General features: G+C 76.8%; 58 protein-coding genes (1 of these 58 cut by a window edge). 27 read left to right on the top strand and 31 right to left on the bottom strand.

Annotation, left to right across the window (positions count from 1 at the left end):
- From LY71_RS07200 to LY71_RS07190, 3 genes are all read right to left on the bottom strand, one after another.
- On the bottom strand, positions 1-261 hold the beginning of the coding sequence (locus LY71_RS07200; protein WP_106276294.1) for an NAD(P)-dependent oxidoreductase. The gene continues 600 nt to the left of window position 1, outside the view; the window shows 261 of its 861 coding nt (coding positions 1-261); it begins with the start codon at positions 259-261; its stop codon lies beyond the left edge, outside the window.
- Between the two features lie 36 nt (positions 262-297).
- Positions 298-1,857 carry an MFS transporter gene (locus tag LY71_RS07195; protein ID WP_106276293.1) on the bottom strand — a complete coding sequence of 520 codons (1,560 nt, stop codon included), beginning with the start codon at positions 1,855-1,857 and terminating at the stop codon, positions 298-300.
- Positions 1,858-1,940: 83 nt separating this feature from the next.
- Positions 1,941-2,348 carry a RidA family protein gene (locus LY71_RS07190; protein WP_106276292.1) on the bottom strand — a complete coding sequence of 136 codons (408 nt, stop codon included), beginning with the start codon at positions 2,346-2,348 and terminating at the stop codon, positions 1,941-1,943.
- 59 nt (positions 2,349-2,407) lie between these two features.
- On the opposite strand from LY71_RS07190, the gene LY71_RS07185 reads away from it, so the two are divergent.
- Genes LY71_RS07185 through LY71_RS07175 form a run of 3 tightly spaced genes read left to right on the top strand, consistent with a single transcriptional unit; the run spans position 2,408 to position 4,537 of the window.
- Positions 2,408-3,019: a TetR/AcrR family transcriptional regulator gene (locus LY71_RS07185; protein ID WP_106276291.1), complete on the top strand. Its 612-nt coding sequence runs from the start codon at positions 2,408-2,410 to the stop codon at positions 3,017-3,019.
- 55 nt (positions 3,020-3,074) lie between these two features.
- On the top strand, positions 3,075-3,998 hold the full coding sequence (locus LY71_RS07180; protein ID WP_211297193.1) for a helix-turn-helix domain-containing protein: 924 nt from the start codon (positions 3,075-3,077) through the stop codon (positions 3,996-3,998).
- Positions 3,995-4,537, top strand: a complete 543-nt coding sequence (locus LY71_RS07175; protein ID WP_106276290.1) for a dihydrofolate reductase family protein — start codon at positions 3,995-3,997, stop codon at positions 4,535-4,537. Before LY71_RS07180 ends, LY71_RS07175 begins: the two co-directional genes overlap by 4 nt.
- Positions 4,538-4,546: 9 nt before the next feature.
- Here LY71_RS07175 and LY71_RS07170 read toward each other — a convergent pair whose 3' ends face one another.
- The 7 genes from LY71_RS07170 to LY71_RS07140 form a co-directional block, all read right to left on the bottom strand.
- Positions 4,547-5,146 (bottom strand): YceI family protein, encoded by a 600-nt coding sequence (locus LY71_RS07170; RefSeq protein WP_106276289.1) that lies wholly within the window; start codon positions 5,144-5,146, stop codon positions 4,547-4,549.
- Between the two features lie 77 nt (positions 5,147-5,223).
- Positions 5,224-6,036 carry an acyl-CoA thioesterase gene (locus LY71_RS07165; RefSeq protein WP_211297192.1) on the bottom strand — a complete coding sequence of 271 codons (813 nt, stop codon included), beginning with the start codon at positions 6,034-6,036 and terminating at the stop codon, positions 5,224-5,226.
- Between the two features lie 59 nt (positions 6,037-6,095).
- Positions 6,096-7,241: a thiolase family protein gene (locus tag LY71_RS07160; RefSeq protein ID WP_106276287.1), complete on the bottom strand. Its 1,146-nt coding sequence runs from the start codon at positions 7,239-7,241 to the stop codon at positions 6,096-6,098.
- 57 nt (positions 7,242-7,298) lie between these two features.
- Positions 7,299-8,063, bottom strand: a complete 765-nt coding sequence (locus tag LY71_RS07155) for a crotonase/enoyl-CoA hydratase family protein (RefSeq protein WP_106276286.1) — start codon at positions 8,061-8,063, stop codon at positions 7,299-7,301.
- 49 nt (positions 8,064-8,112) lie between these two features.
- Complete coding sequence (locus LY71_RS07150) at positions 8,113-9,225, bottom strand: CaiB/BaiF CoA transferase family protein (protein ID WP_106276285.1); 1,113 nt, start codon at positions 9,223-9,225, stop codon at positions 8,113-8,115.
- Positions 9,222-9,956 carry a dienelactone hydrolase family protein gene (locus LY71_RS07145; RefSeq protein WP_211297191.1) on the bottom strand — a complete coding sequence of 245 codons (735 nt, stop codon included), beginning with the start codon at positions 9,954-9,956 and terminating at the stop codon, positions 9,222-9,224. The genes LY71_RS07150 and LY71_RS07145 overlap by 4 nt, the downstream gene beginning before the upstream one ends.
- A gap of 22 nt (positions 9,957-9,978) precedes the next feature.
- A complete protein-coding gene (locus LY71_RS07140) occupies positions 9,979-10,473 on the bottom strand; it encodes a winged helix-turn-helix transcriptional regulator (RefSeq protein ID WP_106276284.1) in 495 nt (164 codons plus the stop codon).
- Positions 10,474-10,644: 171 nt separating this feature from the next.
- On the opposite strand from LY71_RS07140, the gene LY71_RS23365 reads away from it, so the two are divergent.
- From LY71_RS23365 to LY71_RS07120, 4 genes are all read left to right on the top strand, one after another.
- The gene (locus tag LY71_RS23365) at positions 10,645-10,788 is read left to right on the top strand and encodes a hypothetical protein (protein ID WP_170121252.1); all 144 of its coding nucleotides are present in this window, start codon (positions 10,645-10,647) and stop codon (positions 10,786-10,788) included.
- Positions 10,789-10,957: 169 nt separating this feature from the next.
- Positions 10,958-12,199 (top strand): pre-mycofactocin synthase MftD, encoded by a 1,242-nt coding sequence (gene mftD / locus LY71_RS07130; RefSeq protein WP_106276282.1) that lies wholly within the window; start codon positions 10,958-10,960, stop codon positions 12,197-12,199.
- A gap of 84 nt (positions 12,200-12,283) precedes the next feature.
- Positions 12,284-13,273 carry an LLM class flavin-dependent oxidoreductase gene (locus tag LY71_RS07125; RefSeq protein ID WP_106276281.1) on the top strand — a complete coding sequence of 330 codons (990 nt, stop codon included), beginning with the start codon at positions 12,284-12,286 and terminating at the stop codon, positions 13,271-13,273.
- A gap of 78 nt (positions 13,274-13,351) precedes the next feature.
- Positions 13,352-15,001, top strand: coding sequence for a Na+/H+ antiporter (locus tag LY71_RS07120; protein ID WP_106276280.1), 1,650 nt, complete (start codon positions 13,352-13,354; stop codon positions 14,999-15,001).
- A gap of 10 nt (positions 15,002-15,011) precedes the next feature.
- Here LY71_RS07120 and LY71_RS07115 read toward each other — a convergent pair whose 3' ends face one another.
- The gene (locus tag LY71_RS07115; protein WP_106276279.1) at positions 15,012-15,842 is read right to left on the bottom strand and encodes an alpha/beta hydrolase; all 831 of its coding nucleotides are present in this window, start codon (positions 15,840-15,842) and stop codon (positions 15,012-15,014) included.
- Positions 15,843-15,911: 69 nt separating this feature from the next.
- Positions 15,912-16,322, bottom strand: a complete 411-nt coding sequence (gene mscL, locus LY71_RS07110) for a large conductance mechanosensitive channel protein MscL (protein ID WP_106276278.1) — start codon at positions 16,320-16,322, stop codon at positions 15,912-15,914.
- 205 nt (positions 16,323-16,527) lie between these two features.
- Here mscL and LY71_RS07105 point away from each other — a divergent pair, with 205 nt between their 5' ends.
- The 4 genes from LY71_RS07105 to LY71_RS07090 all read left to right on the top strand — a co-directional run bounded on the left by LY71_RS07105 (position 16,528) and on the right by LY71_RS07090 (position 19,420).
- Entirely contained in the window at positions 16,528-17,256 is a 729-nt protein-coding gene (locus LY71_RS07105) for a GAF and ANTAR domain-containing protein (protein WP_106276277.1), read from the top strand.
- Positions 17,253-18,038, top strand: coding sequence for an MEDS domain-containing protein (locus LY71_RS07100; protein WP_106276276.1), 786 nt, complete (start codon positions 17,253-17,255; stop codon positions 18,036-18,038). The genes LY71_RS07105 and LY71_RS07100 overlap by 4 nt, the downstream gene beginning before the upstream one ends.
- A complete protein-coding gene (locus LY71_RS07095; RefSeq protein ID WP_106276275.1) occupies positions 18,035-18,949 on the top strand; it encodes a hypothetical protein in 915 nt (304 codons plus the stop codon). The genes LY71_RS07100 and LY71_RS07095 overlap by 4 nt, the downstream gene beginning before the upstream one ends.
- A gap of 90 nt (positions 18,950-19,039) precedes the next feature.
- A complete protein-coding gene (locus LY71_RS07090) occupies positions 19,040-19,420 on the top strand; it encodes a hypothetical protein (RefSeq protein WP_106276274.1) in 381 nt (126 codons plus the stop codon).
- 112 nt (positions 19,421-19,532) lie between these two features.
- Here the strand turns inward: LY71_RS07090 and LY71_RS07085 are convergent, their stop codons facing one another.
- The 7 genes from LY71_RS07085 to LY71_RS07055 all read right to left on the bottom strand — a co-directional run bounded on the left by LY71_RS07085 (position 19,533) and on the right by LY71_RS07055 (position 26,575).
- Positions 19,533-20,117, bottom strand: coding sequence for a hypothetical protein (locus tag LY71_RS07085; RefSeq protein WP_106276273.1), 585 nt, complete (start codon positions 20,115-20,117; stop codon positions 19,533-19,535).
- A gap of 103 nt (positions 20,118-20,220) precedes the next feature.
- Entirely contained in the window at positions 20,221-21,642 is a 1,422-nt protein-coding gene (locus tag LY71_RS07080) for an NADP-dependent succinic semialdehyde dehydrogenase (RefSeq protein WP_106276272.1), read from the bottom strand.
- Positions 21,643-21,729: 87 nt separating this feature from the next.
- On the bottom strand, positions 21,730-23,151 hold the full coding sequence (gene chrA, locus LY71_RS07075; protein ID WP_106276271.1) for a chromate efflux transporter: 1,422 nt from the start codon (positions 23,149-23,151) through the stop codon (positions 21,730-21,732).
- A 15-nt stretch (positions 23,152-23,166) separates the two neighbouring features.
- The gene (locus LY71_RS07070; protein WP_106276270.1) at positions 23,167-23,598 is read right to left on the bottom strand and encodes a chromate resistance protein ChrB domain-containing protein; all 432 of its coding nucleotides are present in this window, start codon (positions 23,596-23,598) and stop codon (positions 23,167-23,169) included.
- Positions 23,595-24,089 carry a Chromate resistance protein ChrB gene (locus LY71_RS07065; protein ID WP_245887737.1) on the bottom strand — a complete coding sequence of 165 codons (495 nt, stop codon included), beginning with the start codon at positions 24,087-24,089 and terminating at the stop codon, positions 23,595-23,597. The genes LY71_RS07070 and LY71_RS07065 overlap by 4 nt, the downstream gene beginning before the upstream one ends.
- 101 nt (positions 24,090-24,190) lie before the next feature.
- Positions 24,191-25,366, bottom strand: coding sequence for an HNH endonuclease signature motif containing protein (locus LY71_RS07060; protein WP_245887736.1), 1,176 nt, complete (start codon positions 25,364-25,366; stop codon positions 24,191-24,193).
- Between the two features lie 231 nt (positions 25,367-25,597).
- A complete protein-coding gene (locus LY71_RS07055; protein ID WP_106276267.1) occupies positions 25,598-26,575 on the bottom strand; it encodes a sulfotransferase family protein in 978 nt (325 codons plus the stop codon).
- Between the two features lie 77 nt (positions 26,576-26,652).
- On the opposite strand from LY71_RS07055, the gene LY71_RS07050 reads away from it, so the two are divergent.
- The 3 genes from LY71_RS07050 to LY71_RS07040 all read left to right on the top strand — a co-directional run bounded on the left by LY71_RS07050 (position 26,653) and on the right by LY71_RS07040 (position 28,760).
- Positions 26,653-27,564, top strand: a complete 912-nt coding sequence (locus tag LY71_RS07050) for a glycoside hydrolase family protein (protein ID WP_106276266.1) — start codon at positions 26,653-26,655, stop codon at positions 27,562-27,564.
- Between the two features lie 237 nt (positions 27,565-27,801).
- Entirely contained in the window at positions 27,802-28,347 is a 546-nt protein-coding gene (locus LY71_RS07045) for a cysteine dioxygenase (protein WP_211297190.1), read from the top strand.
- Positions 28,344-28,760 carry a rhodanese-like domain-containing protein gene (locus tag LY71_RS07040; protein ID WP_211297189.1) on the top strand — a complete coding sequence of 139 codons (417 nt, stop codon included), beginning with the start codon at positions 28,344-28,346 and terminating at the stop codon, positions 28,758-28,760. Before LY71_RS07045 ends, LY71_RS07040 begins: the two co-directional genes overlap by 4 nt.
- Positions 28,761-28,811: 51 nt before the next feature.
- Here LY71_RS07040 and LY71_RS23360 read toward each other — a convergent pair whose 3' ends face one another.
- The 3 genes from LY71_RS23360 to LY71_RS07030 are packed head-to-tail and all read right to left on the bottom strand — an operon-like array spanning position 28,812 to position 31,093.
- The gene (locus LY71_RS23360) at positions 28,812-28,988 is read right to left on the bottom strand and encodes a hypothetical protein (protein ID WP_170121251.1); all 177 of its coding nucleotides are present in this window, start codon (positions 28,986-28,988) and stop codon (positions 28,812-28,814) included.
- 9 nt (positions 28,989-28,997) lie between these two features.
- Positions 28,998-30,038 carry a glycosyltransferase gene (locus LY71_RS07035; protein WP_106276265.1) on the bottom strand — a complete coding sequence of 347 codons (1,041 nt, stop codon included), beginning with the start codon at positions 30,036-30,038 and terminating at the stop codon, positions 28,998-29,000.
- The gene (locus LY71_RS07030; protein ID WP_106276264.1) at positions 30,035-31,093 is read right to left on the bottom strand and encodes a glycosyltransferase family 9 protein; all 1,059 of its coding nucleotides are present in this window, start codon (positions 31,091-31,093) and stop codon (positions 30,035-30,037) included. Before LY71_RS07030 ends, LY71_RS07035 begins: the two co-directional genes overlap by 4 nt.
- Positions 31,094-31,175: 82 nt before the next feature.
- Here LY71_RS07030 and LY71_RS07025 point away from each other — a divergent pair, with 82 nt between their 5' ends.
- Genes LY71_RS07025 through LY71_RS07015 form a run of 3 tightly spaced genes read left to right on the top strand, consistent with a single transcriptional unit; the run spans position 31,176 to position 35,040 of the window.
- A complete protein-coding gene (locus LY71_RS07025) occupies positions 31,176-32,429 on the top strand; it encodes a glycosyltransferase (protein WP_170121250.1) in 1,254 nt (417 codons plus the stop codon).
- A complete protein-coding gene (locus LY71_RS07020; protein WP_106276263.1) occupies positions 32,426-34,210 on the top strand; it encodes a glycosyltransferase in 1,785 nt (594 codons plus the stop codon). The genes LY71_RS07025 and LY71_RS07020 overlap by 4 nt, the downstream gene beginning before the upstream one ends.
- Before the next feature lie 29 nt (positions 34,211-34,239).
- Positions 34,240-35,040 (top strand): hypothetical protein, encoded by an 801-nt coding sequence (locus tag LY71_RS07015; RefSeq protein WP_106276262.1) that lies wholly within the window; start codon positions 34,240-34,242, stop codon positions 35,038-35,040.
- A gap of 24 nt (positions 35,041-35,064) precedes the next feature.
- Here the strand turns inward: LY71_RS07015 and LY71_RS07010 are convergent, their stop codons facing one another.
- The 4 genes from LY71_RS07010 to LY71_RS06995 form a co-directional block, all read right to left on the bottom strand.
- A complete protein-coding gene (locus LY71_RS07010; protein WP_106276261.1) occupies positions 35,065-35,535 on the bottom strand; it encodes a hypothetical protein in 471 nt (156 codons plus the stop codon).
- Positions 35,536-35,660: 125 nt separating this feature from the next.
- Positions 35,661-36,749: a zinc-binding dehydrogenase gene (locus tag LY71_RS07005; RefSeq protein ID WP_106276260.1), complete on the bottom strand. Its 1,089-nt coding sequence runs from the start codon at positions 36,747-36,749 to the stop codon at positions 35,661-35,663.
- A 252-nt stretch (positions 36,750-37,001) separates the two neighbouring features.
- Positions 37,002-37,484 carry a hypothetical protein gene (locus LY71_RS07000; RefSeq protein WP_106276259.1) on the bottom strand — a complete coding sequence of 161 codons (483 nt, stop codon included), beginning with the start codon at positions 37,482-37,484 and terminating at the stop codon, positions 37,002-37,004.
- A complete protein-coding gene (locus tag LY71_RS06995; RefSeq protein WP_106276258.1) occupies positions 37,481-39,925 on the bottom strand; it encodes a molybdopterin oxidoreductase family protein in 2,445 nt (814 codons plus the stop codon). The genes LY71_RS07000 and LY71_RS06995 overlap by 4 nt, the downstream gene beginning before the upstream one ends.
- Positions 39,926-40,062: 137 nt before the next feature.
- Here LY71_RS06995 and LY71_RS06990 point away from each other — a divergent pair, with 137 nt between their 5' ends.
- From LY71_RS06990 to LY71_RS06970, 6 genes are all read left to right on the top strand, one after another.
- Complete coding sequence (locus LY71_RS06990) at positions 40,063-41,058, top strand: bacteriorhodopsin (protein WP_245887735.1); 996 nt, start codon at positions 40,063-40,065, stop codon at positions 41,056-41,058.
- A gap of 2 nt (positions 41,059-41,060) precedes the next feature.
- Positions 41,061-42,065 (top strand): Brp/Blh family beta-carotene 15,15'-dioxygenase, encoded by a 1,005-nt coding sequence (locus LY71_RS06985; RefSeq protein WP_170121249.1) that lies wholly within the window; start codon positions 41,061-41,063, stop codon positions 42,063-42,065.
- Positions 42,066-42,069: 4 nt separating this feature from the next.
- A complete protein-coding gene (gene pdxY / locus LY71_RS06980) occupies positions 42,070-42,921 on the top strand; it encodes a pyridoxal kinase PdxY (protein ID WP_211297188.1) in 852 nt (283 codons plus the stop codon).
- 67 nt (positions 42,922-42,988) lie between these two features.
- The gene (locus LY71_RS06975) at positions 42,989-44,449 is read left to right on the top strand and encodes an amino acid permease (RefSeq protein WP_106276255.1); all 1,461 of its coding nucleotides are present in this window, start codon (positions 42,989-42,991) and stop codon (positions 44,447-44,449) included.
- A 100-nt stretch (positions 44,450-44,549) separates the two neighbouring features.
- On the top strand, positions 44,550-44,933 hold the full coding sequence (locus LY71_RS23055; protein ID WP_146146071.1) for a hypothetical protein: 384 nt from the start codon (positions 44,550-44,552) through the stop codon (positions 44,931-44,933).
- Positions 44,926-46,221: an ANTAR domain-containing protein gene (locus LY71_RS06970; protein WP_146146070.1), complete on the top strand. Its 1,296-nt coding sequence runs from the start codon at positions 44,926-44,928 to the stop codon at positions 46,219-46,221. The genes LY71_RS23055 and LY71_RS06970 overlap by 8 nt, the downstream gene beginning before the upstream one ends.
- 12 nt (positions 46,222-46,233) lie before the next feature.
- Here LY71_RS06970 and LY71_RS06965 read toward each other — a convergent pair whose 3' ends face one another.
- Together LY71_RS06965 and LY71_RS06960 are read right to left on the bottom strand one after the other, a co-directional pair.
- On the bottom strand, positions 46,234-48,174 hold the full coding sequence (locus LY71_RS06965; protein ID WP_211297187.1) for a CheR family methyltransferase: 1,941 nt from the start codon (positions 48,172-48,174) through the stop codon (positions 46,234-46,236).
- 3 nt (positions 48,175-48,177) lie between these two features.
- Positions 48,178-49,239 carry a chemotaxis protein CheB gene (locus tag LY71_RS06960; protein ID WP_106276253.1) on the bottom strand — a complete coding sequence of 354 codons (1,062 nt, stop codon included), beginning with the start codon at positions 49,237-49,239 and terminating at the stop codon, positions 48,178-48,180.
- Between the two features lie 113 nt (positions 49,240-49,352).
- Here LY71_RS06960 and LY71_RS06955 point away from each other — a divergent pair, with 113 nt between their 5' ends.
- The 4 genes from LY71_RS06955 (at position 49,353) to pgi (ending at position 53,335) form a co-directional block, all read left to right on the top strand.
- Positions 49,353-50,102 (top strand): LamB/YcsF family protein, encoded by a 750-nt coding sequence (locus LY71_RS06955; RefSeq protein WP_106276252.1) that lies wholly within the window; start codon positions 49,353-49,355, stop codon positions 50,100-50,102.
- A complete protein-coding gene (locus tag LY71_RS06950) occupies positions 50,102-50,701 on the top strand; it encodes a 5-oxoprolinase subunit B family protein (protein WP_106276485.1) in 600 nt (199 codons plus the stop codon). The genes LY71_RS06955 and LY71_RS06950 overlap by 1 nt, the downstream gene beginning before the upstream one ends.
- Positions 50,695-51,528 (top strand): 5-oxoprolinase subunit C family protein, encoded by an 834-nt coding sequence (locus LY71_RS06945; protein WP_106276251.1) that lies wholly within the window; start codon positions 50,695-50,697, stop codon positions 51,526-51,528. The genes LY71_RS06950 and LY71_RS06945 overlap by 7 nt, the downstream gene beginning before the upstream one ends.
- Before the next feature lie 175 nt (positions 51,529-51,703).
- Positions 51,704-53,335: a glucose-6-phosphate isomerase gene (gene pgi, locus LY71_RS06940; protein WP_106276250.1), complete on the top strand. Its 1,632-nt coding sequence runs from the start codon at positions 51,704-51,706 to the stop codon at positions 53,333-53,335.
- A 21-nt stretch (positions 53,336-53,356) separates the two neighbouring features.
- On the opposite strand, the gene pcaC is transcribed toward pgi, so the two are convergent.
- The 3 genes from pcaC to pcaB are packed head-to-tail and all read right to left on the bottom strand — an operon-like array spanning position 53,357 to position 55,865.
- Positions 53,357-53,761 carry a 4-carboxymuconolactone decarboxylase gene (gene pcaC / locus LY71_RS06935; RefSeq protein ID WP_106276249.1) on the bottom strand — a complete coding sequence of 135 codons (405 nt, stop codon included), beginning with the start codon at positions 53,759-53,761 and terminating at the stop codon, positions 53,357-53,359.
- Positions 53,758-54,537 carry a 3-oxoadipate enol-lactonase gene (pcaD, locus tag LY71_RS06930; RefSeq protein ID WP_106276248.1) on the bottom strand — a complete coding sequence of 260 codons (780 nt, stop codon included), beginning with the start codon at positions 54,535-54,537 and terminating at the stop codon, positions 53,758-53,760. Before pcaD ends, pcaC begins: the two co-directional genes overlap by 4 nt.
- On the bottom strand, positions 54,534-55,865 hold the full coding sequence (gene pcaB / locus LY71_RS06925; RefSeq protein ID WP_170121248.1) for a 3-carboxy-cis,cis-muconate cycloisomerase: 1,332 nt from the start codon (positions 55,863-55,865) through the stop codon (positions 54,534-54,536). The genes pcaD and pcaB overlap by 4 nt, the downstream gene beginning before the upstream one ends.
- Positions 55,866-56,041 lie beyond the last annotated feature (176 nt).

The following is a 56,041-nucleotide window of genomic DNA, read 5'->3' as shown; positions in this document are numbered from 1 at the left end:
CGTCGTCCCGGCGGCGGGCGCGGCCTGCACGACGACGTCGAGCACCGCGTCGGCGTCGATCAGCATGGTGAGCACGACGTCGGCGCCGTCGGCCGCCTCGGCCGGCGTGCCGAACGCCTCGGCGCCGGTGTCGGTGAGCGCCCGCGCCTTGGCCGGGTCGCGGTTCCACATCCGCACGGGCAGGCCGGCCCGCCGCAGCGAGGACACCATCCCGGCGCCCATCGTCCCCGTGCCGAGCACCGCCACCGTCAGGTCCGTCATGCCCCGATCCTGCGGGGCGCGGGAGGCGGGCGCAGGTCAGCCGTGCCAGGCGTGCCCGTGGCTGTGCACGCCGTCGGGCCCGTGCCGCTCGTCGGGCACCGGGCCGCCGTCGTCCGCGACGTGGTCGGCGCCGTCGCGCTCCTCGGCGCGGTTGCGGCGCAGGTCGACCACGCCGAGCGCCAGCGCGGCGGCGGCGCCCAGGACCGACACGCACAGGCCCGCCGCTGCGGCCACCGGGTAGTCGTCGCCGGTGGCCGAGAGCACCAGGTAGAAGAGGCCGGGCAGCGCCGCGGTGCCGACGGCCGCGCCGAAGCGCTGCGCGGTCTGCAGCCCGCCGCCGGCCGAGCCGGCCATGGCCACCGGCACGTCGCGCAGCGTCATCGTGATGTTGGGCGAGATGACGAACCCGCCGCCGAGGCCGCCGACCAGCAGCGCCGGGGCGACCGCCCAGCCGGCCGCCGACGGCGGCACCAGCAGCAGCACGACCGCGGCCGCGGTGAGCCCGACCATGACGCCGACCAGGCCGAACACCGTCAGCCGCCGCCCGTAGCGCTCCACCAGCCGGCCCGCGACGATGGCCGAGCCCGCCGAGCCGAGCGCGAACGGCGTGACCGCCAGCCCCGACTGCAGCGGCGTGTAGCCCAGGCCGGTCTGGAAGAACAGCGCGAAGACCAGCCAGATGCCGCTGAAGCCGACGAAGTACACCGTGCCCAGCGCCGCGCCGATGCCGTACCCCCGGGTCCGGGTGACCAGCCGGGGGTCGAACACCGGCTGCCCGTCGCGGGCGACCACCCGGCGCTCCCAGGCGGCGAACACCGTGAGCAGCAGCGCCCCGACGACGAACAGCCACCACAGCCGGGACAGCCCCCCGGCCTCCGCCTGCACCAGCGGGAACAGCACCGCCAGCGCTCCGGCGCCGAGCAGCAGCACGCCGACGACGTCGATGCGGCCGCGGCCGCCCGACCCGCCGCGCGGCAGCAGCCGCAGCGCCAGCAGGAAGGCGACCACGCCGATGGGCACGTTGACGTAGAACAGCCACCGCCACCCGTCCGGCCCCGAGGCCAGGCCCAGGATCGCCCCGCCGGCGACCGGGCCGACGGCGGTGGAGATGCCGACCGTGGCACCGAACATGCCGAACGCGCGGCCGCGCTCGGCGCCGCGGAACAGCTGCTGGATGAACGCGGAGTTCTGCGGCGCGAGGCACCCGGCGGCCAGGCCCTGCACCAGCCGGGCGGCGACCAGCCAGCCCACCGACGGCGCCGCCCCCGCCGCGGCGCTGGAGACCACGAAGGCGGCCAGCCCGGCGAGGAACAGCCGCCGCCGGCCGAACGCGTCGCCCAGCCGGCCGGCGGGGACGAGCATCAGCCCGAAGGTCAGCGCGTACCCGGAGACCACCCACTGCACGGTGGCCGGGGTGGCGCCGAGGTCGCGCTGCAGCGAGGGCAGCGCCACCGACACGATGCTCACGTCGAGCAGGCTCATGAAGCCGACGACGAGGGTGACCGACAGCGCGCTCCACCGCTTCGGGTCGGGGCGGTACTCCTCCCCCTCGGCGGGCGAGGTGCGGGGGACGTCGGTCGCGGCGCGGGGTGGCACGACGAGGTGCCCTACCCGGTCGTGCGCGACCGACACCCGCCGGCCCGCGCGCCGCGGCCCGCGCGCCGTGCGTCCCGGGCGGCTCAGTCCAGCACGGCGGTGGCGTCGACCTCGACGAGCAGGTCCGGCTCGGCGAGCGCGGCCACCGGCAGGAGGGTCACCGGCCGGGTCAGGTCGCACCCCAGCCGCTCCTGCGCGCGACCCACGCCCTCGCCGAGCGCGGCCAGCTTCGAGGGGTGCCAGTCGACGAGGTAGAGGGTCAGCTTCGCGACGTCGTCGAAGCTGCCGCCGACGGCGTCGAGCGCGGTGGCCACGTTGAGATAGGCCTGCTCGACCTGCGCGGCGAGGTCGCCGGGGCCGACCGGCTCGCCCGTGGCGGTCCGCGCCACCTGGCCGGCCAGGTACACCGTGCGGCTGCCGCGGGCGACGGCCACCTGCCGGTAGACGCCGGGGACGGGAAGGCCGGGCGGGTCGATGAGCTCGACGGTCATGGCTCCTCCTCGGGAGTGACGGGAGCCATAACATAGCGCTGCTATGTCATAATCGTCCAGTGCCCCGACGACCCGACCCGGCCGTGCGCACCCGTCTCGTCGAGCGGGCGGCGCGGATGCTCGCCGACCGCGAGCCGGTGACGCTGCGCGCCCTGGTCGAGGGCACCGGCGCCTCGACGATGGCCGTCTACACCCACTTCGGCGGCATGCCGGGACTGTGGAGCGCCGTCCGGCAGGAGGGCTTCACCCGGCTGGCCGCGCGGCTGGCGGCCGTCCCGCGCACCGCCGACCCGGTGCACGACCTGGTCGCCCTCGGCGTGGCCTACGCACGCAACGCCCTGGACGCACCGGAGCTGTACCGGGCGATGTTCGACGCCCGGGCCGACCTGGCCGACGCCCCGGCCGCCGACGCCACCTTCGACCGGCTCGTCGACGCCGTCGCCCGCGCGCGCGACGAGGGGCGCCTCGCCGCGACGACCGACCCGCGCGCCCTCGCCACCCAGTACTGGGCCGCGGGGCACGGGCTGGTCTCCCTCGTCGTCCAGGGCGTGCTGCCGGCCGACGGCCTCGCGCCCCTGGCCACCGGCACCGCCGTCGCGCTGCTCACCGCCGCCGGCGACGACCCCGGCCGCTGCCGGGCGTCGGTGCAGCGCGCCTGGGCCGCCGGCTGACACAGCGCAAGAACGGTCGGGCGCCCGGACCGTCGCGGTCGCCAGACTCGACGGCGTGACACCACCGGGCCGCGACCGCCTCCGCGAACTGCTCGACGCCGTCCTCGACGAGGACAACCGGACGCTGTCGGACATGGCCGGCGACGCCTACGCCTCGCCGTTCCACTTCAGCCGGCAGGTGTCGGGGGGCGCCGGGGAGTCGCCGGTGGCGCTGCGCCGCCGGGTGGTCCTGGAGCGCGCTGCGTGGCAGCTGCGCCAGGGTGCCTCGGTCACCGACGTCGCCTTCGCCGCCGGGTACGAGTCGGTGGAGGGATTCAGCCGCGCCTTCGCCCGCGCCTACGGCCGCACGCCCGGCTCCCCCGCCCCGGCGACCGGGGGGCGCGACGCGCACTGGCTGCCCGCCCCGAACGGCCTGCACTTCCACCCGCCGTCGTCGCTGTGGGTCAGCGACGAGCCGGTGCGCCGCGGCGGCGACGAGGTGACCGCGCTGATGGTGCACCACGGCGTCGAGGACACCCGCGCCCTGCTGGAGCTGGCCAAGGGGCTGCCCGACGACGAGTACCGCCGGGTCCGCGCCCCCGGGCTGACCGTGCTGGTGTGGGACGGCCCCGAGGAGACGCTGGCCGCCGTCCTGGACACGCTGGTCTGGACCCTCGAGGTCTGGGTCGCCTCCGTCGAGGGGGCCGACCACCCGGTGCGCGGCGCCGACGACGCGGCCGCGCTGCTCGAGCGGCACGACGCGGTCGCCCCCCGCTGGCTGGCCGTCGTCCGCGACGTCGCCCGCCGCGGCGCCTGGAACGACCGGCTGGTCGACGCGCTGTGCGAGCCGCCGGAGAGCTTCGTGCTCGGCAGCGTCGTGGCGCACGTGCTCACGTTCTCCGCGCACCGCCGGCTGCTGGCCCGGCACTGGCTGCGCGCGGCCGGCGTCGCCGTCGACGCCGGCGACCCCATCGAGTGGCTGTCCAGGAGGGACCGATGACCCGCACCGTCTACTACACCGCCACCACGCTCGACGGCTTCATCGCCGGGCCGGGCCACTCGCTGGACTGGCTGCTGTCCCGGGAGAGCGACCAGGAGGGCCCGATGGGCTTCGCCACCTTCGAGAAGTCGCTCGGGGCCCTCGTCATGGGGGCGAGCACCTACCAGTGGGTCCGGGACAACGGCGGCCCCGACGCGTGGAGCTACACCCAGCCGGCCTGGGTGCTCACGCACCGGCAGCTGACCCCCTACGAGGGCGCCGACATCCGGTTCGCCGCCGCCGACACCGCCGAGGAGCTGCGGGCGCTGCACGCCGAGATGACGGCCGCCGCCGGGGACCTCGACGTGTGGGTGGTCGGCGGCGGGCCGGTCGCCGCCCAGCTGGCCGGGGCGGGCCTGCTCGACGAGGTGGTCGTCGCGATCGCGCCGGTCACCCTCGGCGCCGGGATGCCGCTGCTGCCGGCGCACGTGGAGCTGCGGGTGCGCGAGGTCGCCCAGAACGGCGAGTTCGCCTGCGTCCGCTACGACGTCGTCCGGTAGTGCCGGACGTCAGGCGCTGCGGATCACCGAGACGTCGAACTCGACCTGGATGCGGTCGCTGACGAGCCACCCGCCCGTCTCCAGCGCCGTGTTCCAGGTCAGCCCCCACTCGCTGCGCTTGATGGCCAGCGCGCCCTCGAAGCCGACCCGGGTGTTGCCGAAGGGGTCCTTCGCCGAGCCGGTCATGGCGAACTCGACGGTCACCGGGCGGGTGACGTCGCGGATGGTGAGGTCGCCGGTCACCTCGTAGGTGTCGTCGTCGGTCTGCTCGACGTCGGTGGAGGTGAACACCATCTCCGGGAACCGCTCGACGTCGAGGAAGTCCGGCGAGCGCAGGTGCGCGTCCCGGTCGGCCTGGCCGGTGTCGATGCTCGCGGTCCTGATCCGGATCGACACGCTGCTGGCCCCCGGCTTCTGCACGTCGAGGTGCGCCTCGCCGGAGAAGTCGGTGAACGCGCCGCGGACGGTCGTCACCATCGCGTGCCGCGCCCGGATGCCGATCCGGGTGTGCGCCACGTCGATGGTGTAGTCGCCCGTGACGTCGGTCAGCGCGGCCGTCGCCGCGTCGAAGTCGGTGGGGTCGCTCTCTGCTGCCCGGTGCTTCGCCACGTGTCCGTCCTTCCGCCTCGCCGGCACACCATCCTCGCCGATCGTCCCGCCCGGCACACGGGCGGGCTCCGTCCCGCTCAGCCCGAGCCGGGACGGAACGGGTTGCGGCCCGGACGGAACAGCGTCTCCTGGGTGAGGCTGGCGGCCAGCACGCCGTCCCGGGTGGTGATCGAGCCGGTGTACCAGCCGCGCCCGGCGGAGACGGTCGCCGGCACCAGGTCCACCAGCACCCACTCGTCGAGGCGGGCGGGCCGGTGGAACCACAGCGCGTGGTCCAGCGTCGGGCCGGGCGCCGCCTCGTCCTCGGGCAGCGCGGACAGGCCGGTGCCGATGTCGGAGAGGTAGGTGAGCACGCAGGCGTGCAGCAGCGGGTCGTCGGGCAGCGGCACCGTGGCCCGGGACCAGAAGCGCGTCGGCCAGGTCGTGCCCGCGTACGGCTGGGCCGGCCGGCGGCTCTCCATGGTGAACAGCCGGGGCAGCGTGACCGGCGGGCAGTCCTCCGGCGCCTCGGCCGACGGCGCCGCGGACACCTGGCGGTCGGGACCGGCGGTCGGCGCCTGGAACGACGCCGACATCGACAGCACCACCTCACCTCCCTGGACGGCCACCACCCGGCGGGCGGAGAACGAGCCGCCGTCCCGGTCGCGCTCGACCCGGAAGACGGTGGGCCGGGCGGCGTCGCCGGCGCGCAGGAAGTAGCCGTGCAGCGAGTGGGGCAGCCGGTCGGGCGCGACGGTGCGCCCGGCGGCCAGCAGCGCCTGCGCGGCGACCTGGCCGCCGTAGAGCGGGAACGGGTCGGCGAACACCAGCAGGCTGCGGTAGAGGTCCCGGTCGACCTCCTCGAGCGTGAGGACGTCGGTGACCGTGGGGCCGTCTGCTGGCTGCTGCACGACGCGCGACCGTATCCGGGTCCCCGGGCCGCCTGTGCGGGGCGGCCCGGGGCCGCGGGTCAGAGCAGCTCGAGGATGGTGGCGTTGGCCTGGCCGCCGCCCTCGCACATGGTCTGCAGGCCGTAGCGGATGCCGTTGTCGCGCATGTGGTGCACGAGCGTGGTCATGATCCGCGCGCCGGAGCCACCGAGCGGGTGACCCAGCGCGATCGCGCCGCCGTTGGGGTTGAGCGCCTTGGCGTCACCGCCGAGGTCGGCCAGCCACGCCAGCGGCACCGGGGCGAAGGCCTCGTTGACCTCGAACGCGCCGATCTCGTCGATGGACAACCCCGACTTCGCCAGCGCCTTCTGCGTGGCCGGGATCGGCGCGGTGAGCATGACCACCGGGTCGGCGCCGGCCAGCACCGCGGTGTGCACCCGCGCGATGGGGGTCAGGCCCAGCTCGGCGGCCTTCTCCGAGGTGGTCATCAGCAGCGCGGCCGAGCCGTCGGAGATCTGCGAGGAGTTGCCGGCGGTGATCACGCCGTCCTCGGGCCTGAACACCGTCTTGAGCGTGCCGAGCTTCTCCACGGTGGACTCGCGGATGCCCTCGTCCTGGCTGACGACCGTGCCGTCGGGGGTGGTCACCGGGGCGATCTGGGCGTCGAAGCGGCCCTCCGCGCGGGCGGCGGCGGCCTTCTCGTGCGAGGCCACGGAGAACTCGTCGCACTGCTGGCGCGACAGGCCCCACCGCTCGGCGATGGTCTCCGCGCCCAGCCCCTGGTTGATCTGCACGCCGCCGTAGCGCGTGCGGAACCCCTCGCCGAAGGGGTCGGCGCCGGCCCGGGCGGTGCCCATCGGCACCCGCGACATCGACTCCACGCCACCGGCGACGACGACGTCGTACTGGCCCGCGACCAGCCCGGCGGCGGCGAAGTGCACCGACTGCTGCGAGGAGCCGCACTGCCGGTCGACCGTCACGCCGGTCACCGACTCCGGCCAGCCGGCGGCCAGCACCGCGGTCCGCGCGATGTCGAAGGTCTGCTCCCCGACCTGGGACACGCACCCCCAGATGACGTCGTCCACCTCGGCCGGGTCGAGGCCCGCCCGCTGCACCAGCGAGGTCAGCACGTGCGCCGACAGGTCGACCGGGTGCACTCCCGACAGCCCGCCGTTGCGCTTGCCCACCGGCGTGCGCACCGCCTCGACGATCACCGCATCACGCATCGTTGCTCCCCTCGACCAGCTGTGGCTCCCGGCACAGTAACCCGCCGCCGAGGTGTGTCAGCGTCCGCGCCAGACCGGCGCGCGGCGCTCGGCGAAGGCGGTGGCGCCCTCGCGGGCGTCCTCGGAGGAGAACACCGGCTCGATCAGCTCCTGCTGCCGCGCCCAGCCCTCCTCGGCGGTCCAGTCGGCGGTGTGCCGCGCGATCTGCTTGGTGGCCGCCACCGCCAGCGGCCCGTTGGCCGCCACGACCTCGGCCAGCTCGACGGCGGCGTCGAGCGCCCCGCCCTCGTCGACGACCCGGTTCACCAGGCCGACGGCGGCGGCCCGCTCGGCGTCGATCGGCCGGCCGGTCAGCAGCATCTCCATCGCCACCGCGTACGGGACCCGGCGCGGCAGGAACAGCGCCGCGCCGGCCGCGGCCACCAGCGACCGGGTCACCTCGGGCACGCCGAAGCGGGCCGAGCGGCCGGCGACGACGAGGTCGCAGGCGAGCACCAGCTCGAACCCGCCGGCCAGCGCCCAGCCCTCGACCGCGGCCACCAGCGGCTTGCGGGGCGGCGTCTGGGTGATCCCGCACAGCCCCCGGCCCTCGATCGCGGGCCGCTCGCCGCGCAGGAACGCCTTGAGGTCCATGCCGGCCGAGAAGGTGCCGCCGGCGCCGGTGAGCACGCCGGCGCGCAGCTCGTCGGAGCCGTCGAGCTCGTCGACGGCGGCCGCGACGGCCTGCGCCACCGCGCCGTCGAGGGCGTTCTTCGCCTCGGGGCGGTTGATCGTGATGACCTGGACGGCGCCGCGGCGCTCCACCAGTACGGGCTCGGTCACGGGACGGGGCCCCTTCCTCCGCGGCGGGCCGCGGCTCCTGCGCTCCCGGTCAGCGGGGGCGCGACCACTCCTCCAGCACGGCCCGCGCGTCGGCCGGGCCGGCCGGTGCCGGCGCGGGCGGGCCGGCCGGCGTCCGGGAGAACCGCGGCGCGGGCGCGGCCTGCAGCACGCCGTCGACCTCGACGAGCGTGCCGCGGGCGGCCAGGTGCGGGTGCCCGGCGGCCTCGGCCGGGTCGAGCACCGGGGTGACGCAGGCGTCGGTGCCGTCGAACACCGCCTCCCAGTGCGCGCGCGGCCGGCTGGCGAACGCCCCGGCGAACAGCGCCCGCAGCCGCGGCCAGCCGGCCCGGTCCATCTGCGGGGGCAGCTCCTCGGCGGGCAGGCCCAGCCCCGCGAGCAGCGCCGCGTAGAACTGCGGCTCGAGCGCGCCGACCGCCACGTGGCCGCCGTCGGCGCAGCGGTAGACGTCGTAGAAGGGCGCGCCGCCGTCGAGCAGGTTGGTGCCCGGCCGGTCCGACCACGCCCCCTGGCCGCGCAGCGACCACATGAGCTGCGACAGCAGCGCCACGCCGTCGACCATCGCGGCGTCGACCACCTGCCCGCGGCCCGACCTCGACCGCTCGTGCAGCGCGGCCAGCACACCGACCAGCAGCAGCATCGACCCGCCGCCGTAGTCGGCGACCAGGTTCATCGGGAACCGCGGCGACTCGCCCTGGCGGGCCAGCGCGGCGAGCGTGCCGGTCAGGCCCAGGTAGTTGACGTCGTGGCCGACCCGGTCGGCCCACGGGCCGTCCTGCCCCCAGCCGGTCATCCGCGCGACCACCAGCCCGGGGTTGCGGGCCAGGCAGTCGTCGGGGCCCAGGCCCAGCCGCTCGGCCACCCCCGGCCGGAAGACGTCGAGCAGCACGTCGGCGCGGTCCACCAGGCCGAGCACCAGCTCCCGGCCCTCGGGCGTCTTGACGTCGGCGGCGACGGAGCGCCGGCCGCGCAGCACCACGTCGCGGCCGCCGGCGCCCACGGACAGGCCGCCGGAGGGCCGCTCCACCCGGACGACGTCGGCGCCGAGGTCGGCCAGCACCATCGCCGCGTGCGGCCCCGGGCCGATGCCGCCGAGCTCGACGACGCGCAGTCCCGCCAGCGGGCCGGTGCCGCGGTCGCTCACGCCGCGACCCGCAGGTGCCGGTCGAAGAAGCGCAGGATCCGCCCCCAGGCGTCCTCGGCCGAGGGCTGGTGGAACGACAGGCCGGCGATCCGCTCCAGCACGGAGAACGGCCCGACGTCGTGCCGGTTGAGGAAGGAGTGCCCGGCGTCGGGGTACTCCACGACGTCGTGCTCGACGCCGGCCGCGTCGAGCGCCGCCTCCAGCCGCCCGGCCGCGCCGCGCAGCGCCACGTCGCGACGGCCGTAGCTGGCCACCACCGGGCAGGCGCCGCGCAGCACCCGCTCCAGGTCGGCCGGCAGCGGCCCGTAGTTGGGCGCGGAGACGTCGAAGCCGCGGGTGGCGCCGTAGAGCGCGAACCGCCCGCCCATGCAGAAGCCGAGGACGCCGACCCGGCCGGTGCAGTCGTCGCGCCCGGCGAGCAGCCGCCGCGCGGCCTCCAGGTCGCCGAAGGCCGGCCCCTCGCCGCGGGCGAGCGACCGGAACGTCGAGCGCAGGCAGCGCACCGCCCCGCCGGCGGAGAAGAGGTCGGGGGCGACGGCGAGGTAGCCGGCCGCGGCCAGCCGGTCGGCGTGCTGGCGGACGTCGTCGGTCAGCCCGAAGACCTCGTGGACGACGACCACCCCGGGCCAGGGCCCCTCGCCCACGGGAGGCACGGCGAGGTGGGCCCGCAGCCGCGGCGTGCTTCCGCCGCCGGGGATCTCGGTGTTGGGCAGGACGGCCTCCCTGGTCACGGCGCAGCGGGCGCCGCCGACGCTAGCCCGCGGGTGTGTCCGGCGTCTCAGCGGGCCGCCCGGTGGGGGTCGCGGTCACCTCGCGCGGGCCGCCGACGTCGTGGCCGGCCGCGCAGCGCAGCCCGAGCGCGACCGGCGCGCCGCAGTCGCGGTGGGTGAGCGCGAGCGGCGGGGCGCCGTCGCCGGCCAGCCACCGGTCGCCCCACTGCATGAGCGCGACCAGCGCGGGGTGCAGGTCGCGGCCCCGGTCGGTGAGCCGGTACTCGTGCCGCTCCCGCTCGCCCGGCGCCCGGTAGGGCACCCGGACCAGCAGCCCCTCGGCGACCAGCCGGTTCAGCCGGTCGGTGAGCACCGCCTTCGGGGCGCCGAGGGCGCGCTGCAGGTCGGCGAAGCGGCGGACGCCGAGGAATGCCTCGCGCAGCACCAGGAGGCTCCACTTCTCCCCCACGACGGCCAGGGTGCCGGCGACCGAGCAGCGCGCCCGGTCGAAGTCGGGCTCCGGTGGGGCGGCGGTCACGGCTGCAGCCTAGGTCACCCTGGGTTCACTTGACGAACCATGGTGACGGGAGGATGGTTGGAGATGCAGACCCAGCAGTTCGGAGCCGTGATCGGCGTCGCACTGGGGGCCCGCCGGCAGGAGCCGGGTCGCCGGCTCGCGCCGTCGCCCGACGACCGGGGAGGACCCGTCATGACCCGCCTGCGCACCGCCCTCACCTCCGCCCGCGCCGCCCGTGCCCGCCGCCGGGACGACCGGGAGATCGCCCGCGCCCTCGCCGCCGCCCCGACGCTGGAGTCGGCGCACGAGATCGCCGCCCTCGCCACCCGCCGGTGAGCTCCCGCGCCGCTCCGCCGCGGCGCACCTCCCGACCCGACCCCGGAGCCCCTCGCTCCGGGGTCGTGCCGTCTCCGGGTGTGGTCTGCGTCATGTCCGCGCCGATAGGGTGGCTGGCACTCAGTGCCAGCCGGGCGGGTCCCGGCGGTCCGACCGAACGGAGACGACGGTGGCGAACGCGTGGTTCGAGACGGTGGCCGAGGCCCAGCGGAGAGCGAAGCGGCGGCTGCCCAAGGGCGTCTACGGCGCGCTGGTCGCCGGCTCCGAGAAGGGGCTGAGCACCGACGACAACCTGCGCGCCTTCGAGGAGCTCGGCTTCGCCCCGCACACGGCCGGCCTGTCCAACACGCGCGAGATGACCACCCGGGTGATGGGCCAGGACGTGTCCATGCCGGTGCTGATCAGCCCCACCGGGGTCCAGGCCGTGCACCCCGACGGCGAGGTCGCCGTCGCCCGCGCCGCCGCCGCCCGCGGCGTGGCGATGGGCCTGTCCTCCTTCGCCAGCAAGCCGGTCGAGGAGGTCGTGGCCGCCAACCCCAAGACGTTCTTCCAGATGTACTGGGTGGGCACCCGCGACGAGATGCTCGCCCGCATGGACCGCGCCCGGCGGGCCGGCGCCGTCGGCATGATCGCCACCCTCGACTGGTCGTTCGCCTACGGCCGCGACTGGGGCAGCCCGTTCATCCCCTCGAAGATCGACTTCGAGGCCGCCCGGAAGTACGCCCCACAGGTGCTCGTGCGCCCGCGCTGGCTGCTCGACTTCGCCCGCACCGGGCGCATCCCCGACCTCACCGTGCCCAACATGGTCGCCACCCCCGGGGAGGAGGCGCCCACCTTCTTCGGCGCCTACGGCATGTGGATGCAGTCGCCGATGCCGTCGTGGGAGGACGTCGCCTGGCTGCGGTCGCAGTGGGACGGGCCGTTCATGCTCAAGGGCGTCATGCGCGTCGACGACGCCCGCAAGGCCGTCGACGCCGGCGTCACCGCGATCTCGGTGTCCAACCACGGCGGCAACAACCTCGACGGCACCCCCGCCCCCATCCGCGCCCTGCCGGCGGTCGCCGAGGCCGTCGGCGACCAGGTCGAGGTGCTGCTCGACGGCGGCATCCGCCGCGGCAGCGACGTCGCCAAGGCCCTGGCGCTGGGCGCGCGGGCCGTGATGATCGGCCGCGCGTACCTGTGGGGGCTGGCCGCCAACGGCCAGGCCGGCGTGGAGAACGTGCTCGACCTGCTGCGCGACGGCCTGGGGTCGGCGCTGACCGGCCTGGCCCGCGAGTCCACCGCGGACCTCTCGCGCGACGACGTCGTGATCCCGCCCGGCTTCGAGCGGCGGCTCGGGGTCGCCGAGCCCGACGCCCCGGTCGAGACCACCCAGCCGCGCACCCGCACCCGCAAGGTCCAGCCCGCCTGAGGGGAATCCTCCGGGGCGGGTCGCGTTGCACCCTGCAACCAACGTGCACCGCGACGAACGCGCACCGCCCCGGAGGAACCCCTGATGCAGATCCCGCTGTCCGTGCTCGACCTCGCCCCCGTCGCCCGCGGCGAGACGGTGGGCAGCAGCATCGCCGCCAGCGTCGCGCTGGCGCAGCGGGCGGAGGAGACCGGGTACCGGCGGGTCTGGTACGCCGAGCACCACAACATGCGCCACATCGCCTCGTCGGCCACCAGCGTGCTGATCGCGCACGTCGGCGCGCACACCTCGACGATCCGGCTCGGCGCCGGCGGCGTCATGCTGCCCAACCACTCGCCGCTCACCATCGCCGAGCAGTTCGGCACCCTCGAGGCGATGTACCCCGGGCGGATCGACCTGGGCCTGGGCCGGGCGCCGGGCTCGGACCAGAACACCATGTACGCGCTGCGCCGCGACGCGAACTCCGCCGACCGCTTCCCGCAGGACGTGCTCGAGCTGCAGGGCTACCTGACCGGCCACTCCCGCGTCCCCGGCGTCGAGGCCGTCCCCGGCCGGGGGTCGGACGTGCCGCTGTACGTGCTCGGCTCCTCGATGTTCGGCGCGGGCCTGGCCGCCGCCCTCGGCCTGCCCTACGCCTTCGCCTCGCACTTCGCCCCGCAGGCCCTCGAGCCCGCGGTGGCCGCCTACCGCCGCGACTTCCGGCCCTCCGAGCAGCTCGACGCCCCCTACGTCATCGCCGGCGTCAACGCGATCGCGGCGGACTCCGCCGACGCGGCCCGCGCGGCGTTCGAGGCCACCCGGCGGCGGCTGGCCGTCGGGCTGTTCGGCCAGGGCCGCGACCTGACCGACGACGAGGCCGACCTGCTGCTCGCCTCGGGCGCCGGCGTGCACGTCGACCGGATGCTCACCCACACCGCCGCCGGCACCCCCGCCGAGGTGCGCGAGCAGCTCACCGCCTTCGCCCGGCTGGCCGACGCCGACGAGCTCATCGTCGCCCACCAGGCGCCGGGCACCGAGGAGCGGCTGCGCTCGGTCGACCTGGTCGCCGAGGCGATGTCCTCCGTCCCGGCGTAGTCCTCCGCCCCGGCGTGGTCCTGCCGTCCCGGCCCGCACCTGCCGGGGATCGGGAACCGGCTCGGGGAGGATGTCGCGGTGCACCCCGAGACCGTCCTGCTGCTCGTCCTGGCCGGCGTCGCGGTCGTCGTGGCCGCCCGGTGGCTGGGCGACCGGACCGGCCTGCCGTCGGCCGCGCTGCTCACCGTCGCCGGGCTGGTCTACGGGCTGCTGCCCGGACCGAACCTGGCCCTCGATCCCGAGTTCGTCCTCGCCGTGCTGCTGCCGCCGCTGCTCTACAGCGCCGCGCTGGACTCCTCGCTGATCGCCATCCGCGACAACCTGCGCACGGTGGTCGGCCTCTCGGTGCTGCTGGTGCTGGTCACCGCCATGGTCGTCGGCGTCGGGTTCGCGCTGTGGGTGCCCGGGGCGACGCTGGCCGCCGGCGTGGCGCTCGGCGCCGCGGTCGCCCCGCCCGACCCGGTGGCCGCGCTGGCCGTGGGCCGGCGGGTCGGGCTGCCGCCGCGGCTGGTCACGCTCATCCAGGGCGAGGGCCTGCTCAACGACGCCACGGCGCTCACCCTGCTCACCGTCGCGGTCGCGGCGGCCACCGGGAACGGCTTCTCCACCTGGTCGGCGCTGGGCCAGTTCGCGCTGGCGGCGGCCGGCGGCGTGCTGGCCGGCCTGGCCGTCGCCTACGGCATCCGGCCGCTGCGCCGGCTGCGCCGCGACCCGCTGTCGTCCAACGCGATCTCGCTGGCCACGCCGTTCGCGGCCTACCTGCTGGCCGAGTCGGTGCACGTGTCGGGCGTGCTCGCCGTCGTCGTCGCGGGGCTGGTCATCGGGCACAACGCGCCCTACTGGACCTCCGGCGCCACCCGGCTGCAGACCGACGCGGTGTGGCGGCTGGTCGACTTCCTGCTCGAGGGCGTGGTGTTCCTGCTCATCGGCAACCAGCTGCCGGCGGTCATCGGCGGGCTCGGCGAGCACGCGCCCTCGACCGTGGTCGTCGCCGCCGCGGTCACCGTCGGCGGGGTGCTGCTGGTCCGGCCGCTGTGGCTGTGGCTCACCGAGCACGCCCCGCGGGCGCTGCACCTGCGCCTGGGCGCCGGGCCCGAGGCCGAGGACGGCGACCCGCGCACCCTGCCGCGGCAGCTCTCGGGGCGGGAGATCACCGTGCTCAGCTGGGCCGGCACCCGCGGCGTGATCACCCTGGCGGCGGTCTTCACCCTGCCGCTGACCACCGACGCCGGGGAGCCCTTCCCCGCGCGCGACCTGCTGCTGTTCTGCGCGTTCCTCGCCGTGCTGGTCACCCTGGTCGGGCAGGGCACCACCTTCGCCCCGCTGGTCCGCCGGCTGGGGCTGCGGGCCGACGCGGCCGACGGCGCCCGGCTGCGCAACCAGGCGCGCGTCGCCGCCGTCGAGGCCGGCCTGACCCGGCTCGACGAGCTGCAGGCCGAGCAGCACGACCACGTCGACGACGCGGCGATCGAGTCGGTGCGCGCCGCCCTGCGCACCCGGCTGGACCGCTACCGGCGGCGGCTGGAGGTGCTCAGCGAGGCCGAGGGCGAGATCCCGATGTCGCCGCGGTACGAGGCGGCGCTGCGGGTGCGCCGGGCCGTCATCGACGCCGAGCGCGAGGAGCTGCTGCGCTGGCGCGACCTCGGCCGGCTGCCCGACGAGGGCCTGCGCACGCTGGAGCGCGAGCTCGACCACCAGGAGAACCTGCTGCCCTCCCGGCCCGCCTAGCGCGGGGTGCTCAGCGGGCCGGCCGGTGCGCGTCGAGCCAGGCGACGACGTCGGCGAGGACCTCGTCCTGCTCGGGCTCGTTGTGCGGCTCGTGGTAGAGCCCCTCGTAGACGCGCACCGTCAGGTCGGGCGAGCCGGCGTGCCGGCGCACCACCTCGCTGGCCGACGGCGGCATCAGCCGGTCGTCGCCGCCGTGCAGCACCAGCAGCGGCAGCCGCAGGCCGCGCAGCCGGTCGGGCATGCCGGCCGCGCCGGTCATGATCGCGTGGCCGGTGCGGGCGACCATCCTCCCGGTGTGGTTGAGCGGGTCGGTGCGGTAGGCGGCCACCACCTCGGGGTCGCGGCTGACCGTCTCCGCGTCGAGGGTGAGCACGCCCAGGCCCGGCGCCACCCGGGCGAGCAGCGGCGCGACCACCCGCTGCACCGGGGTGGCCGTGCTGGTGTCGAGGGCCGGCGCGGAGACCACGCCGCCGGCGACGCGCTCGTGCGGCTCGCCGGTGAGGTACTGCAGCGCGACCAGCCCGCCCAGGCTGTGGCCGTAGACGAACAGCGGGACGCCGGGGTGCCGGTCGGCGGCGGCCCGGGCGGTCGCGGCCACGCCCTCCACGGCGGCGGCCAGGCCGAGGATGTCGCCGCGCCGGCCCGGTGAGCGGCCGTGGCCGGGGTGGTCGGGGGCGTAGGACGCGTAGCCGGCCTCCCCCAGCCGCTGGGCCACGTGCGCGTAGCGGCCGCCGTGCTCGTGCGCGCCGTGCACCAGCACGACCACGCCGACCGGGTCGGGCACCGTCCAGCCCTGCCAGTACTGGCCCGTCGGCAGCGTCCCCTGCCCGTGTCGCGTCACGCGTCCTCCTCGTCGGTGCCGACCACCGGCGCGGAGGCTAACCGGCGGACCGGGACCGCGGCCCGCCGGTCAGGGCACGATCGGCTCGACGTCGCGGGTGCAGAACATGCAGACCGACGCGTCGACCGGGATGAAGCTCTTGCAGTGGTCGCACTCCCGGTTGCCCTGGGCGCCGGCGGTCTCGCGGCCGGTGGCCCGGCGGATCGCCTGGACGAGGAACATGATCGTCAGCGCCAGCAGCAGGAAGGACACCAGCGCGGTGAGGAACGACCCGTAGCGGATCTGCGACCCGTTGACGGTGAGCACGAGGGCGGTGAAGTCCGGCTGGCCGAAGACGGCGGCCACCAGCGGCAGGATGACGTCGCCGACCAGCGACTCGACCACCGTGGCGAAGGCGGCCCCGATCGCCAGGCCGACGGCCAGGTCGACGAGGCTGCCGGAGAAGGCGAAGTTGCGGAAGTTAGTCAGCAGCGTGCGCACGGGGTCCTCCCAGCCGGTCCGAGGAGCCGGAGCGTAGGGCGGCCGCGCGGGCCCGTGTGACCCGGACGGGTCACACACCGGAACTGCGCCGGGACCCGGGCGTGTCGCCGCCCCGAGTGGCACCATCGCGGGACAGCGGCGCGCTGGGTCGATCCCCCGGACCAGGGCGCACGAGACGCCGGGAGACCACCGGCTCGGAGGGCCTGTGCTTCCTACGACGACGAGACCCCACCTCCTCGGGAGCCGGCCCGACCTGGACGACTGGCTGGCCGCCGCGGCGGCCCGCTGGCACGCCGCCGACGACGCCGGCGCCGCCGTGCGCGCGGTGGTCACCGACCTCGCCGCGCTCCTGCCGGCCGACGCCGGCGTCTCGGTGGTGCTGCGCGGGGCGGGGCACCGGCCCCGCGACCCGGTCGCCAGCTGCGACCGGGCGGCCACCGTCGACGCCGCGCAGGTCGCCGGCGGCTCCGGTCCCCTGCTCGAGGCGCTCGGCGGCACGCCCGCAGGCAGTGCCGACCTCGCCGGTGACCCGCGCTGGCCGCAACTGGCCTGCGCCGCGGCCGCCACGGGGCTGCGGTCGGCGACCTGCCTGCCGCTGGACACCGGGCGCGAGGTGATCGGGGCGCTGTCGGTGTACGCCGCCGGGGAGGTGCCCGAGCGGACGGCGCTGGGCCCCGTGGCCGCGCACGCGGCCCTGGCGCTGCGCTCCGTCCAGCGCATCGAGCACCTGGCCGTGGCGCTGGCCAGCCGCGACGTCATCGGCCAGGCGAAGGGAGTGCTCATGGAGCGGTACCGGATCACCGCCGACGCCGCCTTCGGCATCCTCGTGCGCGCCTCACAGGACACCCACCGCAAGGTGCGCGACGTCGCCGCACTGGTCACCGAGACCGGGGAGGCACCGGCCGGCCCGCGGCCCGCGGACGACGGCCGGTGAGCCGCGGACGGCACGACTGGGTCGTCCTCGACAGCGAGGAGGCCCACGCCCAGGTGGTCGGCGACTTCGTCGTCGAGGGGGTGCGCGCCGGCGAGTGCGTGCTGCTGACCGGTCTGGGCAGCCGTGAGCCGCGGCTGTGGGCGCGGCTGCGGCGGGCCGGCGTGGTGGCACCGACCTGGGAGCCGAGCGCGACGACCGCGGTGCGGGTGGTGCCTCCCGACCCCGCCCGGCTGCCCGGCTACGTCGACGGCGCCCTGGCCGAGGGCTTTCCCGGTGTCCGGTTCAGCGGTGCCCTGGGGGCGGGCGACAACCCGTTCGAGGAGGTGGTCACCGAGCTGGCCGCCCGGGTGCCCCTGACGGTGCTGTGCCCCTACTTCCGCCACCTGCTGGTCCCCGGGCAGTCGGCCTCGCTGGCCGGCGCGCACGACCACGAGGTGGACGCGACCGCCCTCCACGACGACGGCACGTTCCGGCTGACCCGGACGCCGGAGGGCCTGCGGCTGGCCGGGGAGCTCGACTCGGGCAACGCCGACGCGCTGCGGGCCGTGCTGCGGGCCACGCCCCGGGGCGACGGACGGCCGGCCACCTGGGACGTCGCCGACCTGCGCTTCCTCGACGTCGGCGCGGCCGACTCGCTCGTCGCCGCGGCGGCGGGCCCGCCCGGGCTGGTGCTGGTCGGCGCCTCGCGGCTGACCTCCCGGCTGGTCCGGCTGCTCGCCACCCGCCATCCCGGCCGCTCGGTGCAGGTGGCCCAGGCCGACGGGAGCGGGAGCACGCGGTGAGGACGTCCGGCCCGGACCCCGGCGCGTGGCTGGCGCCGGTCCACCGGTGTGCGTTCCACAGCGGGTCCGCGCAGGCCGGCGCCATCGCCGCGGAGCTGTGCCGCCGGGCGCTGGCCGCGGGGGCGCCGGTGGTGGCGCACGTCGAGGACGCCGTCCGCCGGGTGGTGCGCGCCCACGTGCCGGACGCCGCGGTGGAGTTCGCCTCCCCGCAGGCGCTGCTGGAGTCGCCGATCGACGTGCTGGCCGAGGACTGGCTGCGGCACCGCTCCCGCGGCGCCGACGGGCCGGTCGCGGTGCTGTGCCAGCGGCCGATGGACGACCTCGCGGCGTGGCGACGCGCGGAGGAGCAGACCACCGTCGCCGTCGGCCTGGCGCCCCTGGCGGTGACCTGCCTGGTCGACAGCGTCGCCGCGCCGCCGGACGGCGTGGCGATGGCGCGCGGCACCCACCCGGTGCTGTGGCTCGACGGCCTGGACCTGCCCAACCCGGACCTCACGCTGGTCGCCGCGCCGAGCGACACCGTGCCGGTCACCTCCGCGGTGCTGGACCCGGACACCCCCGCGCACAACCGCCGGTGGTGGCACGACCGGCTGGCCGAGGCCGGGCTGAGCGAGCCGCGGCGCGACGAGCTGGTGCTGGTGCTGCACGAGGCGGTGATCGCCGCGGCGGCGCTCGACGGCGGGCCGGCCGGGGTCCCGGTGCGGCTGCACCACGCGGGGCCGGCCGTCGTCTGCGAGGTGCTCACCCGGCGGCCGTGCGAGCTGCTGCTGCCCTCGATGGTGCCCGCCGACCGCCGGCTGCTCATGCTGTGGCTGGCCGGCAAGGTGTCCCCGGCCGTGACGCTCGCCGCGGTGCCCGAGGGCGGCGGCGCCCGGTTCCTCGTCCGCTCCGAGCCACCCGACCAGGTCTGACGCGGCCGCGGTCACGGGTCGGCAACGGCGCGCCGGGGCCGCGCACCCCCAGCCGGGCGCCGTCGTTGCTGCCGGAGGGGTGGTCGAGGAGTGACCGAGCACGGGGGCGGCGAGGTGGTCGTGGGCACGGTGGACGCGCGGCGGCCGGCCGAGGTGCGGGCGTGGGTGCGCGAGCGGGCCGCGGCCGCCGGGTGCCCGCCCGCCGTGGCCGAGGAGCTCGTGCTGCTCGTGTCGGAGGTCCTGGTCGCCGGCGCCGCCCGCCCCGGCGCCGGGGACGGCGCCCGGCCGGTGCGCGCCGTCGCCGGCGGCCACGGCCTCACGGTCGAGGTGCTGGTGGCGACCCCGCTGCTGCCGCTACCCGGCGCGGACGCCCGGCTCGCGCTGGCCGCCGCGGCGGCGACCGCCACCGTCCTGGACGCCCGGCCCGCCGGCGACGGCGGCCAGTGGGTGCGGGTCACCGCCCGGACGTGACACCGGCCCGGCCCCCGTGCGGGGACCGGGCCGGCGACTCCGTCACGGAGGTGGCCCTCCTGCGGGGTCCCGCCGCGAGCCTGCGAGCGGTGGGGGGCAGGAGGGCGTTCTCCTAGTCCGGCAGGATGCGGCCGAGCAGGCCCTTGACCGTCGAGCCGAGCCGGTAGGACTGCACCAGCCAGGCGTTGCAGACGATGACCGCGCCGGCCAGTGTCGGGACGGCGGCCTGGGTGACCCGCTGCCGCGCCTGCCACTTCTTGATCTCCGCCGGCGTGCCGGCGGAGGGCAGGGTGGCGTCCTTGACCTCGAGGTCGCCGTTCCTGGCCGCCTGCTCGGCCAGCTTGCCGATCTGGGCGCCGGAGTAGGCGGCGTACGCGGTGGCCCCGGCGCCGGCCACGGTCAGCGCCGCCTTGAGGGCGCCGACCGTGCCGTAGCCCTTCTGCAGTGCGAGCCGCTGGCTGTTCGACCGGGTCAGCTGCAGGCCGGTGATGAGTGTGGCCGCGATCCCGCCGAACTGGGCCGGCTGGAAGCGGCTCCAGGCCGAACTGGCCACCCGGACCTTGTCGATCCCCGCGGTGAGGTCGCTGCCGGACTTGTTCACCCCGGCGATGCCCATCACCGAGCCGCCGAACCAGAGGGCGGTGCCGAGGTCGTGCACCGCCTGGACCACGAAGCGGTTGTCGGTCGTCGTCGTCATCGGTCCTCCTGTCGAGCGCCGTCGACGTCCCACTGCTCAGGAGCCCGGTCGCGTCCCGCGACGGCTACCCCGCAGCACGGAGCGGGGAAACGGCCCGGCCGGCTCACTCCGAGGCGCTGGCCGTGGTGCCCTCCGCCTGCTGGCTGCTGCGCGGGCCGATCCACACGGTCTTGGCGTTGGTGAACTCGTACATGCCGAGCTCGGTCAGCTCCCGGCCGTAGCCGCTCTGCTTGACCCCGCCGAAGGGCAGCTCGGGGTAGCTGGTGACCATCCCGTTGACGAACGCCATACCCGCCTGCACGTCGCGGATGAAGGTGGCGCGCTCCTGCTCGTCCTCGCTCCACAGGTTGCTGCCCAGGCCGTAGGGGTGGCTGTTGGCGATCTCGATGGCCTCCTCGAGGGAGTCGACGGTCCACAGCGCCGCGACCGGGCCGAAGACCTCCTCGTCGTAGAGGTCCATCTCGGGGGTGACGCCGGTGAGCAGGGTCGGCCGGTAGAACCAGCCGGGCCCGTCGACCCGCTCGCCGCCGGTGACGACGGTGGCGCCCTTCGCGATGGCGTCGGCCACGTACTTCTCGACGTCCTCCCGGCCGGACTCGGTGGCCAGCGGGCCGACCTGGGTGTCCTCGGCCATCGGGTCCCCGACGACGAGCGCCGACAGCTTCTCGGCGAACAGCCGGGTGAACTCCTCGGCGACGTCGCGGTGCGCGAAGAACCGCTTGGCGGCGATGCAGCTCTGCCCGTTGTTCTGGCAGCGCGCGGTGACGGCGACCTCGGCGGCGCGGTCGAGGTCGGCCGACGGCATGACGATGAAGGGGTCGCTGCCGCCGAGCTCGAGCACGGTCTTCTTGAGCACGTCGCCGGCGATCGAGGCGACCGACTGGCCGGCCGGGGCGCTGCCGGTGAGGGTGGCGGCGGCGACCCGGTCGTCGCGCAGCACCCGCTCGACGGTCTTCGAGCCGACGAGCAGCGTCTGGAACACGTCGGCGGGGAAGCCGGCCTTGCGGAACAGCTCCTCGATGTAGAGCGCGGTCTGCGGCACGTTGCTGGCGTGCTTGAGCAGGCCGACGTTGCCGGCCATCAGCGCCGGCGCGGCGAAGCGCATGGCCTGCCACAGCGGGAAGTTCCAGGGCATGACCGCGAGCACGACGCCGATCGGCTGGTGCACCACGTAGGCGTCCTCCGCGCCGACGGCGCCGGCGTCGGCCGGGCGCGGCTCGAGCATCGCCGGGCCGTGCTCGGCGTAGTAGCGCAGCCCCTTGGCGCACTTGCCGACCTCGGCCTTCGCCGCGGCCAGGGTCTTGCCCATCTCGGTGACCATGAGCTCGGCGACGGCGTCGGTGTCGCCGTCGAGCACGTCGGCGGCCGCGCGCAGCCAGCCGGCGCGTTCCTGCGGGCTGGTCAGCCGGTAGGCGCGGAACGCCTCGACGGCCCGCCCGATCCGCTCGTCGACGGCGTCGTCGGTCAGCGGCTCGTAGGTCTTGAGCGTCTCGCCGGTGGCCGGGTTGATCGTCGCGATGGCCATGTCGGTCCCTCCCGTCCGCGGCGCGCGGGCTGCACGCCTCTCCGGGAGGGGGCCCTACCCGTCTGCGGGCCGGTCACCCACGGCGGCTCAGCCGACCGGCAGGCCCGCCAGCCCGGCCACCAGGCCGAGGGCGGCGCACAGCCCGAGGGTGCGCAGCACCGACCACCGCAGCCGGAACAGCAGGACGGCGGCGACCGCGGCGATGACCACCGCCACCGGCCGCACGCTGGTCGGGTCGGGCAGCTCCAGCGCCAGCGGACCGGCCGTTCCGGTGTCGGAGAACAGCGTGTGGACGGCGAAGTACAGGCCCAGGCTGGCGATGACGCCGACCACCGCCGCGGTGATGCCGGTCAGCGCCGACGACAGCGACCGGTTGCCGCGCAGCCGCTCGATGTAGGGGGCGCCCAGCAGCACGAAGAGGAAGCTCGGCACGAACGTCACCCAGGTGACCAGCAGCGAGGCCACGACCGCCGCGGTCCACGGGTCGAGCCCGCCGGGGGCGCGGAAGGCGCCGAGGAAGGCGACGAACTGCACCACCATGATCAGCGGCCCGGGCGTGGTCTCGGCCAGCGCGAGCCCGCGGACCATCTCACCGGGGGCCAGCCAGCCGTAGGTGGTGACGGCGGCCTGCGCGACGTAGGCCAGCACCGCGTAGGCGCCGCCGAAGGTGACCACCGCGGCGCCGGAGAAGAACAGCCCCTGCTGGGTCAGCGTGCTGCCCGCGCCGGTGAGCAGCGCGACCGCGGCGACCGGCACGCCCCAGGCGAGCAGCCCGACGGCGAGCACGGTGAGGGTGCGGCGGGCGGTGGGGCGCTCGGCGTGCAGGGCGTCGTCGGCGATGACCGGCGGCGGGCCGTCGTCGGCCGGCGCGGGGTGTGCGACGGCCGCGGGCCGCCGGCGGCCGAGCAGCCACCCGGCCAGGCCCGCCACCAGGACGACGACGGGGAACGGGACGGCGAACAGCGCCAGCGCGAGGAAGGCGGCCACGGCGATGGCGACCAGGGCCCGCCCGGTGAGCGCCCGCCTCGCGACGCGCTGCACCGCCTGGGCGACGATCGCGACCACGGCCGGTGCCAGGCCGGCGAACAGCGCGGTGACCGCCACCGTGCTGCCGAAGGCGACGTACACCGCCGACAGCGCCAGCAGGGCGAGCACGCCGGGGAGGACGAACAGGCCGCCCGCGACCAGGCCGCCCCGGGTGCCGTGCAGCAGCCAGCCGACGTAGGTGGCCAGCTGCTGGGCCTCGGGGCCGGGCAGCAGCATGCAGTAGTTCATCGCGTGCAGGAACCGGCGCTGGCCGATCCAGCGGCGCTCGTCGACCAGCTCGCGCTGCATGACCGCGATCTGCCCGGCCGGGCCGCCGAAGGTCTGCAGGGAGACGAGGAACCAGGCGCGGACGGCGGTGCGGAACGGCGGCACCGCGGTGGCGGGGGCCGGTGCGGGCTCCGGTGCGGGCTCCGCGCCAGGGGTCGGTGCGGTGGCCGGGGCGGGGGTGGGCTCGGGGGTCACGGGTCTCCGTCGGGGTCAGGCCGGTTCGCGGCCGAGCAGCAGGCGGCGGCGGGTGAACTCGTAGAGGCCGTCGAACAGCGGGCCGGAGACGGCGAGGGTGCGCTCGTCGTCGCCGGTCATCGACAGGCCCCGCAGCAGGACGTCGAGGCCGGGCGCCTCGGGGGCGTCGAAGAGGCCGTCGTCGAGGTCGGCCTCGTGGACGATCTCGCCGATCCGCCACAGCACGGGGTCGTCGAGGCCGTGCACGCGCAGCACCGTCTCGAAGGAGCAGTCGCCGCCCACGTGGCCGAGCGCCGCGCCGCGCATGTCGAACGCCGTGGCGTCGGCCGGGACGTCGGCGGGGTCGGCGACGAAGACGAACTCGGCGCCGGGGTCGACGAACCGGCGGATGAGCCAGGCGCAGGCGGCGCGGTCGACGTGCACGCCGGCGCGGGTCGCCCACCTCACCGGGCGCTCCCCACCTGGTCACCGGTCGGGGCGACAGCCTCGGCCAGGGCGCGGAGTGCGGCGGCCGCGGCGTCCTTCTCGGCCGGCGGGAAGAAGTCGCGGCGGCCGATGGCCCGCCACTCGCCGCGCAGCCGGCGCAGCGCCCGGGACCGCTCGGCGTCCGGCGCCCCGAGCGCGGCAGCCGCCTCCACGGCCAGTTCCCGGTACTCCTCCGCGCGGGCGGCGGCCATCCCGGCGGCGAGCTCGCGCTCCTGGGCGGTGGTGCTCGGGCGGGCGGTCCAGATGCCCGCCGTCCCCCCTGCGGCGAGGACGTCGTCGGCCAGCCACTCCAGCGACTCGCGGGTGCGGGCGTCGGCGGGGAGCGCCACGACACCGTCGGCGAGCTGGGCGACGCCGAGCCGGCGCAGCCGCCGCCACAGCGTCGTCCGCGGGCCCGAGGGCTCCCGCGGCAGCCGGTAGGAGAGCAGCACCCACTCCCCCGTCGTCGTCACGGCGCAGATGCAACCACGGTTGCAGGACGTCGTCCAGTGCGCAGGGGCGGTCGTCGACCGCGCGAGGCGTCAGCGGTGGCCGTGCCCGGTCGCGGGGTCCGTCAGGCGGCGGGTTGCCGCAGTGGTGGTGCGGTGCGGATCTCGGTGCCGTCGGGTCGCCAGGTGCGCCACCGGCCTTCCGGTTGTCGCTGCACCCGGAAGCCGTGGTGGACCTTAGTGTGGTGCCGCTCGCACAGCAGCGCGGAGTTCTCGAGATTGGTCTCGCCGCCGTCGAGCCAGTGCACCAGGTGGTGCACCTCCGCCCACCACGTCGGTGCTGCGCAGCCGGTGAACACGCAGCCGCCGTCGCGCAGCTCCACCGCGCGGCGCAGGTGCCGGTCGGCCAGCCGGTGTTCCCGGCCCAGGTCCAGCGGGGCCCCGTCGGGACCGAACACGACGCGGGAGACGGTCGCGTCGCAGGCCAGCCAGCGGGCCCGGGCGGCGGAGATGACCGCACCGAACCCCATCCGTCCCGCCTCCGGACCGGTGGCCGGGTCGGCCAGGTCCTCGAGGTCGATGACGACGGCGACGTGCGGCTTCACCGTCCGCAGGGTGGGCAGCGAGCCGGCGGCCAGGGTGGTGTCGCACAGCTGCACCAGCGCGTCGCCGAGGCGCTGGGCGCGGCTGCGCTCGTCCCCGACGGGACGGTCGGCCTGCACGAAAGACTCCAGCGCCGCCTGCAGCTTCTCCCCACCGACCGCGTCGAGCTCGCCCCGCAGGGACAGTGACCCGTCGGCGTGCTTCGCCAGCGTCAACCGCCGGCCCTCGGTGGGGTCGGGCTCGGGCCCGTCGGGATCGAGCCGGGTCAGGTAGTGGCGCACGACGGTGACGAAGTCGGCGTAGCGCTGCTCGATCGCGGCACCGGTGAGCACCGCATCGATCTCGGCCAGCTCCACCCCGCGCTCGGCCGCCGCGGCCAGCCGCTCCGGCGTCAGCGCGGTCGCGGCGACGGCCACGTGCTCGGCGCCGACCAGGCCGGCGTCGTGCGCCTCGGCCAGGGCGGGCAGGTGGTCGAGCACCCGGCCGTTGCCCACGATCCGGGCGGCCGCGGCGGCCGGGAGCCGGCAGTGCCCGGGCAGCCAGGAGCGCATGCTCTTCAGCCCGTCGCGCTCGGCGGCCTGCCGGTGCTCCGCCGCCCGCACCAGGCGGGCCAGCCGGGCGTCCTCGCGGTTGCGAGCGGCGACGGCCGCGGCGATCGCGTCGAGCAGCTCGCCGTCGGACAGACTATCCGCATCCACCGCCGTACCGCTCGAACACATGTACGGATACTACCGCCGACAGGGTCTCGCCGCGACGTGTATCCGCAGCTCAGAGCCGATATCCACAGATCGAGAGGGCGGCTTGACGGGTCGCGGAACGCCCGCAACCCCCGCCGTGATCGTCTCCGATGGGGACGCGCGGGCCGAACCAGCGCCGTGGCTCGGCGGCCGAGCCGCCGAGATCGGAGCCGCCCCCACGCGCCTCTCGCCTCAGGCCTGGGTCGGGCGGCGGGAGCGGAAGTCGCCGCGGCCGGTGTCGCGGCGCCAGTCTTCGAAGGACTCGCCGGTCAGCTCCTCCAGCAGCGCGACGTCGGGCAGCAGCGGGGCCAGGACGGCGCGGCGCACGTCGACCGGCAGCGGCGGCCGCGGCGCGCGACCGGCGTGCAGCGCCGCGAGCAGCGGCCGCGACACCTGCCGCCACACCTCCGGTGGGGCGTAGGCGCCGAGCGCCGCGCCGGCGCGGGCGACCCGGGCCAGCGCCCGGTAGCGCGGCGTGTCGGGGACGTACGGCTTCACGTTCTCCGGCGCGACGGTGTGCGCCACCCCCGGCTCGACGCCCAGGAAGTCGCTGACCCGGTCGAGCGTCTCCCGCGGGGTGTCCACCAGCTGCCGGTAGCGCAGCAGCAGCACCTGCGACCGCGGCAGCAGCGCGTACAGGTCGCGCAGCTGCTCGCCGTAGCGGCCCAGCCCGCGGTAGTGCCAGAACGGCGCCCAGCCGGCGACGACCCGCGACTCCTCCAGCTCCACGGCCCGCGCGAAGTCGGCCTCGGGCTCCAGCCCGTCGGCGCGCAGGTGCACCCAGTTCGACCACGCCCGGTCCACCGGGTCCCGCACGACCGCGATGACGCGCACGTCGGGGACGTCGGCGACCAGCCGCCGCTGCGCCGCCCGGTCGTGGAGGTAGAACGGCGTGCTCTCCCCGCGCACGGTCCCGGGCGGGGCGCCGTCGAACAGCCGCAGGTAGTCCTCGCGGCGCCACACCCACTCCCGCGCGCTGTGCGCGTCGCCCGGTCCGCGCTGGCCGCTGCGCGGCGGCGGCCGGCCGTCGGTCAGGTAGTACTTCGGCTCCTTGACCGGCGACAGGGAGAGGCCCGGGTGGGTGGCCAGGGCCGCGTGCAGCGCCGTCGTCCCGGCCTTCGGTGCTCCGGCGATGACGAACTGCGGCAGCCGGTCGGCGTCGTCGCTCATCGGTCCCCTCCTCGTCCCGGGTGGTCCGGGGTGTACACACGGGGCTCCCCGCCCGAACCCGAGATCGGAGCCCCCGCGTGACCTCGCCAGCGCCCCGCCCGCCGTCGCCCGACCGCTTCTGGGCCGACGCGCAGGTCGTCGTCGAGCCGGAGGACCCGCGCCCGGGCTCGTGGGCCGGCGGCCCGTCGGCGCAGCTGGTCGACGGCACCTGGTGGCTGGCCTACCGGCTGCGCCGCCCGGTCGGCGAGGGCCGCGGCTTCGGCAACGTGGTGGCGCGGTCGGACGACGGCGTGCGCTTCGAGCCGGTCGTCGCCGTCGGCAAGGAGCGGTTCGGCGCCGAGTCGCTCGAGCGCCCCGCCCTGGTGCACACGCCCGAGGGCCACTGGCGGCTCTACGTCAGCTGCGCGACGCCGGGCACGAGGCACTGGCGGGTCGACCTGCTCGAGGCCGACACCGTCGAGGGGCTGGCCACCGCGGAGGCGCGCACCGTGCTCCCCGGCAGCGCCACCGACGCGCCCAAGGACCCGGTGGTCCGCTGGGACGGCGGCGAGTGGCACCTGTGGGCGTCGGTGCACCCGCTCGACGACCCCGACGCCACCGACCGGATGACCACCGAGCACGCCACCAGCCCCGACGGCGTCGACTGGACCTGGCGCGGCACCGCGCTGGCCGGCAGGCCCGGCAGTTGGGACGCCCGCGGGGTGCGGTTCAGCGCGGTCGTCCTCGACGGCCCGCGCACCTGGGCGCTCTACGACGGCCGGGCCACCGCGGCGGAGAACTGGGAGGAGCGCACCGGGCTGGCCGAGCACGACGGCGAGGGCGGCTTCCGCGCCGCGGCCGGCGGGCCGTACCTGCAGAGCCCGCACGCCCCGCACGGGCTGCGCTACGCCGACGTCGTCGCGCTGCCGGACGGCGGGGCGCGGTGGTTCTACGAGGCCACCCGCGCCGACGGCGCGCACGAGCTGCGGACCGTCGTCCTCCCCGCCTGAGCGGCCGGGGCTCGGGCGACCAGGCATCCCACCACCCCTCAAAGCGCACCAATCCGGTCGACTTGACACACTATGCCGCGCCGGGGTCACATGAGCGCGTGGCCCCCGCCCTGACGCTCACCCGCCGGTCCGCCGTGGACCTGCTGCGGGTCGCCAGCGCGCTGTGTCCGGCCGCCTGAGCGCCGACACCCACTCCCTCTGCGCCCACCGCGGCGCGCCCTGCTCAGGAGAACCCCCGTGACCTCGCTGCTGTCCCCTGCCCGCACCACCGCCCGCACCACCGCCCGCGCCACCTCCGTCACCGCGGTGGCCGCCGCCCTGCTCGCCGTCTCCGACGCCTGGCTGCCCCGCGTCGAGTACCGCGAGACCAGCCGCTGGACCGGCCTGCTGCCGACCGCCGACGCCGCCGACCTGCTCGACCCCTCCCTGCACGCCGACCTGGCCGCCGCGCAGGTGTGGCTGCTCACCTGGCTGCCCGGCCAGGGCACGCCGCTGCACGACCACGGTGGCTCCGCCGGGGCCTTCGCGGTCGTCGGCGGGGTGCTCACCGAGGACGTCGTCGGCGGCCGCCCGGGCGACGTCCGCGAGGCGGCCACGGAGCTGTGGGCCGGGCGGGTGCGCCCGTTCGGCCCCCACCACGTGCACCGGGTGACCAACCGCGGGACGCTGCCCGCCGTGAGCGTGCACGTCTACCGTCCCCGGCTGACGCAGATGACCGGCTACCGCCTCGAGGCGGGCACCCTGCTGTCCACCGGCACCGAGCAGGCCGGCGTCGACTGGTGAGCGGGCCGGGACCGCGCCCGCCGGGCGCCAGGAGCGTCGACCAGCTGCTGGCCGAGGCGCGCGAGCGGATCACGCGGGTCACGCCGGCGGAGGCCGCGCGGCGGGTGGCCGACGGCGCGGTGCTCGTCGACATCCGGCCGCAGTGGCAGCGCGAGGCCGACGGCGAGGTGCCCGGCGCGGTCGTCGTCGAGCGCAACCACCTCGAGTGGCGGTTCGACCCGGAGAGCGACGCCCGCCTGCCGCAGGCCACCGGCTACGACGTCGACGTGGTCGTGCTGTGCCAGGAGGGCTACACCTCCAGCCTGGCCGCCGACGCGCTGCGCTCCCTCGGCCTGGCGAAGGCCAGCGACGTCATCGGCGGGCACCGCGCCTGGGTGGCCGACGGGCTGCCCAGCACCGGGGGAACCGCCTAGACCGGTCCGGGGACGGCGGCGCGCGACGGAGGCCGCCGCCGTCCCCGCACCTCAGCTCTTGCTCTTGCCCTGCGCGCTGGAGTGCTCGTGCCGGTCGTCGCCCTTCCGGACGTGGGACGTCTGCTTCGAGGCGCCGGTGGTCACGCCCGCCTCGCTGGGTGACATGCCCTCCTTCTTCGCCTGCCGTGCGGCGGCTCGCTGGGCGTCGGCGTCGTTGTTCTTGCTCATGCCGGGCGGTTACCCGGCGGCGCCGCCCGCCACGCCGGAGAGCACCGCGTAGGTGCGCCGGGCCATGAGGGCGGCGTCGAGGTCGCGCACCGCCCGCGCCCGGGCCCGGGCCCCGAGGTCGGCCCGCCGCGCCGGGTCGGCGAGCAGTTCGCCGATCGCGCGGGCCAGCGCGGTGGCGTCGTCCACCGGCACGACGACGACGTCCTCCCCCGCCACGCGGCGGACCTCGCCGACGTCGGTGCTCACGCACGGCAGACCCTCGGCCATCGCCTCGACGAGCACCAGCGGCCCGGCCTCCACCCGCGAGGAGACGACGAACAGGTCGAGGCCGGCGAGGAAGGCGCGCGCGTCCTCGACCCAGCCCGGGAAGGTGACCGGCAGGCCCGCGGCGGCGGCACGCAGCGCCTCCTCGTCGCGGCCGGCGCCGCCGATGACGGCCTCGAACGGGACGTCGAGCCGGCGCAGCGCCTCGAGCAGCACGTCGAAGCCCTTCTGCGCGGTCAGCCGTCCGAAGGCGCCGATCCGCGGGACCGCACCGCCGGCCGGGCCGGCCGGGTCCGGCGGCAGGTCGGCGCCGTTGGGCACCACGTGCGCCCGCACCGGGTCGACGCCGAGCTCGCCGACCAGCTGGTCGCGGCCCTCCGTCGACGGGCTGACGACCGCGGCCAGCCGCCGGTAGAGGTCGCGCAGCGCCGCCCGCTCCTCCCCCGTCCGCACGTCGCCGACCAGGTGCAGCACGCCGACGGTGGGCGCCACGGCCTGCGCGGCGGCGACGGCGGCGGCGTTGGAGGCGGGGTCGACGAGGTTGACCACCACGACGTCGGGGCGCTGGGCGGCCAGCGCCTCGCGGGTCGCCGGTGCCGCCGCGGTGTGCCGGGTCAGCGGGACGACGGCGCGGTCGACGTCCAGGGACGCGAACCCCGGCGCCACCGGTTCGGCGCACACCAGCGACGCCGTCGCGCCGCAGGCGGACGCACGGCGCAGGTGGTGGGCCAGCCAGACCTCGGCCCCGCCCCAGCCGTCGGAGTCGGCGACGAACGAGACCCTCACGAGGCGGCCAGCTCCAGCGCGGCGCCGGCCACCGCGGCCGGCTCGACGGTCAGCGCGCAGCGGAACTCGATGGGGCAGGCCAGGTGCGGGCAGGGCGCGCAGGCGACCGTCGGCGTCAGCGCCCGGTGCCGCGGGCCGGGGTGCGCCCAGCGCACCGGGTCGCCGGGCAGGAAGACGGTGACGCTGCGGGCGCCGACGGCGGCGGCCAGGTGCGCCGAGCCGGTGTCGTTGCCCACCAGCACCGCGCTGTCGCGCAGCAGCGCGGCCAGCCCGCCCAGGCTGGTGGCGCCGGTGAGGTCCACGGCCGGGGCGCGCATCGCCGCGACCACCCGCGCGGAGACGTCCCGCTCGGCGGGCACCCCGGTGACGACGACCGTGAGCCCCTCGGCGGCCAGCGCGTCGCCCACCGCGGCGTAGCGCCCGACCGGCCAGCGGCGGGTGGGCGCCGACGCGCCGGGGTGCAGCACGGCGTACCGGCCGCGCTCGAGGCCGCGCGCGGCGAGGGTGGCGGCGTGCTCGGCCTCGTCGTCGGGCGTGAGCGGGAAGCCCATGACCGCCTCGCCACCGGGCGGCAGGCCCAGGTGCTCGAGCAGCGCGACGTGCCGGTCGGCCTCGTGCAGGTGCAGCGGGTAGCGCAGGTGCAGGGCCTCCGTGCCGGCCGGCGGGTCCCAGCCGGTGGGCGCGAACCCGCCGGTGAGCCGGGCGCCGAGCGCGGCGGCGACCCCGTTGGCGGCCGGCCGGTCGCCGTAGGCCTGCAGCGCCAGGTCGAACCCGCGGGCGCGGGCGTCGGCGGTGAACGGTGCCCAGCCGGCGGCGTCGACCGGGCCGTCGGGGACGCCCGCCACGCCGGGGAAGGGCAGCAGCGCGACGGGCACGCCGAGCCGCTCGACCACCGGCGCCATGCGGCCGAACGTCACCAGGGTGACCTCGACGTCGGGCCGCGCCGCGCGCAGCCGCCGCAGCGCCGGCACGGTGCACAGCAGGTCCCCCAGCCCCACCCGCAGCCGCACGAGGGCGACGCGGCGGACGGCGGGGTCGGCGAGCGGCGGGGTCACCCGCGCCCCCTTCCCGTGCTGTGTCGCGGACTAACCCGTGGTGCACTACGAGTCCTGCCCCCGAGAAGCCGGAGGTCCCCGCGTGCCCCGCCCCGCCGCCGACCTGCACGTGCTGCGCCTGTGCAGCGTGTTCGAACCGCCGGAGACCCGGCGGCGCGCGGGACCGGGAGCCCTCCCGGGGGAGCTCGACTCCCGGGCGGCCCGCTTCGACCCCATCGGCGGCATGCAGAACCACACCGCGACGCTCACCCGCTGCCTCGACGCCCGGGGCGTGCGGCAGACGGTGGTGACCGCGCGGCTGGCCGGCCCCCGGGGGACGACGCCGCTCGGCCGCGGTGCCCGGGTGCACCGGACCGGGCTGCCGGTGCCGCGGCTGCGCCAGCTGTGGGCGCTGGCCGGGCTGCTCGCGGTGCTGCGCGCCGGGCGGCCGACACCGGTCGACGTCGTGCACGCCCACCAGGGCGAGGACCTCGCGACGCTGCTGCTGGGCCGGCTGGCCGCCCGGGTGCACCGCTGCCCCCTGGTGGTCACGCTGCACTGCAGCGTCGGGCACACGCTCACCGGCCGGGGCCCGAAGGTGCGGCTGCTGCGGGCGCTCGGCGGCCGGGTCGAGCGCGGAGCGCTGTGCCGGGCCGACGCCGTCGTCGTCCTCACCGAGCGCACCGCCGCGGCCGTGCGGGACGACGGCGTGCCGGCCGACCGGCTGTCGACCATCCCCTCGGGCTTCGACCCCTCGCTGTTCACCGGCTCCCCCGCCGACGTGTTCCCCGGGGTGGCGCGGCCGCGGATCGGCTACGTCGGCCGGCTCGCGCCGCAGAAGAGCCCCGGGACGCTGGTCGAGGCGTTCGGCCGGATGCGGGAGGAGGCCGCCCTGGTCGTCGTCGGCGACGGTCCCGACCGGGCGCTGGTGCACCGGCTCGCGGCCACGAGCCCGGCGACCGGCCGGATCACCCTGGCGGGCTTCGTCGAGCACGCGCGGGTGCCCGCGGTGCTGGGCTCCCTCGACGTGCTGGTGCTGCCCTCGGCCTACGAGGAGATGGGCTCGGTGCTCACCGAGGCGATGGCCGCCGGCCTGCCGGTGGTCGCCAGCCGCGTGGGCGGCATCCCCGAGGTGGTGCGGCACGGCGACACCGGCCTGCTGGTGCCCCCCGGCGACGTGGACGCGCTGGCCGCGGCGCTGGACCGGGTGACCGGCGACGCCGCACTGCGGGCGCGGCTGGCCGCCGGGGCGCGGGCCCGGGCGGTCGACTACTCGTGGCCGGCGCTGGCCGGACGGGTGGCCGAGGTCTACGACCGGGTGCTCGGCGTCCCGGCGGTCGAGCAGGCGGCTGCGTGACCGCTCGGGTCGCCGTCCTGGTGCCCGTGCACGACCAGGCGGCCTTCCTGCCGCGCGCGCTGGAGTCGCTGCTCGCCCAGGAGGAGACCGCCTGGGAGGCGGTGGTCGTCGACGACGGGTCGCGCGAGCCGGTCGCCGTCCCCGCCGACCCGCGGCTGCGGCTGGTGCGCACCGCCGACAACCGCGGCCTCGGCGCGGCGCTCAACACCGCGCTGGACGGGACCGCGGCGCCGGTGGTGGCCTACCTGCCCGCCGACGACGTCTGGTTCCCCGCCCACCTGGCCACCCTGCTCGCCGCCCTGGACGGCGGGGCGGTGCTGGCCCGCGCCGACCTGGCCCAGCCCGCCGACACCCCCTACGCGCAGCTGGTGCAGGTCGCGCACCGGCGCACCGCCGACCGCTGGACCGAGCGGGCCGAGCTGGAGACCGACGACCTCGACCGGCTGATGTGGGCGCGGGTCGCCGCCCGGGGGACGACGACGGGCACCGGCCGGGTCACCTGCTCCTGGACGCGGCACCCGGGGCAGCGGTCGCGGGCGATCCGCGAGTCCGCCGACGGCGGCCTCAACGTCTTCCGCACCCGTTACCGGGTGCCCGGGCCGCTGCGCTTCGCCTCCACCGACGGCGGGGGGACCGACGAGGTCGCCCGCTACGCGCGGTTCCGGGAGCGCGCGTACCCGCCGTCACCCGACGGGCTGCGGGTGCTCGTCGTGGGGGAGCTGGCGTTCAACCCCGAGCGGGTGCTGGCGCTGGCCGAGCGCGGCCACGCCCTCACCGGCCTGTGGACCGACCAGGCCCTCGGCGACGCCACCGTCGGGCCGCTGCCCTTCGGCCACGTGCCCGACCTCGACCGCGACCGCTGGCGCGAGGAGGTGGCCGCGCTCTCCCCCGACGTGGTGTGGGCGCAGCTGAACTGGCGGGCCGTGCCCTTCGCGCACGCCGTCCGGGCGGCGTTCCCCGACCTGCCCTTCGTGTGGCACTTCAAGGAGGCCCCGCAGCGCAGCGTCGTCCGCGGGGAGTGGCCGCTGCTGGCCGACCTGGTGTGCGGCGCCGACGCGGTGCTGCTGGCCACCGAGGAGGAGCGCGACTGGTTCGCCCTCGCGCTGTCGGGCCGGGTGGACCCCGCCCGGCTCGGTGTCCTCGACGGCGACCTGCCCAAGCGCGACTGGCTCGACGCGCCGCGCTCGCCCCGGCTGTCCGACGCGGACGGGCAGCCGCACGCCGCCGTCGTCGGCCGGCCCTCGGGGCTGGACCTGGACTGGGTGCTGGCGCTGGCCGACCGTGGCGTGCACACCCACCTCTACGGGCAGGTGCGCGCCCCGGGGCCGACGGGCTCGTGGACCGGCTGGCTGGACGAGGCGCTGGCCCGCGCGCCGGGGTTCGTGCACGTGCACCGCGCCGTCGGGCCGGAGGACTGGGTGCGGGAGCTGTCGCGCCACGACGCCGGCTGGCTGCACCGGTTCGACTCGGCCAACGGCGGCGACCTGCGGCGGGCCGGCTGGGACGACCTCAACTCCCCCGCCCGGCTGCCGGTGCTGCTGGCCGCCGGGCTGCCGCTGCTGCAGCAGGCCAACCCCGGCTCGCTGGTGTCGGTGGAGCGGGTGCTGCGCGCGGACGGGACGGGCCTGTTCTACCGCTCGGCCGACGACGTCGCCGCGGCGCTGCACGGCGAGCTCGCGACCCGGTCGGGGCACGCTGCCGCGACCGCCGCCCGCGAGCGGCACGTGTTCGACGCCCACGCCGACCGCCTCGTCGACCTCTTCCGCTCCGTGACCCGCTAGGTGTCGTACCCCGCTCCTACGGTCGGCGCATGGCGGACGGGCTGCGGTGGGCGGTCACCGACGGGCCGGACGGCACGTCGGCGGTCGAGCTGCCCGCGGACGCCGTCGCGGCGCGCCGGCTGGCCGAGCAGGCCCGCGGCGGCCTCTGGTGCGCGCGGGCGGCCGGCGGCTGCGGCGGGCGGCTGGCGGTGGTCGACGGCGACCCGCCCGGCCTCGGGCACACCGGCGACGACCCGTGCGCCTTCCGCCGCCGGCCGGCAGCGGCCGGGCACGCCTACGACCACCTGCGCTACCGGCCGGCCCTGCTGTCGTGGCTCACCGGGCAGGGGCACCGGCCGCGGGTGCTCCGGGTGCCGGACGCCGCCGGGCACCCGGGCCTGCGCCTCGTCGTCGAGAGCCTGGGCGCGGTGCTGGAGGTCCGGCTCGCGCCGCTGTCCGACACCGCCTGGCGGGCGCGGGACGACCGGGCACGCGGGGCCGCGCGGTCGGTCACCTGGCTCTACGGTCCCGACGCCGACGCCGCCGCGGCCACCGAGGCGAGCGTGCGCGGCGCGGCCCTGTCGCTGCGGCGCCACGACCGCGGCCTGCTCGTCGGGGTGCGGGACGCCGGCGGCGCGGTGCGCTGGGTGCGCCTGGCCGCCTGCTCCCTCACCGCCGACGGCGTCACCGCACCCGGCCTCGAGGACGCCCGCGCGGCGCACGCCCGGCGCACCGCCGAGCGGCAGGAGGCGGCCCGGCGCGCGGCCCGCCGTCCCGCCCGGCGCCCGGCGCGGACGCGCCCCGGCGCCGCGGAGGAGCTGCCCCTCTGGCCGCTGGCCTCGACCGCCTGACGCCCGCCGGGCGCGGTGCGGGCGTCAGGACGGCGTGCCGGTCGGGTGCTCCTCGGGCTCGGGCACCCCGGCCGCGGGTCCCGGCACCTCGACCGCGGCCTCGGCCTCCGGCGCCTCGGGACCGGGCACCGGGGCGGCGGCCCGCCGGTGCACGTGCGGGAGCCGCGCCACGACGCCCGCGGGCAGGTGGACGTGCGGCAGGTGCAGGTGCGGCAGGTGGACGTGCGGGCGCGGCAGGCGCACCTGCGGCACGTGCGGGTGCGGCAGGTGCAGGCTCGGCAGGTGCAGCTGGGCGAGGCGCCCGGACGGCGGCGGCCGGCGGGCCAGCAGCGCGGCGGCACGCAGGCGACGGTTGGCCTCCTCCCGCTGGCGCACCGTCGTCGGCACCGCGCGGTGGTCCCGCTCCCAGCGGGCCGTGTCGCTGCGGGCCAGCACGATCACCAGCGCCGTCGAGGCGGCGAACCCGACCACGGCGACCACCGGCCACCACCACATGACGCCCTCCCCATGAGCGCCGTGCCGCGGGACCCGCGGCGGATGGCCACAGGGTCCACCCGGAACCGGAACCGGACAAGCCGCGGACGCGCGCCACACCGGCGACGCGCCGGAGGAGCCCCGCATCAGAACCGGAGCACGGCCTGCAGCGGTGGGGCGGGCAGGCGGCGCGCGGCGAGGTCGGCGAGCAGCGCCGGCCCGTCCTCGAACGCGACGACGTCGGTGACCAGGTGCCGGCGGACGTCGTCGCCGCGCTCGCGGAGCAGGTCGAGGGTGACGTCGGCCAGCGCCGAGCGCGGCCAGTCGCCGGCCATGCCGCGCGGCACCCGGCCGATCTGCGCGCACACGACCGACAGGCCGTTGTGGTGGAACTCCTCGCCGAGCCGGACCGCCCCGGCGCCGGCCTGGTAGAAGCCCAGGTCGACGACGACGCCCTGCGGCCGCAGCGCCTTGAGCCCGGTGGCCAGGTCGGTGTCGTGGCCGCGGCACTGCAGCACCAGGTCGGCGCCGGCGTCGCCGGGGGCGTGCCGCCAGCGGCGCTTGACCTCGGGCCACGCGCCGGCGTCCACGGTGTCCAGGCCGAGCGCCGCGGCGACGGCGCGCCGTGCGGGCGAGGACTCCGCGACGACGACGTCGGCGGCCCCGTGCCGGACGGCGAGCAGCGCCGACAGCAGCCCGATGACGCCGGCGCCGGTGACCAGCACGTGCCGGTCGCGGACGCCGTCGCCCACCCCGCCGCCGGGGCCGGCGAACTGCGCGGTCGCGTGCAGCAGGCCGTTGACGCAGATCGGGCCCATCTGCGCGAGGTAGACCCCGAGCAGCGGGTCGAGGTCGCCGGGCACCGGCAGCACCGGGGTGGCCGCCGGGTCGGCGCAGCGGCCGGTGCGGTGCCCGTAGGCCATCGCGACCCGGGTGCCCTCGGCGAGGTCAGGGGTGCGGCTCTCGGTGACCAGCCCGACCTCCATGTAGCCCAGCCGGCGCACCGGGTAGCCCGCGGTCGGGCCGTCCGGGGTGAACGAGCGCAGGTCGGCGTCCCAGGACAGCGCGTGGTGCGGGTCGGTGCCGCGCACGATGGCCACCTCGGTGCCGGCGCTGACCCCGCTGTACTCGGTGCGCACCCACGCCTGGCCGGGACCGGGCTCGGGCTCGGTGTCCTCGAGCAGCGCGGGCTCCCCCGGCGCGAGCACGCCGATGCTGCGGACCGGGCGGGTCACGGCCGCACCGTCCCGCCGCCGGACACGGCGACCCGGTCGACCGGCCGGCCGGTGACGGACCCCACCGGTCCGATCCGCGTGCTCACGCGGGTGTCCGTGCCCCTCGCGGCAGCCGGCCAACCCCGGAGGGGTCACCGCCCGGTTTCGGTGGCGGGCGGCCGGGTAGCGCCCGATCAGCCGGCTGCGCCAGCCCGGTAGCAGCGGGCCCGCCCTCCCGGCCGGAGGACGGGCCCGCTGTTCTCGGGGGGTCCGCTAGGAGACGAGCGCCTGCGTCGCCGACTCCTTGAGCTTGGCGTTCGCCCAGCGCATCTGGCGCAGCGTGTCGGGGTGGCAGCGCCGTGCCAGGTCGAACAGGTCGCGCTTGCGCGCGCCCTGCGCGGCCTGGGCGAGCAGCTCCCAGTCCAGCGAGACGCCGGCGGCCTCGCGGTGCACGTGCCGGAGGTCGGCGAGCAGCAGCAGGCCGGGCTCCGGGCGGCGGCCGAGCAGGTCCGACGTCGCCTGCTGGAGCCGCTCGAGCAGACCCGGCTCGCCGTCCGGCTCCGGGTCGAGGTCGAGGCCGAAGTCGCGGCCGATCCGGGCCAGCTCGGTGACGTGCCGCAGCGACCAGGCGGCGACGTCCCGGGCGACGTGGAAGACCTCGTGGTCGGCCTGGTGCCGGTCGGACACCGCGAGCAGCACCTTCCCGAGGTGGTCCTCCGACCGGTGCAGCTCCTCGATGGCCAGCCCGAGCTTCACCGCGCGCCCCCGACGGTCTCCTCGGCCAGCGCGGTCTCGCCACCCCGGGTGGGCGGCACGTCGGCGGCCACGGGCCGGGACGCGGTGGTCGTCGGCGCCGGGGACGGCGTGCCGTCGGAGGCCGCCAGCCGGCTCACCGCCGCCGCCGCCGTCTTGAAGATCGGCTGCTTGGACACCGGGTCCCAGTCGGTCGGGGTGAGCTCGTTGGCGGCCCGCCCCCGCTCCTGCGCGTCGGGCGCGTCCCAGTAGCCGTAGTGGAACGGCAGGAACACCACCCCCGGCCGGATGCCGCTGACCCGCAGCCGCGCCTCGACCCGCCCGCGCGGGGTGCAGACCTCGAGCAGGTCGCCCTCGCCCCAGCCGCGGTCGGCGGCGTCGGACGCCGACATCTCCACCCACACCTCCGGGGCGGCGGCCTGCAGCTGCGGCGCCCGGCCGGTCTTGGTCCGGGTGTGGAACTGGTAGATCGTCCGGCCGGTGACCAGCTGGAAGGGGAACTCCTGGCTGGGCAGCTCGTGCGGCGGCACGTACTCGGCGGCCTTGAGGACCGCCCGGCCGTGGGGGTTGAGCGCCCGGTACTCGGTCTCCTCCAGCGGCGCGCCGGTGACCAGGTCGCGGCCGTAGCTCTCGCAGTGGTCGGGGTCGGCGAAGAACCGCCCGTCGACGTAGAGCCGCTCGGTGCCCTCGGGCGCGTCCTCGGTGACCGGCCACTGGATGCCGTTGCGCTCCCGCAGCTTGGCGTAGGACAGCCCGCTGTAGTCGCACGGCCGGCCGCGGCTGCACTCCTTCCAGCCCTCGAAGGCGCCCTCGGGGTCGCTCCACGTCACCAGCGGGGCGCCGTCCCTGTCCCGCAGGTCGAGCCGGCGCGCGAAGTCGATGAGGACGTCGAGGTCGGCGCGGGCCTCCCCGGGCGGGTCGACCGCCTTCTCCGACAGGTGCACGGTGCGGTCGACGTTGGTGAAGGTGCCGGTCTTCTCGCCCCACGTGGCGGCGGGCAGGACGACGTCGGCCAGCTGCGCGGTCTCGGTGAGGAAGAGGTCCTGGACGACGAGGAACAGCCGCTCCTGGGCCAGGATCGAGCGGATCCGGCCCAGCTCGGGCAGCGACACCGCCGGGTTGGTGGCGGTGACGTACAGGAAGCGCAGCGACCCCTCCTCGGCGTGCCGGAACATCTGCATCGCGTGGGTGGGCGGCGAGTGGTGCGGGATCGAGAACGGGTCGAGGTGCCACACCCGCGCCAGGTCGGCCACCTGGGCGTCGTTGGACCAGTTGCGGAAGCCGGCCAGGTCGCCGTCGGCACCGGCCTCGCGGGTGTTCTCCGCGGTGGGCTGCCCGTTCATCTGCAGGATCCCGCACCCGGGCTTCCCGAGCATGCCGCGGACCAGGTTGAGGTTGTTCACCTGGACGGCGGCCGCGGTGGCCTGGTGGGACTGGTAGAAGCCCTGCAGCACGGTCGACAGCAGTCGCTCGGCGGTGCCCAGCACGCGGGCGGCCTCGCGGACCTGCGCGGCCGGGACGTCGCACACCTCCTCGGCGACCTCCGGCGGGTAGTCGCGCACCCGCTCCTCGAGCTCCGCGAAGCCGACGGTGTGCGCGTCGACGTACTCCCGGTCGACCCAGCCGTTGCCGATCACCTCGTGCAGCAGCGCGTTCATGAGCACCACGTTCGTGCCGGGCCGCGGCGCCAGGTGCACCGTCGCGGCGCGGGCCACCGGCGTCTCCCGCGGGTCGACGCAGACCACCTGGGGCGGGTGGGGGCCGGCCAGCCGGTCGAGCACGCGCGTCCACAGCACCGACTGCGTCTCGGCCACGTTGTGCCCGAACAGCGCGATGACGTCGCAGTGGTCGACGTCGGTGTAGGAGCCGGGCTGGCCGTCGGAGGCGAAGGTCTCCTTGAGCGCGGCGGCGGCCGTGGCGGTGCACAGCCGGGTGTTGCCGTCGACGTGGTTGGTGCCGATGCCGCCGTGCGCGATGAGCCCGAGCGTGTAGTACTCCTCCAGGAACAGCTGCCCGGAGGTGTAGAAGCCGATCGCGCTGGGGCCCTGCTCGTCGAGGAGCTCGCGGCAGCGGCCGGCGACGGCGTCCATCGCGGTGTCCCAGTCGGTCTCCACCAGCTCCCCGCCGCGACGGATGAGCGGCCGCGTGAGCCGGTCGGGTGAGTGGTTCGCCTGCCAGCCGTAGAGGTCCTTGGGGTCGAGCCGGCCGTGGTTGACCCGGTCCTCGGCACGGCCGCGGACGCCGACGATCCGGCCGTCCTTGACCGCGATGTCCAGGCCGTCGCCGTTGCTGTGCAGGATCGTCGCCGAGGGCACCCAGCGGTCGACGTCGTCGGCGGTCAGCCCGTCGGCCAGGTGGGAGTCCACCCGCGTCGGCCAGGTCTCCCCCGGCCCGTACGGCGTCCGCGTGCCCCACGGCTCCGCGATCCGGTCGGTGCGCGCCATCGTCGGTCCTCTCCTGTCCGGTGACCGGGACGCCGTCACGGTTGCCATCCGGCAATGGTTCCAACCATCGGGCGCGGGTAGGCAGCCGGTCCGGGGCTCGACGCCAGGGCCCGCCCCCGTCCCACCCCGGAGGTGCCGTGGACGTCGTCGACACGCCCACGCCCGAGCTGCAGCCCATGTCGCTCGGCCTGTACGACCTGGTGCACTTCGCGCTCATGGCGGCCGGGTTCGCCCTGTTCGCCTACCTCCTCTACACCTGGGCCAGCCGGGAGGAGGTCGGCCGGCGCTACCGGCCGGCCCTCTACGCCGGCCTGTGCCTCGCGGCGGTCGCGACGGTCAGCTACCTGGTGCTGTTCCTCAAGTGGGACACCGGCTTCACGCTGACCGACGGCGTGTACGAGCCCAACGCCGAGGCGCGGTTCACCGGCTCCACGCGCTACCCCGACTGGGCCGTCACCGTCCCGCTGCTCACCGTCGAGCTCCTCGCGGTCTGCTCGCTGGCCGGCCGCCGGGCCCGCAACCTCCGCGCGACGACGGTGACCGCGGCCTTCCTCATGATCCTCACCGGCTACTTCGGCGCGCAGGTCGTCGCCGACGGCCGGGACCGCACCGCGCTGGTCGTCTGGGGGCTGGTCAGCACCGCGTTCTTCGGCTACCTCGCCGTCGCGCTGATCGGCGCCGTCCGCGCCTCGCTGCCGCACATGGGGACGGAGGCGGCGGTCAGCCTGCGCAACGCCACGATCGTGCTGCTGTCCAGCTTCGGCGTGTACCCGCTCGTCTACGCGATCCCCGTGTTCGCCGACGCCACCCCGGCGTGGGCCGCGACCGTGCAGGTCGCCTACTCCACGGCCGACGTGATCGCCAAGGTCGGCTTCGGTCTGCTGGTCCACAAGGTGGCCCTGCTGCGGACCGCCGAGGACGTCCGGGCCGGCGAGGACACCCACCCCGAGCCGGTGTGGGTCAGCCACGTGCACGAGAGCGACGGCGTGCTGCCCGAGCTCGGCCGGGTCTCCCCCGCGGCCGCGGCCACCCTCCGCGGCGAGCACCACCACGGCGAGCACCACCACGACGAGCACCACCACGGCGAGCACCGCGGGCACGGCGCGACCCGGACGGCGCCCGAGCGGACCTGAGCGTGCGCCCGCTCCCGGACCCGGGGACGGCGGACCGGACCGGCACCCCGTTCGCCGCCCCGGCCCGGGCGGCGACGACCGTGTCGCTGGTAGCCGCGGCCGCCGTGGTCCTCGTCGAGGTCACCGCCGGCTGGGGGGACCGGGCGTGGCTGCCCCTGGTCGGCGGGCTGCTGCTCGGCCTGCCGCACGGCGCCGTCGACCACCTGGTCCCGGCCTACCGGCTGCGGTGGGGACCGGCGCGGCTGGCCGCGTTCGCGCTGGGCTACGCCGCCGTCGCCACGGTCACCTGGGTGCTGTTCACCGCCGCGCCCGGGCCCGCGCTGGCGGTGTTCGTGCTGCTGTCGGCCTGGCACTTCGGCACCGGCGAGACCGCCTTCGCCGACCTGCGCGCCGGCCGGCCGGTCCGCCGGGCCGCGCTGCCCGCGGCGGTGCTCGGCGGCCTGGCGCTGCTGGTGCCCCTCGTGCGCGGGGCGGAGGAGGCGGCGCCGGTGGTGGCCGCGGTGGTGCCGGGCAGCGACGGCACCCTCCCGCCGGGGGTCGGCACCGTGCTGCTCGCGGTGGTGCTGCCCGCCGCGGCCGCCCTCGCCCTCGCGCTGCTGCTGGAGACCCGCTGGACGGAGGCGGCCGAGGTCGGCGCGCTGGCCGTGCTGGTCCTGGTCGCCCCGCCGCTGGCGGCCTTCGGCGTCTACTTCGGTTGCTGGCACGCGGTGCGCCACACCGCCCGGGTGCTGGCCGAGGACCCGGCCAACGTCGCCGACCTGGCCGCGGGCCGGCTGGGTCCACCGCTGCGCCGGTTCGCCGTCGCGGCCGCCCTGCCGACCGTCGCGGTGCTGGCCGTCCTCGCGCTGCTGTGGTCGGCCGCCGGCGGCTGGCGCGGCCTCGTCGCCACCGACCTGCCGCTGCTGGCGGCCCTGACGGTGCCGCACGCGCTGGTGGTGGCCTGGCTCGACCGCCCCGGTCCCGCCCCGGCCCGGGTCCGCGCCCCGTCCGGGCGCGTGGCACGGTGACCGCGTGGTGAACGTCCTGTCGATCCAGTCGCACGTCGCCTACGGGCACGTGGGCAACTCCTCGGCCGTCTTCCCGCTGCAGCGCCTGGGCGTCGAGGTGTGGCCGGTGCACACCGTCCAGTTCTCCAACCACACCGGCTACGGCGCGTGGACCGGGCGGGTGTTCGACGGCCAGGCCGTGGAGGAGGTCGTCGACGGCATCGCCGACCGCGGCGTGCTGGGCACCGCCGACGCCGTCCTGTCCGGGTACCTCGGCTCGGCCGACATCGGGCACGCCGTCGTCGGCACGGTCGGGCGGGTGCGCGCGGCCAACCCCGACGCCGTCTACTGCTGCGACCCGGTCATCGGCGACGTCGGCCGCGGCGTGTTCGTCCGCCCGGGCATCGAGGAGCTCATGCGGGAGGTCGCCGTCCCGGCCGCCGACCTGGTGACCCCCAACCACTACGAGCTCGACCTGCTCGCGCGGACGACGACGCGGTCGCTGGACGAGGTGGAGGACGCCGTCGCGGCCGTGCAGGGGCTGGGCCCGCGGGTGGTGCTGACGACGTCGCTGGTCACCGAGGACACCCCGGACGACGCCGTGGACCTGCTCGCCTCCGAGGGCGGCCGGCACTTCCGGGTACGCACGCCGCGGCTGTCGGTGGCGGTCAACGGCGCCGGTGACGCGATCGCCGCGCTGTTCCTCGCGCACTGGCTCGACACCCGCTCCGCCGGCGAGGCGCTGGGCCGGGCGGCGGCCAGCGTGTGGGGCCTGCTGCGGCGCACCGAGGAGGCCGGGTCGCGGGAGATCCTGCTCGTGGCCGCCCAGGACGAGTTCGTGTCGCCGTCGCGCAGCTTCCCGGTCGAGGAGGTGTAGCGCCGACCCCGGAGGAACGTCGGGCCTCCAGCGGGCGGGTCCGGACCCCGGCGTTCAGCATGGTCGGGTGGAACTGTTCCGGACCAAGCCCGTCGAGCGCCTCGGGGACGAGGGCGGGGAGCCCACCGCCGCCGGGGTGGGCCACCTGCGCAAGCGGCTGTCGGCCCGTCACCTCGTCGGCTTCGGCATCGGCGTGGTCATCGGCACCGGCATCTTCACCCTCACCGGGGTCGCCGCCCGCGACACCGCGGGGCCGGCGGTGGTGGTCTCCTTCGTCATCGCCGGCGTCGTCGCCCTGCTGGCCGCGCTCTGCTACGCCGAGCTCGCCTCCTCCGCCCCGACCGCGGGCAGCGCCTACTCCTACGCCTACGCCACCGCCGGCGAGGTGGTCGCCTGGGTGATCGGCTGGGACCTGTTCCTGGAGTTCGCGCTGGGTGCCGCGGTGGTCGCGCGCGGCTGGTCGGGCTACGTCGGCAACCTGCTCGACCTCCCGCCGTCGCTGTTCGGCGAGGAGGCGGCGGTCAACGTCGGGGCGGCGTCCATCGTGGTGCTGCTGACCGCGGTGGCGGTGCTCGGCATCCGCGAGTCGGCCCGGGTCACCGCGCTGCTCGTCGTCGTCAAGGTCGCCGTCTGCGTGTTCGTCGTGGTGGCCGGCGCCTGGTTCGTGCGGGGCGCCAACCTCACCCCGTTCGTGCCCGAGGGCCGGCCGGCCGAGGGCAGCGGCGGGCTGGCCCAGCCGCTCATCCAGGCCGTCGCCGGCATCGACCCGGTGGTGTTCGGCCTCGGTGGCGTGCTCACCGCGGCGGCCGTCGTCTTCTTCTCCTACACCGGCTTCGAGGCCGTGGCGAACCTGTCGGAGGAGACCCGCCGCCCCGGCCGTGACCTGCCGCTCGGCCTGTTCGGCACCCTGGCCCTGGCCACCGTCCTCTACGTCGGCGTCTCGCTGGTGGTCGTCGGGATGGTCCCCTACGACCGGATCGACCCGGGCGCGCCGATCGCCGACGCGTTCGACCAGGTGGGCCTGGGCTGGGCGTCGGCGCTGATCTCGCTGGCCGCGGTCGCCGGGCTGACCTCGGTGATCCTGGTCGACCTGATCACCGTCGGGCGGATCGGCTTCGCGATGGGCCGCGACGGGCTGCTGCCCCAGTCGGTCGCGCGGGTGAGCCCGCGCACCGGGACGCCGGCGCGGGTCACCGTGCTGTTCGCCGTGCTCGTCCTGGCCATGGCGACGTTCGTGCCGCTGGGCGCGCTGGCCGACCTGGTCAGCATCGGCACGCTGTTCGCCTTCCTGCTGGTGTCGCTCGCCGTCGTCGCGCTGCGCCGCACCCGGCCGGACATGCCCCGGCCGTTCCGGGTGCCGCTGTCCCCCGCGCTGCCACTGCTGTCGGCGCTGGCCTGCCTCTACCTGATGCTCAACCTGAGCATCGAGACCTGGCTGCGGTTCCTCGCCTGGCTGGCGATCGGGCTGGTGTTCTACGCGGTCTACGGCTACCGCCACTCCCGGCTGCGGGACGCCGTCCGCTCGTGACGGCGGGCGGCGGGCGACACGCCCGGACGGCGCACCGGCGACCCCACCGCCGCGCCGGATCCCGTCGCGGGGGGCGGCGGCAGCGGGGATGATGGGCACCATGACCGCTGAGGACCGCGGGGAGCGGGCCGCGGAGCGGGCCGAGACGGCCGGCCGGCGCAGCCGCGAGCTCGCCGAGCGCCTGGCCCGGCTGTCGGCGGGCATGCTGTCGACGGAGCGCGACGCGCGGCGCGCCCACGAGGCGGCCGAGGAGTCGGCGCAGCTCGCCGAGGAGGCCCGGCAGCGGGCGGCCACCGGCCACGAGAACGCCGCCCGCGCCCACGAGGAGGCGGCACGGGTGCACGATGCGGCCGCCGACCGGGGGGTCGGGGACCCGGTGGACCACCGCAGGCGGGCCGTCGAGCACCGCCGGGACGCCGAGACCGACCGCCGCGAGGCACAGGCCGACCGGCACGACCCGACCGGGGGGGCACTCAGTGGATGACCGCGGCGGCACCGGCCCCGCGTCCGACCTGCCCGTGGCGCAGGTCGTCGGCACCCTGGCCGAGCTGTCGGTGGCGCAGGAGGAGCTGCGGGTCGCCGAGGAGGAGCTGCTGGCGCAGCAGGAGGAGATCGCCCGGCTGGTCGAGCGCTACGACGGCGAGCGCCGGTGGCGCGAGCACCTCACCGCCGTCCTCCCGGTCGGGCTGTTCGTCACCGACGGCGCGGGCAAGGTGCTCGAGGCCAACCCGGCGCTCGCCGGGCTGCTGGGCGTCGCCCTCCCCCGCCTGCTCGGCAAGCCGTTCACGGTCTACCTCGCACCGGCCGACGTGCCGGGGTTCCGGGCGGCGGTGCGGGAGCTGGCCGCCGGGGAGGTCGCCGAGCACCGGGCGGCAGTGACCCTCCACGGCCGCAACGGCGTCCGGGCGGAGGCGCTGCTGTCCGGGGTCGCCGAGACCTCCGGCGGCGGCCCGGCCCCGGCGCGCCTGCAGTGGGTGCTCACCACCGACCCGGAGGACGCCGTCCTCCTCGAGCCGCTCCCGGCCACGGAGCCGGCGCCCCCCGGCGACGACGCGGCTCCCATCGGCATCGCCGAGGCGCTCGCCGAGCTCACCCGGCTGGCCTCCGCCGGCGCGGACCGCCGCCAGCTGCTGGGCCGGATGGCCACCCTCGCCCAGCGCGCGGTGCCGTCGTCCTGCTGGGTCAGCGTCACCATCGGCTCCCCCCGCGACCCGCGGTACATCGGCACCGACTCCACCGCGGCCCAGGAGGCCGACGGCCGCCAGATGCGCGCCGACGAGGGTCCGTGCGTCGACGCCTACACCGGCGGCGAGGCCGTCGTCACCGGCGAGCTGCGCACGGACCCCCGCTGGCCGGTGCTGGCCCGGCTGGCCGCGGCCGGTCCGGTCCGCAGCGTGCTGGCCGTCCCGGTGGCGCTGGACGGGGCGCCCACCGGCGTCCTCAACGTCTACTCACCGCGGGTCGACGCGTTCGGCCCGGCCGACCGGCGGGTGGCCGAGCTGGTCGCCCTGGCCGCGGCCGCGGTGCTGCAGGAGGTGGCCGAGCGTGAGTCGCTGCGCCGGCTGACCGCCAACCTCGAGCAGGCGCTCGCCTCGCGCTCGGTCATCGACCAGGCCAAGGGGGTGCTGATGAGCCGGCTCGGGGTCGACGCCGACGACGCGTGGGCCCGCCTGGTGACCCTGTCCAACCGGCTCAACGTCAAGGTGCGCGACCTGGCCCGGCTGGTCGTCGAGGGCCACGCCGACGAGGTCATCGCCGCCGCCGCGCGCTGACCCCGGCCGGGGTCAGGCGTCGGCCGGGTCCATGAGGAGCACGGCACCGCCGCGCCGGCCGGGCGCGGTCGCGAACTCGCTGACCGTCACCCGCACCCGGACGGGACGGCCGCGGCGGTTGACGGCCCCCAGCTCCACCGTCTCGTGGGCCGGGCCGTCACCCCCCACCTGCCGGCGCAGCAGCGGGTGCAGCTGCGACACGGGCAGGCCGATGTCGAGGTTGAGCAGGTACTGCCCGACGGCCTCGTCCTCGCGCACGCCCCACAGGTCCTCGGCCGCGGCGTTCCAGGCGAGCACCTGCAGCTCGGCGTCCACGACGACGACGCCGGCGCGGAAGCTCGACAGCACGCCGGCCATGAACTGGTTGAGGCTGGCGACCTCGTCGGTGCTGGCGCGCAGCTCCTCGTTGGTGGAGTGCAGCTCGTCGTTCATCGACTGCAGCTCCTCGTTCATCGTCTCCAGTTCCTCGTTGGTCGACTGCAGCTCCTCGTTGGTGGTCTCCAGCTCCTCGACCGTCGACTGCAGCTCCTCGTTGGTGGTCTCCAGTTCCTCGTTGGTCGACTGCAGCTCCTCGTAGGCGGTCTCCAGCTGCCGGTTGGCCGACTCGAGCTCCCGCTGCAGCCGCCGGTAGCGGGTGACGTCCTCGAAGGTCACCGTGGTGCCCAGCGGGCCGCCGTCCTCCCGGTACAGGGGGACCACCTGGACGTCGAGGACCAGGGGCTCGCCGCCCGGCTGGTGGCGCTCGACGCCACGCAGCCAGACGCCGCGCCGGCCGGCCACCGCCTCGGCCACCGCCCCCCGCAGCTCCGCCGGCCGGTAGGACACCTCCAGGTCCTGGAAGGGGCGGCCGACGTCGCGCTCGTCGACCCGGAAGAGCCGCTGCGCCTGGTGGTTGGCCATCGCCAGGCGGCCGCCGGCGTCGAGGACCAGCTGGGCGACCGGCGCCGACCGCACCGCCTCCAGGCGCAGCCGGGCGAGGTCGCCGTCGGAGGGGCCGCCGTCGCCCTGCACGAGCGCCGGCCCCGGCCTCCGTTCCACCGCGACGCCGCCGTCCCGCTTGCGGAAGAACCGGCGGGTGAGGTCGACCGGCGCGAACAGCTGGGCGTGCGAGAGGAGCATCTCGGCCTTGCCCAGGAAGAGCACGCCGTTGCGGTTGAGCGCGAAGTGCAGCCGGCTCAGGATCCGGTTCTGCGTCTCGGCGTTGAAGTACATGAGGGTGTTGCGGCACAGCAGCAGGTCGACGTGCGAGATCGGGGCGTCCTGCACCAGGTCGTTGCGGCCGAAGATCACCGCCCGGCGCAGGTCCTTGCGGAAGGCGAACCGGCTGCCCTCCTGGGTGAAGTACCGCCCCGCCTCCTCGGGGGTGAGGCCGGCCATCTCGCGTTCGGTGTACAGCGCCTGCCGGGCCTGGGTCAGCGCCTCCTCGTCGACGTCGGTGGCGTAGATCTTCACCCGCTCGCGGAACTCCCCCTCGCCGAGCGCCTCGGCCAGCAGCATGGCCAGGCTGTAGGCCTCCTGCCCGCTGGCGCACCCGGCGCTCCACAGCCGGATCCGCGGGCCGGCGGTGGCGAGCAGGTCGGGCAGCACCCGCTCGCGCAGGTGCTCCCACGACGGGCGGTCCCGGAAGAAGCCGGTGACGTTGATGAGGATGGTGTTGAACAGCGGGGCGAACTCGTCGGGGTGGACCTCGAGGAAGTCCTGGTACTCGGTCACCGACCCGGTGCCGACCTCGGCCATCCGCCGCCGGACGCGCCGGACCAGGCTCGGCCGCTTGTAGCCGGTGAAGTCGAAGCCGCGGCGCTCGCGGAGGTAGACCAGCAGCGCCTCGAAGTCGGGGTCCAGGCCCGCTGCGGCATCGGCGTCCGCCGCCTCGGCAGCGCCGGCGAGACCGTCGTCGTCGCGCAGGTCGTCGGCCAGCTCGTCGTCGGCGCGCGGCCGCGGGTGCTCGGACACGGGTCAGGACCCCGCCGCCCGCTCGGTCCCGGGGTCGCCCAGGGTGTCGTCGACGTCCTCGGGGACCGCGTCCCCGTGGAGCACCCCGCGCTCAAGCAGCTCCCGGAGCACCCCGGCCGCCTGGTGGGCCTCGTCGTGCCGGCGGCGGAAGGTCTTCGCGCTGTGCCGGTGGCCGCGCTCGGCGGCCCGGTCACCCATGCGGCGGCTCAGCGCGGCCCGCTCCTCGAGCCCGCGCAGCGCCATCCACAGCGCGCCCTCCAGCGCCTGCGCCTGCTCGGCGGCCAGCGCCGCCGGGGACCAGGCGTGTCCCACCCGGCAGCGGAAGCGCTCCATGCCCCCCTCGGCGATGGTGAACAGCGCACCGTGGCAGGTCGGGCAGCCGAACCCGGAGGGGCTGCCGGGCCGGTCGGCGTCGTCCATGGCGTGCGCGTCGAGCTGGGCCATCTCCGTCTCCGTGTCCATCAGCGTCGTCGGCGGCGGCGCGACGGCGGCGTCGACCTCCTGCCGCACCAGCCGGTCGAGCAGCTCCGGCAGGTCCGCCACGGCGGCCACGTGGTCGGCCCGGCCGACCTCGGCCGCGTGCAGCGGCATGCTCGGGTAGAGCGCGTCCGCGGGGTCCTGGGCGACGGCGACCCCGCCGCGGGAGCGGATCGCGATGGTGCCGGCGGTGCCGTCGTCGAGCGCCCCGGAGAGCACCACCCCGACCACCCGCGGGCCGCGGGCCTGCGCGGCCGACCGGAACAGCACGTCGACCGCCGGGCGGTGGCCGTTCTCCCGGGGCCCGCGGGAGAGCAGGACGCGGTCGCCGACGACCAGGAGGTGCCGGTCGGGCACCGCCACGGTCACCGTGCCGGGGACCAGCGGCAGGCCGTCCTCCGCGGCCCGGACCGGGAGCCGGGACACCCGGCCGAGGACCGACGCCAGCGCGCTGCGGCCGGAGGCGGGCATGTGCAGCGCGACGAGGACGGCGGCGGGCAGGTCCTCCGGCAGGCAGGCGCACAGCTCGCGCAACGCCTCGACGCCGCCGGCCGAGGCACCGACCACCACCAGGTCGCGGGTTGCCACGGCGCCTCCGTCCCCTGCGCCGGTCCCCCGAGAACCCGGCGACGCGTCGGGTCAAGCCTAGGGCCACGGGCCCGGTCCCGTTCCGTCGGCGGACGGCCCGCGAGGATGGGGGCGTGGACCTCAACGCCGACCTCGGGGAGTCCTTCGGCGCGTGGACGCTCGGGGACGACGCCGCGATGCTCCCGGTGGTGACGAGCGCCAACGTCGCCTGCGGCTTCCACGCCGGCGACCCGGTGACCCTGCGGCGGGTCTGCGAGGGGGCGGCCGCCGCCGGGGTCAGCGTCGGGGCGCAGGTCTCCTACCGGGACCTCGCGGGCTTCGGCCGCCGCTTCCTCGACGCCGCTCCCGAGGAGCTCACCGCCGACGTCCTCTACCAGCTCGGCGCGCTGGAGGCCTTCGCGCGCGTCGCCGGCACGCGCGTGCGCTACGTCAAGCCGCACGGCGCGCTGTACAACGCGATCGTCACGCACGAGGAGCAGGCGGCCGCGGTGGTCCGCGCGGTCGTCGAGTACGACCGCACGCTGCCGGTGCTCGGGCTGCCCGGGTCGGCGTGGCTGCGGCTGGCGGCCGGGGCCGGGCTGACCACGGTCGCCGAGGCGTTCGCCGACCGCGCGTACACGCCAGAGGGCACGCTGGTGTCGCGCCGGCTGCCCGGCGCGGTGCTGCACGACCCCGACGAGATCGCCCGCCGCTGCGTCGCGATGGCCACCGGCGAGCCGGTGACCGACGTCGAGGGCGGCGCGCTGGTGCTCGCGCCGGAGTCGATCTGCGTGCACGGCGACACCCCGGGCGCGGCCGCCATCGCCCGGCGGGTGCGCGAGGCGCTCACCGGGGCCGGCGTGGCACTGGCCCCGTTCGCGTGATGCGCGTCCTGCCGAGCGGCTCCTCGGCGCTGCTGGTGGAGCTCGACGACCTCGACGCCGTCCTCGGGTTCACCGCCGCGCTGCTGGACCGCGCGGTGCCCGGGGTCGCCGACGTCGTCCCGGCCGCGCGGACGGTCCTGGTGGTGGCCGACGGCGACCTCGCCGGCGTGCGGGCGGCCCTCGAGCGCCTGCCGTGGCGGCCCGGGAGGCAGGGGTCGGGCGAGCGGGTGGAGCTGCCGGTGCACTACGACGGCGCCGACCTCGCCGCGGTCGCGGAGCTGCTGGGCACCGACCCCGACGGCGTGGTCGCGGCGCACACCGGGCGGGAGTGGACGGTGGCCTTCTGCGGCTTCGCGCCGGGGTTCGGCTACTGCACGCCCGACACCGAGCCGTGGGACGTGCCCCGACTGGCCACTCCGCGCACCCGGGTGCCCGCCGGCGCGGTGGGGCTGGCCGGCGGGTTCACCGGCGTCTACCCGCGCGAGTCGCCCGGCGGGTGGCAGCTCGTCGGCCGCACCGACGTCGCGGTGTTCGACCTCGCCCGCGACCCGGCGGCGCTGCTGCGGCCGGGGGTGCGGGTGCGGTTCGTGCCGTGCTGACGGTGCTCGCGCCCGGGCCGCTGACCACGGTGCAGGACCGCGGCCGCCCGGGCCTCGGCGGCATCGGGGTGGGCCGGTCGGGCGCGGCCGACCGCGCGTCGGCGGCGCTGGCCAACCGGCTGGTGGGCAACGACGTCGCCGCGGCGGTGCTCGAGTGCACCCTCGGCGGGCTGACCGTGCGCGCCGGGGCCGACCTGCTCGCCGTCACCACGGGGGCGCGCTGCCCGGGCAGCCCGGTGCACTGCGCGCCCGGCCTGCTCCGGGCGGGCACGGTGCTGGACCTGGGCACGCCGCCGTCCGGGCTGCGGACGTACCTGGCCCTGCGCGGCGGGATCGACGTCCCGCCGGTGCTCGGCTCGCGGTCCACCGACGTGCTGTCCGGCCTCGGGCCGGCGCCGCTGCGGGCCGGTGACGTGCTGCCGGTGGGTGCGCCGTCGGGCCCGCTGCCGGGGGTGGACCTCGCGCCGGTGGCCGACCCGCCGGCCGGGCCGCTGACCGTGCGGCTGCTGCCCGGGCCGCGAGCCGACTGGCTGACCCCGGAGGCGCTGGGCCTGCTCGGGTCCGCGCCGTGGACGGTCACCGCCGACAGCAACCGGGTGGGCCTGCGGCTGGCCGGGCCCGCGCTGGCGCGGCGGGTCTCCGGCGAGCTGCCGAGCGAGGGGCTGGCGCGCGGCGCGCTGCAGGTGCCGCCGTCGGGCGCACCGGTGCTGTTCCTCGCCGACGCGCCCGTGACCGGCGGCTACCCGGTGGCCGGGTACGTGGCCGACGACGACGTCGACCGCTGCGCGCAGCTGCGCCCCGGCCAGACCCTGCGCCTGCGTCCCTGAGCGCGCACGTCCGCGGACGTGCACGGGGCATCTCCCCGGAAGTGCACGGGCATCTCCCCGGAAGTGCACGGGGCATCTCCGCGGATGTGCACGCGTAGACCCGGGGTCGCCGCGGCCGTCGGCACCCGGCAGGGTGGGGACGTCGGCAGCGGGCCGGGCGGAGCAGGAGGGGTCCATGGGCGTCAGGGACAGCGCGGAGTGGCAGGCACTCGCCGACCACCACCGGGAGGTGGGCGACCGGCACCTGCGGGACCTGTTCGCCGAGGACCGCGGGCGCGGCACCGAGCTCACCGTGACCGCCGGGGACCTCTACCTCGACTACTCGAAGAACCGGCTCACTCGCGAGACCGTCCGCCTGCTCGCCGCGCTGGCCGAGTCCGTGGGCCTGCGCGAGCGCACCGAGGCGATGTTCCGCGGCGAGCACGTCAACACCACCGAGGACCGCGCGGTGCTGCACGTGGCGCTGCGCGACCCGGCGACCAGCGGCCTCGACGTCGACGGCCACGACGTCCGGCAGGAGGTGCACGAGGTCCTCGACCGGATGGCGGAGTTCGCCGACCGGGTGCGCAGCGGCGCGTGGACCGGGCACACCGGCGAGCGGATCCGCGCGGTGGTCAACATCGGCATCGGCGGCTCCGACCTCGGCCCGGCCATGGCCTACCTCGCCCTGCGCGACTACTCCGACCGGTCGCTGACCTTCCGCTTCGTCTCGAACATCGACCCGACCGACCTCGCCGAGGCCACCCGCGACCTCGACCCGGCCAGCACGCTGTTCATCGTGGCGTCGAAGACCTTCACCACCCAGGAGACGCTGACCAACGCCACCGAGGCGCGCCGCTGGCTGGTCGAGGGGCTCGGCGGGGACGACGCCGCCGTCGCCCGGCACTTCGTCGCCGTCTCGACCAACGCCGAGAAGGTGGCCGCGTTCGGCATCGACACCGCGAACATGTTCGGCTTCTGGGACTGGGTGGGCGGCCGCTACTCGTTCACCTCGGCGATCGGCCTCTCGCTCATGGTGGCGATCGGGCCGGAGCAGTACCGGGAGCTGCTCGACGGGTTCCACACCGTCGACGAGCACTTCCGCACCGCGCCGTACGAGGAGAACCTGCCGGCGTTGCTGGGCCTGATCTCGGTCTGGTACGTCGACTTCTTCGGCGCGCAGAGCCAGGCGGTGCTGCCCTACTCGCAGTACCTGGCGCGCTTCCCCGCCTACCTGCAGCAGCTGTGCATGGAGTCCAACGGCAAGTCGGTCACCCTGGACGGCTCACCGGTCGACGTCGCCACCGGCGAGGTCGTCTGGGGCGAGCCGGGCACCAACGGCCAGCACGCCTTCTACCAGCTGCTGCACCAGGGCACGGTGCTGGTGCCGGCCGACTTCATCGGGTTCGCGCAGCCCAACCACGACCTCGACGGCATGCACGACCTGTTCCTGGCCAACTTCCTCGCCCAGCCGCGCGCGCTGGCCTTCGGCCGCACCGCCGAGGAGGTCGCCGCCGAGGGGACGGCGGCCGCCGTCGTCCCGCACCGGGTGATGCCGGGCAACCGGCCGTCCAACGCGATCGTCGCGCCGAAGCTGACGCCGTCGGTGCTCGGCCAGCTGGTGGCCGCCTACGAGCACCGGGTCTTCACCCAGGGCGTGGTGTGGGGCGTCAACTCCTTCGACCAGTGGGGCGTGGAGCTGGGCAAGGTGATGGCCAACCAGCTCGCGCCCAAGCTGCAGAGCGAGTCCGCGCCCGAGTACGACGCCGACTCCTCGACCGACGCCCTGGTCCGCCTGCTCCGCGAGGGCCGCGGCCGCCCCGTGTGAGCGCGCCCGGTCTCCGGGCGCTCACCCCTCCCGGCGGAGCTCGTCCAGGATCGGCCCGGCCACCTTGAACGCGTGGTTGGCCGCGGGGACGCCGGCGTAGACGGCCGAGTGCTGGATGACCTCGGCGATCTCCTCGTCGGACAGGCCGTTGTTCCTCGCGGCCCGCACGTGCAGCGCGAACTCGTCCCAGTGCCGCAGCGCGATGGTGATCGACAGGGTCATCAGGCTGCGGTCGCGGCGGGACAGCCCGGGCCGCTGCCAGACGTCGCCCCACGCCACGCGGGTGATGAAGTCCTGGAACCCGGCGGTGAACGGCGTCGTGTTCGCCACCGCCCGGTCCACCCAGGCGTCCCCGAGCACCTCCCGCCGGGTGCGCATCCCCGCCTCGTGACGGGCCGCGTCCGTGGAGAGGTCCGGGTCGCTCACGCGTGGCTCCCCGCCGCGTCGAGGTGACCGAGCAGCGCGCCGGTCACCTCCAGCGGCTGCTCCAGGTTCGGCAGGTGCGCCCCCGGGCTCACCGACACCAGCGACGCCCCGGCGATCCCGTCGGCGATGAGCTGCTGGTGCGGCGGGGGCAGCGCCGGGTCCTCGGCGCCCGAGACCACGAGCGTCGGCGCGGTGATCCGGGCGAGGTCCTCGCGCAGGTCCACCGCGGCCACCACCTCGCAGCACAGCGCGTAGCCCTCGTCGTCCGCGGCGACGATCATCGCCTCCAGCCGGGCCACCAGCTCGGGGTGCGCGGCGGCGTACGCCGGCGTCAGCCAGCGCTGCACCACGGTCGGCGCCAGCGGCGCGGTGCCGCCGGACCGGGCCGCGACGGCCCGGTCGAGGAAGCCCTGCGGGTCCGGCTTGGCCGACGACGCCAGGACGGCCAGCCGGCCGACCCGGTCGGGCTCCCGCGCGGCCAGCCGCAGCGCCGTCATCCCGCCCAGCGACAGGCCGGCCACGTGCGCCCGCCGCGCGCCGAGCCGGTCGAGCAGCGCGACGACGTCGTCCACGAGGTCGTCGAGGGAGTACGGACCGGCCGGCGACGACGACTCGCCGTGCCCCCGCGTGTCGTAGGTGACCACCCGGTAGCGCTCGGCCAGCGCCGGCACCTGCGGGTCCCACATCCCGCGGGTGGCCCCCAGCGAGTTGGAGAGGACGACGACCGGCGCGTCGGCCGGCCCGTCCTCCGTGTACGACACCTCGACGGCGGTCATCCGCGCTCTCCCTCGGTCAGTCGGTCGTGCTCGGCCAGCGCCGCGTCCACCTGCGCGCCGGCCTCGCCCGTGTCGGGTGCGGCCGCGGCGAGCACCGCGGCGGCGTCCACGTCGGTCCGTGCGGCCACCACCCCGGCCAGCGGCCGCCCGCTCTCCCGGGCCTCCCGCACCGCGTCGGCGGCGGCGTCGTGCGCGGCGCCGCGGCCCAGCGACGGGGCCAGCGCCTCGGCCAGCGCGCCGGCCAGCGACCCCTCGCCCGCCGCGGCCACGGTCGCCGCCATCCGGTCGACGTCGGGACGCAGCCCGCGCAGGCTCTCCGCCAGCCACGCCGCCGCCGACCCGACGGCCACCAGCAGGTCGGTCAGCGTCGGCCACTCGCTGTGCCACGCCCCCGCGGCGCGCTCGTGCTCCTGCTCCATCGCGCCCAGCAGCGTGGCCACCAGCCCCGGCGCCCGCCGCGCGCACGCCCGCGCCGAGACCGCCGCCACCGGATTGCGCTTGTGCGGCATCGCCGACGACCCGCCGCGCCCCTCGCCGACCTCGGCGACCTCGGCCACCTCCGACTGGGCCAGCAGCACCACGTCGAGCGCCACGGTGGCCACCACGCCGGCCGCGGCACCGAGCGCCCCGGCCAGGTCGGCCACCGGCAGCCGCACCGTGAACCAGGGGACGGCGGGCGCCACCAGCCCGAGCTCGGCGGCCAGCGCCTCCCGCACCGCGACCCCGGCACCGGACGACGCCGCGAGCGTGCCGACCGCGCCGCCGTACTGCACCGGCAGCGTGGCCACCACCTCGGCCAGCCGCAGCCGCGCGCCGTCCAGGCCGGCCAGCCACCCGGCCGCCTTGAGCCCGAACGTCGTCGGCAGCGCCTGCTGCATGAGCGTCCGGCCCATGACGACGTCGTCCCGGTGCGCGCGGGCCAGCCCGGCGCACCGCTCGGCGGCGGCCGCCAGGTCGGCGTCGACCGCCTGCACCGCCGACCGCGCGAGCAGCACCAGCGCCGTGTCGAGGACGTCCTGGCTGGTCGCGCCCACGTGGACGGCGACCGCGTCGCGCTCCCCCACGGCGTCCTGCAGCGCGCGCACCAGCGGCGGCACCGGGTTGCCCGCGTCGGCCGCCCGGGCGACGACGGTCGCGAGGTCCAGCCGGGAGGGGTCGGCGCACGCCGCGGTCACCGCGTCAGCGGCGGTCGCGGGCACGACGCCGGCCGACGCCGCGGCCCGGGCCAGCGCGGCCTCCGCCTGCAGCAGCGCGCGGATCCAGGCGTCGTCGGAGACGGCCGCCGACGCACCGCCCCGGGCGAACGTGCCGGCGAACAGACCTGTCACGGCTCTCTTCCTACCGGCGGCGGGCCGGGCGCGCGCTCAGACGGCGAAGAAGACCGTCTCGTGCTCGCCCTGCAGGTGCACGTCGAGGCGGTAGCCGTCATCGGTGGGCGTGGCCAGCAGCGTGGCCCGCTGGTCGTCGGTCAGCCCGCGCAGGACGACGTCCTCGGCGTTGGCGT

Source organism: Geodermatophilus tzadiensis (assembly GCF_003002915.1).
In the GTDB taxonomy this organism is placed as follows: Bacteria; Actinomycetota; Actinomycetes; order Mycobacteriales; family Geodermatophilaceae; genus Geodermatophilus; species Geodermatophilus tzadiensis.
This window is presented reverse-complemented; position numbering and strand designations above follow the sequence as displayed.

Bases quoted from the DNA above. Each gene is read 5' to 3' on its own strand.
- LY71_RS23360 (WP_170121251.1), bottom strand. From the start codon at position 28,988: ATGAGCAAGAACAACGACGCCGACGCCCAGCGAGCCGCCGCACGGCAG.
- LY71_RS07055 (WP_106276267.1), bottom strand. From the start codon at position 26,575: ATGAGCGACGACGCCGACCGGCTGCCGCAGTTCGTCATCGCCGGAGCA.
- LY71_RS07015 (WP_106276262.1), top strand. From the start codon at position 34,240: ATGGCGGACGGGCTGCGGTGGGCGGTCACCGACGGGCCGGACGGCACG.
- pgi (WP_106276250.1), top strand. From the start codon at position 51,704: ATGGGCGTCAGGGACAGCGCGGAGTGGCAGGCACTCGCCGACCACCAC.
- LY71_RS07010 (WP_106276261.1), bottom strand. From the start codon at position 35,535: ATGTGGTGGTGGCCGGTGGTCGCCGTGGTCGGGTTCGCCGCCTCGACG.
- pcaD (WP_106276248.1), bottom strand. From the start codon at position 54,537: ATGACCGCCGTCGAGGTGTCGTACACGGAGGACGGGCCGGCCGACGCG.
- LY71_RS07085 (WP_106276273.1), bottom strand. From the start codon at position 20,117: ATGACGACGACGACCGACAACCGCTTCGTGGTCCAGGCGGTGCACGAC.
- LY71_RS07125 (WP_106276281.1), top strand. From the start codon at position 12,284: ATGCAGATCCCGCTGTCCGTGCTCGACCTCGCCCCCGTCGCCCGCGGC.
- LY71_RS06995 (WP_106276258.1), bottom strand. From the start codon at position 39,925: ATGGCGCGCACCGACCGGATCGCGGAGCCGTGGGGCACGCGGACGCCG.
- LY71_RS23055 (WP_146146071.1), top strand. From the start codon at position 44,550: ATGACCGCTGAGGACCGCGGGGAGCGGGCCGCGGAGCGGGCCGAGACG.
- LY71_RS23365 (WP_170121252.1), top strand. From the start codon at position 10,645: ATGACCCGCCTGCGCACCGCCCTCACCTCCGCCCGCGCCGCCCGTGCC.
- LY71_RS07160 (WP_106276287.1), bottom strand. From the start codon at position 7,241: ATGCGTGATGCGGTGATCGTCGAGGCGGTGCGCACGCCGGTGGGCAAG.
- LY71_RS07190 (WP_106276292.1), bottom strand. From the start codon at position 2,348: ATGACCGTCGAGCTCATCGACCCGCCCGGCCTTCCCGTCCCCGGCGTC.
- LY71_RS07080 (WP_106276272.1), bottom strand. From the start codon at position 21,642: ATGGCCATCGCGACGATCAACCCGGCCACCGGCGAGACGCTCAAGACC.
- LY71_RS07175 (WP_106276290.1), top strand. From the start codon at position 3,995: ATGACCCGCACCGTCTACTACACCGCCACCACGCTCGACGGCTTCATC.
- LY71_RS06950 (WP_106276485.1), top strand. From the start codon at position 50,102: ATGCGCGTCCTGCCGAGCGGCTCCTCGGCGCTGCTGGTGGAGCTCGAC.